At 70.7% G+C, this 56777-nt stretch carries 49 protein-coding genes, 2 tRNA genes and 1 pseudogene (1 of these 52 cut by a window edge); 33 read left to right on the forward strand and 19 right to left on the reverse strand.

Annotated features, from left to right (window positions below; all coding sequences use genetic code 11):
• The 3 genes in view from ERL55_RS02530 to ERL55_RS02540 are tightly spaced (at most 4 nt apart) and all read left to right on the forward strand, a layout consistent with a single transcriptional unit that may run on beyond the window.
• Positions 1–494, forward strand: the 3' end of a protein-coding gene (locus ERL55_RS02530; RefSeq protein WP_241685874.1) for a glycosyltransferase. 637 nt of this gene lie to the left of the window's left edge; the window shows 494 of its 1131 coding nt (coding positions 638–1131); its start codon lies off the left edge, out of view; the stop codon is at positions 492–494.
• On the forward strand, positions 491–1639 hold the full coding sequence (gene glf / locus ERL55_RS02535) for a UDP-galactopyranose mutase (protein WP_129135030.1): 1149 nt from the start codon (positions 491–493) through the stop codon (positions 1637–1639). The genes ERL55_RS02530 and glf overlap by 4 nt, the downstream gene beginning before the upstream one ends.
• Positions 1640–1643: 4 nt before the next feature.
• Entirely contained in the window at positions 1644–3821 is a 2178-nt protein-coding gene (locus tag ERL55_RS02540; RefSeq protein ID WP_129135031.1) for a family 1 glycosylhydrolase, read from the forward strand.
• A 220-nt stretch (positions 3822–4041) separates the two neighbouring features.
• Here the strand turns inward: ERL55_RS02540 and ERL55_RS02545 are convergent, their stop codons facing one another.
• Both ERL55_RS02545 and ERL55_RS02550 read right to left on the reverse strand, forming a co-directional pair.
• Complete coding sequence (locus tag ERL55_RS02545) at positions 4042–4329, reverse strand: DUF6522 family protein (RefSeq protein ID WP_129135032.1); 288 nt, start codon at positions 4327–4329, stop codon at positions 4042–4044.
• A gap of 55 nt (positions 4330–4384) precedes the next feature.
• The gene (locus tag ERL55_RS02550) at positions 4385–4633 is read right to left on the reverse strand and encodes a hypothetical protein (protein ID WP_129135033.1); all 249 of its coding nucleotides are present in this window, start codon (positions 4631–4633) and stop codon (positions 4385–4387) included.
• A gap of 269 nt (positions 4634–4902) precedes the next feature.
• Between ERL55_RS02550 and ERL55_RS02555 the strand changes: the two genes are divergently transcribed.
• The gene (locus ERL55_RS02555) at positions 4903–9072 is read left to right on the forward strand and encodes a CheR family methyltransferase (protein ID WP_206733349.1); all 4170 of its coding nucleotides are present in this window, start codon (positions 4903–4905) and stop codon (positions 9070–9072) included.
• A gap of 6 nt (positions 9073–9078) precedes the next feature.
• Here ERL55_RS02555 and ERL55_RS02560 read toward each other — a convergent pair whose 3' ends face one another.
• Both ERL55_RS02560 and ERL55_RS02565 read right to left on the reverse strand, forming a co-directional pair.
• A complete protein-coding gene (locus ERL55_RS02560; protein ID WP_129135034.1) occupies positions 9079–9285 on the reverse strand; it encodes a hypothetical protein in 207 nt (68 codons plus the stop codon).
• 112 nt (positions 9286–9397) lie between these two features.
• Positions 9398–9474, reverse strand: a tRNA-Met gene (locus ERL55_RS02565).
• Between the two features lie 138 nt (positions 9475–9612).
• On the opposite strand from ERL55_RS02565, the pseudogene ERL55_RS02570 reads away from it, so the two are divergent.
• From ERL55_RS02570 to bfr, 3 genes and pseudogenes are all read left to right on the forward strand, one after another.
• Positions 9613–10104, forward strand: a pseudogene (locus tag ERL55_RS02570) (RNA pyrophosphohydrolase); the annotation flags it as partial.
• A 217-nt stretch (positions 10105–10321) separates the two neighbouring features.
• Positions 10322–10534 carry a (2Fe-2S)-binding protein gene (locus ERL55_RS02575; protein WP_129137172.1) on the forward strand — a complete coding sequence of 71 codons (213 nt, stop codon included), beginning with the start codon at positions 10322–10324 and terminating at the stop codon, positions 10532–10534.
• Between the two features lie 138 nt (positions 10535–10672).
• Positions 10673–11143: a bacterioferritin gene (gene bfr, locus ERL55_RS02580; protein ID WP_100324339.1), complete on the forward strand. Its 471-nt coding sequence runs from the start codon at positions 10673–10675 to the stop codon at positions 11141–11143.
• A gap of 6 nt (positions 11144–11149) precedes the next feature.
• Here the strand turns inward: bfr and ERL55_RS02585 are convergent, their stop codons facing one another.
• From ERL55_RS02585 to ERL55_RS02595, 3 genes are all read right to left on the reverse strand, one after another.
• Entirely contained in the window at positions 11150–13990 is a 2841-nt protein-coding gene (locus ERL55_RS02585; protein ID WP_241685815.1) for a hybrid sensor histidine kinase/response regulator, read from the reverse strand.
• A gap of 15 nt (positions 13991–14005) precedes the next feature.
• Positions 14006–15826, reverse strand: coding sequence for an EAL domain-containing protein (locus ERL55_RS02590; RefSeq protein ID WP_129135036.1), 1821 nt, complete (start codon positions 15824–15826; stop codon positions 14006–14008).
• Between the two features lie 111 nt (positions 15827–15937).
• Positions 15938–16513: a DUF4126 domain-containing protein gene (locus ERL55_RS02595; RefSeq protein WP_129135037.1), complete on the reverse strand. Its 576-nt coding sequence runs from the start codon at positions 16511–16513 to the stop codon at positions 15938–15940.
• Between the two features lie 158 nt (positions 16514–16671).
• Between ERL55_RS02595 and ERL55_RS02600 the strand changes: the two genes are divergently transcribed.
• From ERL55_RS02600 to nudC, 3 genes are all read left to right on the forward strand, one after another.
• Complete coding sequence (locus tag ERL55_RS02600; protein ID WP_129135038.1) at positions 16672–17415, forward strand: DUF6776 family protein; 744 nt, start codon at positions 16672–16674, stop codon at positions 17413–17415.
• A gap of 32 nt (positions 17416–17447) precedes the next feature.
• Positions 17448–17822, forward strand: a complete 375-nt coding sequence (gene erpA / locus ERL55_RS02605) for an iron-sulfur cluster insertion protein ErpA (protein WP_129135039.1) — start codon at positions 17448–17450, stop codon at positions 17820–17822.
• A 91-nt stretch (positions 17823–17913) separates the two neighbouring features.
• Positions 17914–18834, forward strand: coding sequence for an NAD(+) diphosphatase (nudC, locus tag ERL55_RS02610; protein ID WP_129135040.1), 921 nt, complete (start codon positions 17914–17916; stop codon positions 18832–18834).
• Positions 18835–18953: 119 nt separating this feature from the next.
• On the opposite strand, the gene ERL55_RS02615 is transcribed toward nudC, so the two are convergent.
• Entirely contained in the window at positions 18954–20849 is a 1896-nt protein-coding gene (locus ERL55_RS02615) for an MFS transporter (protein WP_129135041.1), read from the reverse strand.
• A gap of 353 nt (positions 20850–21202) precedes the next feature.
• On the opposite strand from ERL55_RS02615, the gene glgA reads away from it, so the two are divergent.
• The 7 genes from glgA to glgX are packed head-to-tail and all read left to right on the forward strand — an operon-like array spanning position 21203 to position 33573.
• Positions 21203–22756 (forward strand): glycogen synthase GlgA, encoded by a 1554-nt coding sequence (gene glgA, locus ERL55_RS02620; RefSeq protein WP_129135042.1) that lies wholly within the window; start codon positions 21203–21205, stop codon positions 22754–22756.
• Complete coding sequence (glgB, locus tag ERL55_RS02625) at positions 22753–24999, forward strand: 1,4-alpha-glucan branching protein GlgB (protein ID WP_129135043.1); 2247 nt, start codon at positions 22753–22755, stop codon at positions 24997–24999. The genes glgA and glgB overlap by 4 nt, the downstream gene beginning before the upstream one ends.
• The gene (gene treZ, locus ERL55_RS02630) at positions 24996–26756 is read left to right on the forward strand and encodes a malto-oligosyltrehalose trehalohydrolase (RefSeq protein ID WP_129135044.1); all 1761 of its coding nucleotides are present in this window, start codon (positions 24996–24998) and stop codon (positions 26754–26756) included. The genes glgB and treZ overlap by 4 nt, the downstream gene beginning before the upstream one ends.
• Positions 26749–28662 carry a 4-alpha-glucanotransferase gene (locus ERL55_RS02635; RefSeq protein WP_164972097.1) on the forward strand — a complete coding sequence of 638 codons (1914 nt, stop codon included), beginning with the start codon at positions 26749–26751 and terminating at the stop codon, positions 28660–28662. The genes treZ and ERL55_RS02635 overlap by 8 nt, the downstream gene beginning before the upstream one ends.
• Positions 28659–31241, forward strand: a complete 2583-nt coding sequence (gene treY / locus ERL55_RS02640) for a malto-oligosyltrehalose synthase (RefSeq protein WP_129135046.1) — start codon at positions 28659–28661, stop codon at positions 31239–31241. Before ERL55_RS02635 ends, treY begins: the two co-directional genes overlap by 4 nt.
• 15 nt (positions 31242–31256) lie before the next feature.
• A complete protein-coding gene (locus tag ERL55_RS02645; RefSeq protein WP_129135047.1) occupies positions 31257–31433 on the forward strand; it encodes a DUF2934 domain-containing protein in 177 nt (58 codons plus the stop codon).
• Positions 31434–31440: 7 nt separating this feature from the next.
• Positions 31441–33573 carry a glycogen debranching protein GlgX gene (gene glgX / locus ERL55_RS02650; protein WP_129135048.1) on the forward strand — a complete coding sequence of 711 codons (2133 nt, stop codon included), beginning with the start codon at positions 31441–31443 and terminating at the stop codon, positions 33571–33573.
• Between the two features lie 115 nt (positions 33574–33688).
• Here glgX and purD read toward each other — a convergent pair whose 3' ends face one another.
• The gene (gene purD, locus ERL55_RS02655) at positions 33689–34981 is read right to left on the reverse strand and encodes a phosphoribosylamine--glycine ligase (RefSeq protein WP_129135049.1); all 1293 of its coding nucleotides are present in this window, start codon (positions 34979–34981) and stop codon (positions 33689–33691) included.
• Positions 34982–35131: 150 nt separating this feature from the next.
• Here purD and ERL55_RS02660 point away from each other — a divergent pair, with 150 nt between their 5' ends.
• Complete coding sequence (locus tag ERL55_RS02660) at positions 35132–36586, forward strand: alanine/glycine:cation symporter family protein (protein ID WP_129135050.1); 1455 nt, start codon at positions 35132–35134, stop codon at positions 36584–36586.
• A gap of 15 nt (positions 36587–36601) precedes the next feature.
• Here ERL55_RS02660 and ERL55_RS02665 read toward each other — a convergent pair whose 3' ends face one another.
• Positions 36602–37675 carry a calcium/sodium antiporter gene (locus tag ERL55_RS02665; protein ID WP_206733350.1) on the reverse strand — a complete coding sequence of 358 codons (1074 nt, stop codon included), beginning with the start codon at positions 37673–37675 and terminating at the stop codon, positions 36602–36604.
• 131 nt (positions 37676–37806) lie between these two features.
• Between ERL55_RS02665 and dusA the strand changes: the two genes are divergently transcribed.
• The 4 genes from dusA (at position 37807) to ERL55_RS02685 (ending at position 41602) form a co-directional block, all read left to right on the forward strand.
• Positions 37807–38844: a tRNA dihydrouridine(20/20a) synthase DusA gene (gene dusA, locus ERL55_RS02670; RefSeq protein WP_129135051.1), complete on the forward strand. Its 1038-nt coding sequence runs from the start codon at positions 37807–37809 to the stop codon at positions 38842–38844.
• A 168-nt stretch (positions 38845–39012) separates the two neighbouring features.
• The gene (locus tag ERL55_RS15100) at positions 39013–39357 is read left to right on the forward strand and encodes a hypothetical protein (RefSeq protein ID WP_241685816.1); all 345 of its coding nucleotides are present in this window, start codon (positions 39013–39015) and stop codon (positions 39355–39357) included.
• Positions 39358–39417: 60 nt separating this feature from the next.
• The gene (locus ERL55_RS02680) at positions 39418–40104 is read left to right on the forward strand and encodes a response regulator transcription factor (protein ID WP_100324350.1); all 687 of its coding nucleotides are present in this window, start codon (positions 39418–39420) and stop codon (positions 40102–40104) included.
• Between the two features lie 121 nt (positions 40105–40225).
• Positions 40226–41602 (forward strand): ATP-binding protein, encoded by a 1377-nt coding sequence (locus ERL55_RS02685; protein ID WP_206733392.1) that lies wholly within the window; start codon positions 40226–40228, stop codon positions 41600–41602.
• Between the two features lie 6 nt (positions 41603–41608).
• Here the strand turns inward: ERL55_RS02685 and ERL55_RS02690 are convergent, their stop codons facing one another.
• Both ERL55_RS02690 and ERL55_RS02695 read right to left on the reverse strand, forming a co-directional pair.
• Positions 41609–42358, reverse strand: coding sequence for a M90 family metallopeptidase (locus ERL55_RS02690; protein ID WP_129135053.1), 750 nt, complete (start codon positions 42356–42358; stop codon positions 41609–41611).
• Between the two features lie 45 nt (positions 42359–42403).
• Positions 42404–42664, reverse strand: coding sequence for a hypothetical protein (locus tag ERL55_RS02695; protein WP_129135054.1), 261 nt, complete (start codon positions 42662–42664; stop codon positions 42404–42406).
• A gap of 117 nt (positions 42665–42781) precedes the next feature.
• Here ERL55_RS02695 and birA point away from each other — a divergent pair, with 117 nt between their 5' ends.
• From birA to ERL55_RS02715, 4 genes are all read left to right on the forward strand, one after another.
• The gene (gene birA, locus ERL55_RS02700; RefSeq protein WP_241685817.1) at positions 42782–43768 is read left to right on the forward strand and encodes a bifunctional biotin--[acetyl-CoA-carboxylase] ligase/biotin operon repressor BirA; all 987 of its coding nucleotides are present in this window, start codon (positions 42782–42784) and stop codon (positions 43766–43768) included.
• On the forward strand, positions 43761–44489 hold the full coding sequence (locus ERL55_RS02705; RefSeq protein ID WP_129135055.1) for a type III pantothenate kinase: 729 nt from the start codon (positions 43761–43763) through the stop codon (positions 44487–44489). The genes birA and ERL55_RS02705 overlap by 8 nt, the downstream gene beginning before the upstream one ends.
• A 38-nt stretch (positions 44490–44527) precedes the next feature.
• Positions 44528–45250, forward strand: coding sequence for an SPOR domain-containing protein (locus tag ERL55_RS02710; RefSeq protein ID WP_129135056.1), 723 nt, complete (start codon positions 44528–44530; stop codon positions 45248–45250).
• An 87-nt stretch (positions 45251–45337) separates the two neighbouring features.
• Positions 45338–45413 (forward strand) — tRNA-Thr (locus ERL55_RS02715).
• Positions 45414–45460: 47 nt separating this feature from the next.
• Here the strand turns inward: ERL55_RS02715 and ERL55_RS02720 are convergent.
• From ERL55_RS02720 to ERL55_RS02730, 3 genes are all read right to left on the reverse strand, one after another.
• On the reverse strand, positions 45461–45820 hold the full coding sequence (locus ERL55_RS02720; RefSeq protein WP_129135057.1) for a response regulator: 360 nt from the start codon (positions 45818–45820) through the stop codon (positions 45461–45463).
• Positions 45820–46968, reverse strand: a complete 1149-nt coding sequence (locus tag ERL55_RS02725) for an ATP-binding protein (protein WP_129135058.1) — start codon at positions 46966–46968, stop codon at positions 45820–45822. Before ERL55_RS02725 ends, ERL55_RS02720 begins: the two co-directional genes overlap by 1 nt.
• Before the next feature lie 88 nt (positions 46969–47056).
• Positions 47057–47281: a hypothetical protein gene (locus tag ERL55_RS02730; protein WP_129135059.1), complete on the reverse strand. Its 225-nt coding sequence runs from the start codon at positions 47279–47281 to the stop codon at positions 47057–47059.
• A 362-nt stretch (positions 47282–47643) separates the two neighbouring features.
• On the opposite strand from ERL55_RS02730, the gene rocF reads away from it, so the two are divergent.
• The 7 genes from rocF (at position 47644) to ERL55_RS02760 (ending at position 52236) form a co-directional block, all read left to right on the forward strand.
• The gene (gene rocF, locus ERL55_RS02735) at positions 47644–48567 is read left to right on the forward strand and encodes an arginase (protein WP_129135060.1); all 924 of its coding nucleotides are present in this window, start codon (positions 47644–47646) and stop codon (positions 48565–48567) included.
• A gap of 155 nt (positions 48568–48722) precedes the next feature.
• Complete coding sequence (locus ERL55_RS02740; protein ID WP_129135061.1) at positions 48723–48878, forward strand: entericidin A/B family lipoprotein; 156 nt, start codon at positions 48723–48725, stop codon at positions 48876–48878.
• 14 nt (positions 48879–48892) lie between these two features.
• Positions 48893–49036, forward strand: a complete 144-nt coding sequence (locus ERL55_RS14885) for a hypothetical protein (protein ID WP_164972098.1) — start codon at positions 48893–48895, stop codon at positions 49034–49036.
• 54 nt (positions 49037–49090) lie between these two features.
• Complete coding sequence (locus ERL55_RS02745) at positions 49091–49288, forward strand: CsbD family protein (protein ID WP_129135062.1); 198 nt, start codon at positions 49091–49093, stop codon at positions 49286–49288.
• Between the two features lie 126 nt (positions 49289–49414).
• On the forward strand, positions 49415–50764 hold the full coding sequence (locus ERL55_RS02750) for a tryptophan--tRNA ligase (protein WP_129135063.1): 1350 nt from the start codon (positions 49415–49417) through the stop codon (positions 50762–50764).
• Positions 50761–51072: a hypothetical protein gene (locus ERL55_RS02755; RefSeq protein WP_129135064.1), complete on the forward strand. Its 312-nt coding sequence runs from the start codon at positions 50761–50763 to the stop codon at positions 51070–51072. The genes ERL55_RS02750 and ERL55_RS02755 overlap by 4 nt, the downstream gene beginning before the upstream one ends.
• Before the next feature lie 216 nt (positions 51073–51288).
• Positions 51289–52236: an MBL fold metallo-hydrolase gene (locus tag ERL55_RS02760; RefSeq protein ID WP_129135065.1), complete on the forward strand. Its 948-nt coding sequence runs from the start codon at positions 51289–51291 to the stop codon at positions 52234–52236.
• 163 nt (positions 52237–52399) lie between these two features.
• Here ERL55_RS02760 and ERL55_RS02765 read toward each other — a convergent pair whose 3' ends face one another.
• The 4 genes from ERL55_RS02765 to pdhA form a co-directional block, all read right to left on the reverse strand.
• Complete coding sequence (locus tag ERL55_RS02765; protein ID WP_129135066.1) at positions 52400–52783, reverse strand: VOC family protein; 384 nt, start codon at positions 52781–52783, stop codon at positions 52400–52402.
• 116 nt (positions 52784–52899) lie between these two features.
• A complete protein-coding gene (locus ERL55_RS02770; RefSeq protein ID WP_129135067.1) occupies positions 52900–54360 on the reverse strand; it encodes a dihydrolipoamide acetyltransferase family protein in 1461 nt (486 codons plus the stop codon).
• Positions 54361–54552: 192 nt separating this feature from the next.
• The gene (locus ERL55_RS02775) at positions 54553–55566 is read right to left on the reverse strand and encodes an alpha-ketoacid dehydrogenase subunit beta (RefSeq protein ID WP_129135068.1); all 1014 of its coding nucleotides are present in this window, start codon (positions 55564–55566) and stop codon (positions 54553–54555) included.
• Positions 55563–56636: a pyruvate dehydrogenase (acetyl-transferring) E1 component subunit alpha gene (gene pdhA, locus ERL55_RS02780; RefSeq protein ID WP_129135069.1), complete on the reverse strand. Its 1074-nt coding sequence runs from the start codon at positions 56634–56636 to the stop codon at positions 55563–55565. Before pdhA ends, ERL55_RS02775 begins: the two co-directional genes overlap by 4 nt.
• Positions 56637–56777: the final 141 nt, after the last annotated feature.

The following is a 56777-nucleotide window of genomic DNA, read 5'->3' on the forward strand; positions in this document are numbered from 1 at the left end:
ATCCGCTGATCGAGGCGCTGGCGCGCCGTTACCCGCAGGCCTCGGTGGTCCTGGCCGGGCCGCTTGCGAAGGTGGAACGGGCCGACCTGCCGGACCTGCCGAATATCCACTGGCTCGGGCAGCAGCCGTACGACGCGCTGCCAGCGCTGGTGAAGGGCTTCGATGTCTGCCTGATGCCGTTCGCGCTCAATGACGCCACCCGCTACATCAACCCGACCAAGACGCTCGAATACATGGCCACCGGCAAGCCGGTGGTGTCGACCGCGGTGGCCGACGTGGTGCGCAACTTCACCCCGGTGGTCGATGTGGCCTGGTCCACCGACGAATTCCTCGATGCGGTGGCGCGCGCCATCGACGGCGCCGATCCTGCGCTGCTGCGCGAAGGCATCGCCCGGGCGATGGATGCCTCGTGGGATTCCACGGTGGCGACCATGCGCTCGGAGTTGCTTGGCGCGGTCATGCCGGTGCGTGCGGTGCGGGCGGGCGAACCATGAGAACCGACGTCCTGGTCGTCGGTGCCGGCTTCTCGGGTGCGGTGGTCGCACGGCAGCTCGCCGAGCGCGGGCTGCAGGTGCTGGTGATCGACCGCCGTGACCACATCGGCGGCAACGCGCACGACCGCACCGACGCGCATGGCGTGCTGGTGCATCCCTACGGGCCGCACATCTTCCACACCAACAGCGCGCGCATCTTCGAGTACCTCTCGCAGTTCACCGGCTGGCGCCCGTACGAGCATCGCGTGCTGGCCAGCGTGGACGGCAGGCTGGTGCCGCTGCCGATCAACGTCGACACGGTCAACCGGCTGTATGGGCTGTCGCTGGACGAGGACACCATCCAGGCGTTCTTCGACGACGTGCGCGAACCGCGCGACCCGATCCGCACCAGCGAGGACGTGGTGGTGAACGCGGTCGGGCGCGACCTCTACGAGAAATTCTTCCGCGGCTACACGCGCAAGCAGTGGGGGCTGGATCCATCGGAGCTCGCCGCATCGGTGGCTGCACGCATCCCCACGCGCACCAACCGCGACGACCGCTATTTCACCGATACCTACCAGGCAATGCCGGTGGACGGCTACACGCGGATGTTCGAACGCATCCTCGACCACGCCAACATCCGCGTGGAAACCGGAGTGGACTTCTTCGCCGAACGCGAGCGGTTCAATGCGCGGCACCTGGTCTATACCGGCCCGGTGGATGCGTACTACCAGCATCGCTTCGGTGCGCTGCCCTACCGCTCGCTGCGCTTCGAGCACGAGCATCTGGCGGCCACGCAGCGTTACCAGGAGGTCGGTACGGTCAACTATCCCAACGACCATGCCTACACGCGCATCACCGAGTTCAAGCACCTCACCGGCCAGGAGCACGCGGGCACCTCGATCGTGCGCGAGTATCCGCAGGCCGAGGGCGAACCCTACTACCCGGTGCCGCGGCCCGAGAACGAGCAGCTGTTCAAGCGGTACGAGGCGCTGGCCATGGCCGAACGCGACGTCACCTTCGTCGGGCGGCTGGCGCAGTACCGCTACTACAACATGGACCAGTGCGTGGGCGCGGCGCTGAAGGCCGCGCAGTACGTCGAGGAGAAGATGGGCCTCGCCACGCACGCCGCGGCACCGCCGGCGGTCCCGGCGGCGACGGCCTGACGCCATGCCGCGCCCCCCCGCCGCGGGGACGTGCGGCATCGCCCTGTGGGGCGGCGTGGAATGCACCATCAACCGCGTGGGCGATGCCTGGTTCAGCCAGCTGCAGCGCAATGGACATCTGCTGCGACCGGACGACCTCGACGCGTTCGCGGCGCTGGGTCTGAGCGCGCTGCGCCAACCGGTGCTGTGGGAACAGGTGGCGCCGGACGGGCTCGCAGGCGCGGACTGGTCCTGGCCCGACGCCTGCCTGGCGCGGTTGCGTGCGCTCGGGGTGGCGCCGATCGTCGGCCTGGTGCACCACGGCGCCGGGCCGGTGGAAACCAGCCTGGTCGACCCGGAATTCGCAACGAAGTTCGCGGCGTATGCCACGGCCGTTGCGCAGCGTTATCCCTGGGTACGCGACTGGACCCCGGTCAACGAACCGTTGACCACCGCGCGCTTCAGCGGGCTGTACGGCTGCTGGGCGCCGCATGGCCGGGATCCTGCCGTGTTCTGGCAGGTGCTGCGCAACGAATGCCGCGGCACGGTGCTGGCGATGCGCGCGATCCGTGCGGTGCGCGCCGATGCGCGGCTGGTGCAGACCGACGACCTCGGCCGCACCTGGGCGGTGCCCGCGCTGGCCTACCAGGCCGGGTTCAACAACCACCTGCGCTGGCTGGCGTGGGACCTGCTGTGCGGCCGTGTCGACTCCGCGCACCCGGTGTACGGCTGGTTGCGCAACGACTGCCGTGCCAGCGCGGAGGACATCGCCTGGTTCGCGGACAACCCGTGTCCGCCCGACATCCTCGGGACCAACCATTACGTCACCAGCGAACGTTTCCTCGACGACGATATCGACCGCTATCCCTCCGCGCTGCATGGCGGCAATGGCCGGCATCGCTACGTCGACGTGGAAGCGGTGCGCATGCTGGACCCGCCGCCGCCCGGTATCGAGGCGTTGCTGCAGGAGGCGTGGGATCGCTACCGGATCCCGATCGCGATCACCGAGGTGCACCTCGGCGGGCATCGCGAGGAACAGCTCCGCTGGCTCGACGGCATCTGGCAGGGCGCCTGCCGCGCGCGCGAGGCGGGCGTCGACCTGCGCGCGATCACGCTGTGGGCGCTGCTGGGCAGCCACGACTGGGACTGCCTGCTGACCGAGTGCCGCGGCTATTACGAAAGCGGGGTGTTCGACGTGCGCGGCGGCACTCCGCGGCCCACCGCGCTGGCGCGCATGGCCGCCCAGCTCGCCCATGGCGAAGCGCCCTCGCATCCGGTGCTGGCCTCGCCGGGCTGGTGGCAGCGGCCGTCGCGGATGCTGCACCCGGAGTCGCGCGGTGAAGACGGGCCCAGCCCCGTGCAGGCACGGCCGATCCTGATCACCGGCGCCACCGGCACGCTGGGCGGCGCGTTCGCGCGGATCTGCCGGCAGCGCGGGCTGGCCTGCCGCGTGCTGACCCGCGCGGAACTCGATATCGCCGATCCGGATTCGGTAAGCCGCGCGCTCGACGATTGCCAACCCTGGGCGATCATCAATGCCGCGGGCTATGTGCGCGTCGATGACGCCGAACGCGACCACGAACGCTGCTTCCGCGAGAACGCGGACGGGCCGGCGACGCTTGCACGCGCCTGCGCCCGCGATGGCGTCGCGCTGGTGACCTTCTCCAGCGACCTGGTCTTCGACGGCCGCCAGGACGCCCCCTATGTCGAGAACGACGCGGTGGCGCCGCTCAACGTCTACGGCCACAGCAAGGCACGCGGCGAGGGGCTGGTGCTCGACCATCATCCGGATGCGCTCGTGGTGCGCACCAGCGCGTTCTTCGGCCCATGGGACCAGTACAACTTCGTCTGCCTGCTGCTGCGCGCGCTGCGCGCGGGCCTGCCATTCGAGGCCGCCAGCGACGTCACCATCTCGCCGACCTACGTGCCCGACCTCGTGCATGCCTGCCTCGACCTGCTGGTGGATGGCGAAGCCGGCATCTGGCATCTCACCAATGGCGAGCCGGTGACCTGGCTCGAACTCGCACACCGCGCAGCGCAGGCCGCCGCGACCGACCCGCGCGGCGTCTGCGGGCGGATGGCGGCGGAGTTCGGCTGGCTGGCGGCGCGGCCGGCCTACAGCGCGCTGGGCAGCCGGCGTGCACTGGTCATGCCGGCGCTCGACGATGCGCTGGCACGCTGCGTGCGCGATCGGGTGGACTGAGCCGACCCTCCGGCGCTCGCACCTTGCGCGCACGCCCCGCCGCGTTCAACAGCCCCGCCCGACCTGTGCCGCCGCCACGCTGCTGCCGCGGCGTTGGCGCTGGCCGCCCTTGCCGATACGTGCGCGACACCGGTGACTACCTGCGACCCACGGCGGTCACCCGCGATCGCACGATTGCACTGACCGGTGGCGCGAGCCCCCCGACGGGCACGCCGCGGCTTCAGCCTGGAGACCCGTCGGAGCCGCGTGCCTCGATGATCCGCCCGTGCCCGTCGATCACCGCGCGGAAGCGGCGCCCGCCGAAATAGAAGGTGGCGCGCAACAGGCCTGCATCCTCGCCGATTCCGCGTTCGCACAGCACGGCGACCTTGCGGTCCTCCATCAGCTGGCGGAAGAGGTCGACATCGAGGCCGAGGCCGGCAGCCACCTGCACACCATCCACTTCCACTTCCACGGCCGCGGCGGGCGCGTCGCCGGGGTCGGTCAGCTGCAGCGGGATCGGGACCATGCCGCGATGATCGGCGGCACCGCGGCGTCAGGCCTTGACCGTGGTCAACCGGAGCTCACCAGCGGCTGCGTTTCATGCCGGCCGGCATCGTGCCCGGCGGCAGCTTGCGCGTCGACACCGCGACGATGGCGGCGGCCGAAAGCAGCGTGCTGGCCACCAGCCCGGTCACCGCAAGCAGTCCCTGCGTCGAGATACTGACCCGCGCCTTCAGTGAGGCGGGACCAAGTCGCGCGCGTAATGCGGCGGTGTGCATCGGCGACAGGTCGCGTGACTCCGGATCGGTGCGGCGCTCGTGTTCGGTCATGCGCGTGTCTCGCGTGCGGCGGGCCAGCGTGGCCGCGGTCGGGTGAAGGCCGTGCCGTGGGATGTCCGAGGGGTTGGACGACGCGGCAAACCCGCAGAGACGCATGCGTCCGGATCCGGAAGAAATGAATGCGCACGCTGCAGGCGTGCCGGGACTTCGCGGCCGGATTTCATGCGTTCCGGCTGTCCGCCCGTTGTGCGCTCACTGATCGCATCCGCTTGTGCGGATGGTTGCCGCGGCCGCCGCGGAGCCGGCGCAATGGACATTCGATGATGAGCGAGCAGGACAACCCGACCCCCGCCACCGAGGCATCCCCCCTCGCGTCCGCCCCGTTCCCGGTGATCGGGATCGGCGCGTCCGCCGGCGGGATCGTCGCCGTGCGCCACTTCCTCGGGCAGATGCCGGCGCGCAGTGGCATGGCGTTCGTGGTCACCCTGCACCTGTCGCCGAAGCACGAGAGCAGCGCCGACGCGGTGCTGCAGCAGGTCACGCGCATGCCGGTGCACCAGGTCTCGTCGACCACGTTGATCGAACCCGACCACGTCTATGTGATCTCGCCGCGCCACGACCTGCAGATCGTCGACGGCTACCTGCGGGTAAAGCCCGCCAAACGCCCCCGCGGCGCGCACGTGGCGATCGACCTGTTCTTCCGCACCCTGGCCGATGCGCGTCGCGACCGCGCGGTGGGCATCGTGCTGTCGGGCACGGGCCCGGACGGCAGCCTGGGGCTTGCACGGATCAAGGAGCAGGGCGGGGTGACCTTCGCGCAGCTGCCCGAGGACAGCGAATACGCGGAGATGCCGGCCAACGCCATCGCCACCGGCAAGGTGGACTTCGTGCTACCGGTCGGTGACATGCCGCAGAAGCTGGTCGAGCTGTGGAGCAACGCGCGGCAGATCGCGTTGCCGCCCGACAACTCGCTGCCGGTAAAGCCCGACACCACGGCGGAGGCCGAGCAGGCGCTGCACGAGATCCTGAAGCTCCTGGCCTCGCGCTCCGGCCATGACTTCCGCCATTACAAGCGCGCCACCGTATTGCGGCGGATCGAGCGGCGCCTGCAGGTCAACGTGCTGAAGGACCTGCCCGCCTACCGCGATTTCCTGCGCGACAACCCCAAGGAGACCGCTGCGCTGCTCGACGACATGCTGATCAGCGTGACCAACTTCTTCCGCGACCGCGCCGCTTTCGAGGCGCTCGAGCGCGAGGTGATCCCGCAGCTGTTCGAGGCGCGCGGCGGCGACGAGCCACTGCGGGTGTGGTCGGCGGGTTGCGCCACCGGCGAGGAGGCCTACTCGCTGGCGATGCTGCTGGCCGAGCACGCGGACGAGACCGGCGCCAGTGGCAACTTCCAGGTCTTCGCCAGCGATATCGACGAGTCGGCGATCGCGACCGCCCGCGCCGCCCGCTATCCGGAAAGCATCGTCGCCGATGTCCCGCCCAGCCTGATGCGGCGCTACTTCGTGCGTGACCACGACCGGGTGCGCATCAGCAAGCCGATCCGCGACCGGGTGCTGTTCGCGGTGCACAACCTGCTGCGCGACCCGCCGTTCTCGCGCCTGGACATGGTGTCGTGCCGCAACCTGCTCATCTACCTCGACCGCAGCATCCAGGCGCGCGTGCTGGAAGTGATGTATTTCGCGCTACGGCCCGGCGGGATCCTGTTCCTGGGCAGCTCCGAATCCGCCGATGTGGCCGAGTCCAGGTTCGAGCTGGTCGACAAGAAGCACCGGATCTACCGGGCGCGCGCCCTGTCGCAGTCGCAGGCGCAGCGCCAGCATTTCTCGCTGCCGCTGGGTGCACCCGCCGACACCCGCCAGGCGGCGGGTGCGCAGGCGTCCGCCGCGCGCCCGGGCCGGGCGACGTCGGCGGAGATCCACCGGCGCGCACTCAGTCAGCACGGCCCGGCCAGCGTCGTGGTGGATCGTGAATACAACATCGTCCACATGTCCGAGGGCGTCGGGCGCTTCCTGTGGCATGCCGAGGGCGAGCCCTCGCGACGCCTGATGGCGCTGGTGAGGCCGGAACTGCGCCCGGAACTGCGCACCGCGATGTTCCGCGCGCTGCACACCGGGCAGAGCGTCGATGCCCGGCGGGTGGTGCTGGATTCCGAGGGCCGGCGCACCTACGTCAACCTGACCGCGCGTCCGTTCGAGGATCCCATCGGCGGCTCCGGCTTCGTGCTGGTGCTGTTCGCCGAGGTCGACGACACCCTCGGCCACAGCAGCAGCCAGGACGAGGGCGCGGGTCGCGACGAGGTGGTCCGCAAACCTGGAGGACGAACTGCAGCGCCACCGCGCGCAGCTGCAGACCACGGTGGAGCAGTCGGAGATCGCGGCGGAGGAGCTCAAGGCCTCCAACGAGGAGCTGTAGGCGATCAACGAGGAACTGCGCTCGGCGACCGAGGAGCTGGAGACCAGCAAGGAGGAACTGCAGTCGCTCAACGAGGAACTCACCACCGTCAATCACGAGCTCAAGATCAAGGTCGACGAGACCAGCAAGGTCAACGACGACCTGCAGAACTTCATCTCGGCCACCGGCATCGCCACGGTGTTCGTCGACCCGGAGCTGCGCATCAAGCGCTACACCCCGCAGGCCGAGACGATCTTCAACATCATGCCGCGCGACGTCGGCCGCCGGCTGCTCGACATCACCCACAACCTCGACTATCCGCAGCTCGAGGGCGATGCGTCCGCCGCGTTCCGCGACCTCAAGCCGGTCGAGCGCGAGGTGCGCAGCAGCAACGGCTGCTACTACATGGTCCGCTCGCTGCCGTACCGCACGGCGGAGAACCGCATCGACGGCGCGGTGATCACCTTCGTGGACATCACCTACCTGCGCAACGTCGAGGAGCAGGTCAACATCAGCGAACTGCAGCTGCAGAAGGCGGCGGCCGCCGCACTCGACCACGCCATCATCGTCGCCGACGAGCACGGCACGATCACCGCGCTCAATGCCGGTGCGGAGAAGATCTTCGGGCACAGCACGGCGCAGGCCGTCGGGCAGCGACTGGACCTGCTGTTCACCCCCGAGGACGTCGCCGCCGGCACGCTGGCCGAGGAGATCCGCGTCGCCCGCGCCACCGGCATCTGCGCCGAGGACCGCTGGCATCTCACCCGCGACGGGCAGCGCATCTACTGCACCGGCGCACTGTCGGCGCTGGAATTCGACGGCTCAGGGGGTTCGTCAAGATCGTGCAGGACCGCACCGTGGCGCATGCGGCCGAGGAACGCACCGGCGAACGCCTGCAATCGGCGATCGCACGCCGCACGGAAGTGGAGACCGAGAACTCGATGAAGGATGACTTCATCGCGGTGATGTCGCACGAGCTCAAGAACCCGCTGAACCTCATCAGCGTGAGCGCGGAGATCATGGGGCGGATGCCCGAGGTGCGCGAATCCGCGGCCTTCCAGCAACCGCTGGCCGCGATCCGGCGCGCGGTGCACGGGCAGACCAAGATCATCGACGACCTGCTCGACATGTCGCGCCTGCGTACCGGCAAGCTCACGCTGAATCTCGCGCCGGTCGACCTCACCGGGCTGGTCGGGAACATCGTCGCGGTGGCGCGGGCGGATGTGTCCGCGTCATCGCTTTCGATCGAACTCGACGCCGACCCGCAGCCCGCGGTGGTGGAGGGCGATGCCACCCGCCTCGAACAGGTGGTCTGGAACCTGCTGACCAACGCGATCAAGTTCACGTCGGAAGGCGGTCGGATCCATGTCGAGATCTCGGTGCTCGACGGCCAGGCGCGGCTCGTCGTCAGCGACACCGGCCAGGGCATCGACCCGGCGTTCCTGCCCGGCATCTTCGACATGTTCGGGCAGGCGCCCGGGCGCTCATTGCGCGGGCGTTCCGGCCTCGGCATCGGGCTTGCGCTGGTGCGGCAGCTGGTGACGCGCCACGGCGGGCGGATCGCGGTGGCGTCCGATGGCCCGGGCCGGGGGACGACCTTCACCGTCTGGCTGCCTATGCTGGCCCTGGCGCAGCCCGCGGGACATGTCGTTGTAAAGCCGGCGGATGGCCGGCGGTTCCAGGACCTGCGCCTGCTGGTGGTGGAGGACGGCAAGGATGCGGCGCACTCGCTGGCCACGCTGCTGGAACTGGAAGGCGCGCAGGTGGAGATCGCCCACGATGGGCGTCGCGCACTGGAACTGCTGGAGCGCCAGCCCTTCGAGCTGGTGCTGTCGGATATCGGCATGCCGGAAATGGATGGCTACGAACTCGTCACCCGTATCCGCAGCAGCGACACGCTCAGGGACCTGCCGGTGGTTGCGCTCACCGGCTTCGACCGTCATACGGATATCGAGCGCGCCCAACAGGTCGGTTTCAACGACCACATCACCAAGCCCATCACCATGGACGAGCTGTTCCGCACGGTGGAGAAGCTGTGCGCGCGGGCGTCGCGGGCATCTTCGCCGCAGACGCAGTCCGGGACCGGATGAGGGATGTCAGAGGGTCGCGTCGTAGACCTTTGCGGATCCGGCATCTTCCTTGAGCAGGTCACGCATGCGCGCCACGCTGCCATGGCATTCCTGCAGGAACTCCGCTGCGGTTTCGGCGTCATCGGCGGCCAGCGCACGCTCGGCGACACACAGCGCGATGCCGGCCGTGTTCACCTCGTTGCACAGCGCATGCAGCCAGAGCGCCCTGTCCATGCCGCCTCCCACCCGGTAAGGGAACGCGAGCGTACGCCCGGGGCCGTGAGCCCGCCGTGGTAGCGGCCACAAAAAACCCCGCGGTTTACGCGGGGTCGGTGCTTCTGGAATCTGGTGGCTATGGGTGGAATCGAACCACCGACCTCGGGATTATGAGTCTCGCGCTCTAACCGTCTGAGCTACATAGCCAATGGATGCCCGGCCTGGTGGCCGGCGAACGCGGAATTCTCCACTGCGTAGGGCTTCGCGTCAACGCCCCGGCCGTCGTGCTTGTCGCTTCATGTCCGGCATGGCAGAGTCGATCGCAGTGAATCTGGAGTCCGCATCGTGATCGATCCGGACGGTTATCGACCGAATGTCGGCATCGTGCTGATGCATCCCGACGGTCGGGTCTTCTGGGCCCGGCGCACGCGCCATGACGGCTGGCAGTTCCCGCAGGGCGGGATGAATTCCGACGAGACGCCGCTCGAGGCGATGTATCGCGAGCTGCGCGAGGAAACCGGCCTGCTGCCCGAACACGTTGCGGTGCTCGGCGCGACGCCGGGCTGGCTGCGTTACCGGCTGCCGCCGCGGGCGATCCGCCGCAATGACCGCCTGGTCTGCATCGGCCAGAAGCAGGTGTGGTTCCTGCTGCAGTTCGCGGGGCAGGAGAGCGACCTGCGCCTGGATCTCTGCGACAAGCCCGAATTCGACCACTGGCGCTGGGTGGATTTCTGGTATCCGCTCGACCACGTCGTGACCTTCAAGCGCGGCGTCTACGTCAGCGCGCTGCGCCACCTCGCGCCGTTCGCGCGCCAGGTCGCGGGGCCACAGGCGGTGCCACACGTCGGCCTGGCGCCGGCGCCGCGGCATGTGCCACGTCGCAACAAGCAGCGTCCGCGGACCCGGCCGGGCACCGGCAGCGGCGGGGGGCAGAACCAGGGGCAGCGTGGGGGCGACGGCCTTCGCTGAATGCGTCATGTTCTCAATGATCGATTGACAATCATTCTCGTTTGGCGTGGAATACGCCCAGTCCATCGATCGAGTGCCGCCGACCGTGTACGTGTGCATCTGCAACGGGGTTACCGACCGCGACATCGCGGCCGCCGCTTCTGCCGGGTGCACCGGCGTCCATGAACTGACCATGCGCACCGGCTGTGGCGCCACCTGCGGCAGCTGCGTGGAGATGGCCGGCGAACTCCTCGCCCAGGCGCATCGGCGACACGAAACCGAAGTGCTTCCGCTGCCCGGCATCGCCCGCGCGGCCTGAGGTTCCACCCGCAGCGAGCAACCGGCACCCCGTCCCCGACGGGGTGTCCGCGTTATGGCGGATGCATGTGATTCGCGTTCCGTCGCCGGCCGGAGCGCGCGGCTAGAGTAGGCGCCGTCCCCGCGTCCGGAGCCCGCCATGAAAGGCGACCCCAAGGTCATCCAGTACCTCAACAAGGCGCTCTACAACGAGCTGACCGCGATCAACCAGTACTTCCTGCACGCCAAGATGGCGCGCCACTGGGGCTTTCCGCGCCTGGCCAAGCACGAGTACGACGAGTCGATCGAGGAGATGAAGCACGCCGACAGGCTGTCGGAGCGCATCCTGTTCCTCGAGGGCCTGCCGAACTTCCAGCACCTGGGCAAGCTGCGGGTCGGCGAGAACGTGCAGGAAATGCTCGAGTGCGACCTGGCGCTGGAGCTGGATGGCATCCCGCTGCTGCGCGAGGCGATCGAGCATTGCGAGCAGGTGCAGGACTATGTGAGCCGCGAGCTGCTGGTCGAGATCCTCGAGAACGAGGAAGAGCACGTCGACTGGCTCGAGACCCAGCTCGACCTCATCGGCCGGGTGGGCATCCAGAACTACCTGCAGGAACAGATGGACGACTGAGCCGCCTCAGGCGGTGGTGGCGCGCCCCGCACGCAGGCGCGCACGCGCGCGCGCGAATTCGTTGGCGACCATCGCCACCGCAACCGCCGGGCGCTCGAGCGTACCGGCGCGGGCGCCGGCCTCGATCCGCCGGGCGCTGGCCGACAGCAGCATCGCGCCGAGGTTGGCGCTCGATGACTTGAGCGAGTGCGCGGTATCGCGCAGGGCGTCGTAGTCGGGTCCGTCGACCGCCGCCTCCAGCCGCGCGATCAGCCGCGGCGTGTCCTCCAGGAACACGTCGATCAGGTGATCGACCTCGTCGCCGAGCATGGTGCGCAGTTCCTCGAGCACGTCCTCGTCGATGACCGGCGGCAGCTCGGGCGGTGTCGCCGCGGGTGCTGGTGCCGGGTCGCGCGCTGGCGCGGCTGCGGCGATGGCCGGCGGTGCAGGGCCCGCCGTAGCTGCGGTGGGCGTGGATGTCGGCGTGGAGACCGGCGTTCCGGTCGATGCAAGGGTGCGGTCCGCAGCCAACGCCGATGCCGGCACCGGTGCCGGGTCGGCAGGTGCCGCGGCGGCCGGCGCGGCACTTCCTGACGGCAGGGACGCGGCCGGAGCCAGCGGATACGACACCCCCGCCGGCGCGTCCTGCATCGCGACGGGCATCGTCGTCGGCTGCGCGGCGACGGTGTCGGATGGCGCGGCTTCTTCCAGGTCTGCTGGCGACAATGGAGCCGGTGTTTCAGCGGTCGCCTGCGCGATCGCGGCGGCCAATGGAGCCTCCTCCGGCGACGGCAGATCCCCGGCCGGATGCGTCGCAGGCACCGGCGGCGCACTCGCTGCCGCCTGACTTCCGGGATCCCCGGCTGCGTCGTCACCGACCAGATCGCCCGACGCGACGAACTCGCCGAGACCGGCGCCCGGGTCCATTGCCGGTTCCGGCTGGTTGGGGTTCCACCAGTGGTAGAGGCAGCGTTCGAGTTCGCTGCGGGTGACGGGCTTGGGCAGGTAGTCGTCCATGCCCGCGTCGAGGCAGCGCTGGCGGTCGCCGGCCATCGCGTTGGCGGTCATCGCGATGATCGGCAGGTGGCGGTTGACGCCTTCGGCGGCCTCCATCCCGCGCCAGCGGCGGGTGGCCTCGTAGCCATCCATCACCGGCATCTGGCAGTCCATCAGCACCACGTCGTAGCGCGAGGTGCCCATGCGCATCAGCGCGGCCTCGCCATTGCCGGCGGTGTCGCAGGTGATCCCGAGCATCGACAGCAGCCGCTGGCCCACCATCAGGTTCACCGGGTTGTCCTCGACCAGCAGCACGCGCGGCGTGCGCAACGGCGTGTCGGCCGCCGCCGCGACGGTCGGCACAGCTGGCGCGGGCGAGGCGGGTGCGGACATCGTCGGTTCCCGGGTAGCGGACAGGTCAATCTCCATGTCCATGCGTTCGCGCAGCGAGGGATCGCCGGGGCCGAGCAGGGCGGCGCGCAGGTCGGCGTCGGGGGCCTGGCGGCTGAGCAGGGTCACGCCGGCCTGCATCTCGTCGGGCACCGGGTCGTCGCCGTACAGCGCGATCAGTTCCAGTTCGCCGTAGACCGCCTGTCGGTTGAGGTTGCGATACAGCGCGAGCGCGGTATTGCGCATCCCGGCGAGGTCGGCCAGCACCAGCGAGTACGCCCACGGCGCGCCTTGCGAGGCGGCGGTGCGCAGGCGGTTGAGCGCTTCCTGGGTGGTCTCCACCGAGGTCACGCGCAGGCCCCAGTTGGGCAGCAGCATCGACAGCCGCAACCGCAGGCGCGGGTCCGCGCTCAGCAGCAGCAGGCGCTTGCCGTCGGCCATGCGCTCCTGCGAGGGCAGGTCGCCATGCACCTTCAGCAGCGGCAGTTCGAACCAGAACGTGGTGCCCTGCGCCGGCACGCTGTCGACGCCGATATGGCCGTCCATCAGCTCGACGATGCGCTTGGAGATTGCAAGCCCGAGGCCGGTGCCGCCGTACAGGCGCGTGGTCGAGGCGTCGGCCTGGCTGAAGGCCTGGAACAGCCGTGACTGCGCGACCGGCGCGATGCCGATGCCGGTATCGCGGACCTCGAAACGCAGCTGGTGCTGCGCGCTGCTTTCGCCGAGGCGGCGCACCGTCACCGACACCGAGCCGCGCTCGGTGAACTTCACCGCGTTGCTCAGCAGGTTGCCCAGCACCTGGCGCAGGCGCACCGGGTCGCCGCGCACCGGCAGGCGCACGCCGGCCTCGATCTGCAGGTGGATGCGCAGTCCCTTGCTCTGCGCCGGGCGCTCCATCATCTGGATCACGCCTTCCAGCAGTTCGCGCAGGTTGAAGCTGGTGATCTCGAGTTCGAGCTTCGCCGCCTCGAGCTTGGAGTAGTCGAGGATGTCGTCGACGATGCGCAGCATCTGCTGCGACGAGGTGTAGGCGGTGCGCACCAGGTCGGCGTGTTCCGCCGCCAGCGGTGCGTGGATCAGCAGGTCGAGCATCGGCACGATGCCGTTGAGCGGCGTGCGGATCTCGTGGCTCATCGTCGCGAGGAATTCGCCCTTGGCCAGTACCGCGGACTCCGCCGCCTGCTTGGCCTGGCGCAACTGGCCCTCGAGCTGCGTATGCAGCTCCAGCTGCGACTGCAGTTCCTCGCGCTCGCCTTCATGCTGGCGTGCCAGCGCATCGGCCTCGTCGAGCGCCTGCCGGCACTGCTGCACGCCGTGGACCACGGCCGCGGTAGCGCTCGCCGCAAGCAGCGCAAACACGAGGGCCAGGCCCTGCCACGGGCCCGGAATTCCGGTGATCGCCAACAGCAGCGCGGCGGCGGTGCCGAGCACGGCGCCCAGCGCCAACCACCGCATCGTCAGGAGGGAGGGGCGTGGGCGCATGACCATCCTGGGTCCTCAGAGCACGGAGTGCTGGAAATCGAAGTCGACCTCGCGGCCGGCGACGTGCACGAGATTGCCCTGGATGAAGTCGATGCCGCTCATCCAGAGCGTCGCGGCGGCCTGCGGGTTCTCCACCTGCTGGCCGATCACCTGCAGTCCATAGCGGTGTGCACGTTCGATGGCGTCGCGCATCTCGTCGCGCACGAGCTGGTCGCCGGAGCCCGTCGAGTAGTGCGCCGACAGCCGCACATGGGTAAGCGGCAACTGCGCCAGCAGCGCGTCGGATTCCGCGCCGACGCGGTAGCCGGACAGGCACAGCTGCACGCCGGAATTCTGCACCGCCGCGCAGAACTCCTGCAGCGAGACCGCATGTACCAGGGCGTCGTCCTGGCGCACGTCGACCACCAGCTGCGCGCCGTCGATCTCGCGCGCGCCGAGTTCGGCCAGCAGCCACGGCGCGTAGCCGTCGCAGCCCAGGCTGCGTGGCGACTGCGACACGAACAGCCGCAGCGTGCGCCCGCGCTGGCGCTGCTGCTGCAGCGTCGTCAGCGCCAGGTCGAGCACATGGCGGTCGATCTCCTCCATCAGCCCGGCGGCTTCCGCCGCGGGAAGGATCTCCGCTGCCATATGCAGGGTGCCGTCGCCACCGCGCAGGCGCAGCAGGGTCTGGAACTGCGGGTCGTCGCCGCCGGCCACCGCGACGATCGGCTGGTAGGCCAGCTCGATGCGGCCCTCGGCGATCGCATGCGAGACCAGTTCGCCCAGTGACGGGTCGCCGGAGCGCACGTCGGGCGCGACGTAGCGCGCGATGCCGATCGGCTCCAGCCGAGCCAGCCGCAGCGCGTGTTCGGCGGCCGCGAGCGCGCTGCCGGCATCCTGGAAACCGTCGGCGAGCGACAGTGCGCCGATGCGCCCGCGCAGGCGGATGGTCCCCTCACCGGCACTGAATTCGCGGCGCGCCAGGCCGTCGCGCAGCTCGCGTGCCCAATCGAGCAGGTCCTCCGGCGCGATTTCCGCGTGGACCAGGAAGGTGTTGTCGTTGAGCCGCGCCGCGGCATGGCCTTCGCTCAGCGTGGCGATATGCCGGCTGGCCTCCACCAGCACCGACTCGAGCACGGCATAGCCGACACGGTCGCGCAGCGCGGCGATGCCTTCGAGTTCGACGAAGAACAGCGCGCCGCCGCCGTCGCCGGGAATCGCCGCGGCCAGCCGCTGCAGCATGCGGTTGCGGGTGAGCAGGCCGGTGAGCGGATGGCGGCCCTCGCCCGCGGGCGCCTGCGCCTGGCGGGCGCGGCGGATGCGGTTCTGCACGGCGGCGATCAGGTGCCGCGGCCGCACCGGCTTGGTCAGGAAGTCGTCGGCGCCGAGTTCGAGCACCTCGAACTGGCGTTCGGGGTCCGGATCGCCGGTCAGGAACACGATCGGCGTCTGCGCGAACGCGCCGTGGCTGCGGATCATGTGGGTGAGTTCGGTGCCATCGATCGACGGCATGTGCAGGTCCATCAGCACCAGGTCGGGCTGGAACACCTCGAGGGTGGCGATCGCAAGCCCCGGATCCGGCACCACCTGCGCCTGCATGCCGGCACCGTTGAGGATGCTCTCGGCAAACAATGCCTGGCTGGGATCGTCCTCGACGATCATCACCCGGTACGGTGCCTCGGTCGAGCCGGACTGCCCGGCGCGCGCCGCGGCCGAGGCGATCTCGGCGCGCGTGCGTGCGGTTTCGCTGTCGTCGTCGGCGGGCAGCTTCGCTGCCGGCGCATCGCCTGCCCACCGGCGCCAGAAGCCGGCCGGCGGGAACTCGGCGCGTCGGATGTCGTCAGCCCTCTCCATCATGAGACTCTGCGGCCATATCCCGTTGAAAGGCAAACCCGCGCCCGGTCCCCGGCGCGGCGGCCGATTATGCCCGAGGCGCCGGTGGCCGGACCGTGCAGCGGTCGCAAGGCGTCAGCCGCGCGCGCGGGGCCTGCGGAAGAGCTTCCGCCACAGCCATACGAGGCCGCCGACCGCCAGCGCTGCAAGGCCCAGCACCACCGCCAGCGCCAGCCACGGGTTGGTGATCGCAAGCGCAAGCGCGCCGACGGTGACGGTGTCCTCGGTGGCCGACGCCGCCCAGTTGCTGACCGGTTCGGGCGAGGTGTTGATCAGCGCCCGCGATCCGCTCTTGAGCAGATGGCTGGCCAGCGTTACGCCCGCACCGGTGGCGAGCATGCCGGCACCGAGCTCGCCATCGGGCGACAGCGTGGCCGCAGCGAGGAACGCACCCGCCGGCACCCGCGCCAGGGTGTGCACGAGATCCCACACCGAATCCACGCCGGGAATCTTGTCGGCAAGGAACTCCACGACTGCAAGGACGCCCGCGACCCCCAGCACCCACGGCGACTGCGCCGCTTCCAGCGCCGGTGGCAGGTCCAGCCAGCCGAGCACGCCGGCGATGCCGACGCCGAACACGGTGAGGTACACGCGCACGCCGGCCAGCCAGGCCAGCAGGATGCCGATCGCGAACAGCTGGGGTTCCGACATGCGTGGGTCCTCGATGCGCCGGGTGCCCGGGAAGTGTAGGGACCGCGGCACCGGCGCGCGCAATGGCCCTGCGGGCGCTTCATCGCCTTGAACGTGCCCCGACCTGCGGCCGGGGCATTCCTTGACCGGCCTGACCGCCGCCGTTATATCCATTCGACATGAACGACCCCGAGCAGCTTCCGCCGGCCAGTCCGGTGTCTTCCAAGGGCCCCGGTGCCGCCACGGAACGACGTCGCGCGGCGAGGCGCACGGTAAGGCGCGGGCCCCTGCTGCTGGCGGTGGTCACGGTGTCGTTGCTGTTCGGGGCGTGGGGGCTGTGGGCAGGCCTGCGTGGTGGCGGGGTGGCCGGCCCGGATGCAGGCGAGCGAATCGCCGCGCTCGAACAGGAAGTCACCACGCTCACGCGCTCCGACCAGATCAGCCGCGAGGCCAACCTCAAGCTGCAGGGCACGCTTGCCGAACGCGACGAGGAAATCGCCGCGCTGCGGGCCGATGTCGCCTTCTATGAACGCTTCGTCGGTGCCACCGCGCAGCGCCGCGGCCTGACCGTGCACGAGCTGCGGCTGGCGCCCGGCACCGACAGCGTCTGGCACTACACCGCCACGCTCACCCAGAACCTCAACCGCGACGCATCCAGCGAAGGCGAGCTGCGGCTGGCCGTGGAGGGCACCCGCGACGGACGGCTGGAACAGCTGGACTGGGACGACCTGCGCCAGCGCGAGGATGCCCCCGCGCTGCCGTACTCGTTCCGGTTCTTCCAGCAGGTCCAGGGCGACATCATGCTGCCGCAGGGTTTCACCCCCACCCGGGTGACCGTGCGCCTGCAGCCGCGTGGCGGGCGTGCAGTCGAGCAGTCGTTCCCGTGGGGCGAAGCGACAGGGCGTTCCGCCACCGACGCTTGAACCCGCCTCCTGCGGCCCCCATCCTTGTGCGCATGGAACCCATGTCGCTCCCCCAGGCCCCCGACTACCAGTCGCTGTCGCGCCCGATCGATTTCACCACCGCCGCCGCCTCCAAGGTGCGCGAGCTGATCGACGGCGAGGGCAACCCCGCGCTGAAGCTGCGCGTCTATATCCAGGGCGGTGGCTGCTCCGGCTTCCAGTACGGCTTCGAGTTCGATGAGGAGCAGGCCGAGGACGATCTGGCGATCGCCACCGATGGCGTGACGCTGGTCGTCGACCCGCTGAGCCTGCAGTACCTGATGGGGGCGTCGGTGGACTATGTCGAGAGCCTGCACGGTGCGCAGTTCACCATCCGCAACCCCAACGCGAAGTCCACCTGCGGTTGCGGCAGCAGCTTCACCGTCTGACTGTTCTGCGCGGTCGCCGCGTTGGCGACGCCTGCATCCTGTTCGGGCCTAAACTCCGGCAGCGCGATATCGCGTGCTCCCGGATGTGTCGATGACCGCTGCCGTCGACGGGCCCACGCCCGCCTATGCCTTCGTTGCCGCGCCGCTGGACCGCGCCGAGCACCTGCGCCTGCAGCCCGCGGCGCTGGAGGCGTTGCGGGGGAAGGCGCATTGCATCGTGGTCGACGACGACGGGCGCGCACCGGTGGGCGAGGGCGACACGCCCTGGATGCCGGAGCCCTCGACCCTGCCGCCCGGTGCCTGGCAGCACGCGGTGTTCCTCGGCCTGGATGCCGACGGCCGCGGCTGGTTCGCCTGCGATGCCGCCGACGTGCCCGACGCCCCGGCCGGGACCTGGATCGACCTGCGCAGCGCCGCCGCGCAGTGGCCCGCGCTGCAGACCACCGCGTTCGCGCAGGCGCGCGCGGTGCTGCACTGGCGGCGCCGGCACCGGCACTGCGGGGCCTGCGGCGCGCGGCTGGCCTATCTGCGCGCGGGCTGGCTGGGCGTGTGCACCGCCTGCAGCGCCGAACACTACCCGCGCACCGACCCGGCGGTGATCGTGGCGGTGTCGGACGGCGAGCGCCTGCTGCTCGGGCGCCAGCCGGGCTGGGCGCCGCGGCGATGGTCGGTGCTGGCCGGGTTCGTCGAGCCCGGCGAGACCCTCGAGCAGACCATCGCCCGCGAAGTCTGGGAGGAGTCCGGCGTGCGCGTGCGCCGCGCGCGCTACCTCGGATCGCAGCCGTGGCCGTTCCCGTCCTCGCTGATGCTGGGTTTCGAGGCGCTGGCCGAGCCCGACGAGCCACGCCCCAACGACGACGAACTCGAGGACGCGCGCTGGTTCAGCCGTGACGAGATCGGCGCGGCGCTGGACGGCCGTGGCGGCGAGGACGGCCTGCTGCTGTCATCGCATATCTCGATCGCGCGCTGGCTGATCGCGCACTGGCATCGCGAGGGTGCGCTGCGCGAGTAGCGTTTCCGTCGCGGAGTCCGCTGACCCGCGCGACGAGTCGGCGGCCGTCGGATGTGATGACGGCCGTATCCACCGACCTGCGACGCCTGGGGTCGTGCCTGCGGCGTCTGCCCGGAACCCTACGCCGCAGCCCCGCGCAGTTCGCGCACCCGCGCTTCCAGTGAGGCCGCCGTCGCCTGCACACCATCCACAGGTGCCGCCGCGACCACCTCCACGCGCGCGCGCAGGCGCCGCGGCAGGCGCATGCGCCGCATCCGCGAGTCGTGCCGGCTCCACATGCTGGTCCACATGTTGCGCAGGGCCATCGGCACCACCGGCACCGGGCGGCGCGCGAGGATGCGCTCGACGCCGCTGCGGAACGGCGCGATGTCGCCATCGGCGGTCAGGCGCCCCTCGGGAAACACCAGCACCAGTTCGCCGTCGGCCAGCGCGGCATCGATCGCGTCGAACGCGCGCTGCATGAGTGCGGGGTCTTCCTTTTCCGGAGCGATCGGGATCGCCTTCGCGGTGCGGAAGATCCACGACAGCACCGGGATCGCGAAGATGCGGTGGTACATCACGAAGCGCACCGGGCGCGGCACGCTGGCGGCCAGGATCAGCGCATCCATGTAGCTGACGTGGTTGCACACCAGCAATGCGGGCCCCTCGTCCGGCACGTGGGCCTCGATGCCGTGCAGGCGCAGCCGGTAGAGCGTGCGCACCAGCACCCAGCTCAGGAAGCGCATCATGAATTCGGGAACGATGGTGAAGATCCACACCGCCACCAGCAGGTTGGCGACGGCCAATGCCAGCAGCAGCTGCGGGATGGTCCAGCCGAGCACGCCCTGGGTGACCAGCCCGACCACCGCCGCCAGCACGATGAAACCCGAGTTCTGGATATTGAGCGCGGCGAACACCCGCGACATCTCGTTGATCGGCGTGCGGCTCTGGATCAGTGCGAACAGCGGCACCACGAACACGCCGGTGAACATGCCGATGCCCAGCAGGTCGATGACCAGGCGCAGGCTGCCGGGCTGCCGCAGGAACCCGGCCAGGTCGAGCCCGCCCACCGGCGCCAGCCCGGGCCGGGCGAAGTAGAGATCGAGCACGAAAGCGGTCATGCCGAACGCACCCACCGGCACCAGGCCGATCTCGACGGTGCGTGCCGACAGCTTCTCGCACAGCAGCGAGCCGGCGCCCACGCCGATCGAGAACAGCGCCAGCGCGAACACGTACAGCGTCGCCGAGCCGGCGGCGCCGCCGAGGTGGACCTCGGCGTAGGCCGGCAGCTGCGAGGTGATCAGCGTGCCGAAGAACCAGAACCACGACACGCCGAGCATCGCGTTGCGCACCGCCGGCTGCCGGCGTGCCATGCGCATGACCTCGAGCGACACCGGTACCGGGTTCCAGCGCACCCGCAGGGTCGGATCGCCGGCATCGATGCGCGGGATCCGCCGGGCCATCAGGTTGCCGATGACCGCCAGCGCCACGATCGCGCCGGCCGCGGCCTGCGGGCCGTGGCTGCCGGCCAGCTGGAAGATCAGCCCGCCGGTGATCATGCCCAGCAGGATCGAGATCGACGTGCCCATCTCGACCAGGCCGTTGCCACCGGTCAGTTCCTCGGGCTTGAGGATCGACGGCAGCACCGAGTACTTCACCGGCCCGAACAGCGTCGACTGCACGCCGGTGCAGAACAGCGCCACCAGCAGCAGCGGCATGTTCTGGACCAGGAAGCCGATGGCGGCCAGCGACATGATCGCGATCTCCATCGTCGTAGTGATCACGATCAGGCGCTGCTTCTCCAGCTTCTCCGCCACCTGGCCGGCCAGTGCCGAGAACAGGAAGTACGGCAGGATGAACACCGCCGGCGCCAGCATCGCGTAGAGCGCGCGCTCCTGCGTGCTCGCGCCGAGGAAGATCAGCAGGCCGATGATCGCCTGGCGGTAGACGTTGTCGTTGAAGGCCCCCAGCGCCTGCACGGTGAAGTAGGGCAGGAAGCGGCGCTGCCGCAGCAGGTCGAACTGGGAATGGGCCATGCGGGCTCCTCGGGCGTCGCGCGGGAGCCTAGCAGGTGGGGGCGGCGGATCCAGCGTCGCCACGGCGTCGTTCGATGGTCCGCGATCGACCTGCCCGGTGTCGCGGTCCGGCTTCGGATGCAGCCGCAAGCAGGGTGCCGGTGCAAAGCGTCCGGAGCCGTTCGGCGCGGGCCTGCGCTGTCATCGAAACGCCGCGTCGTTTTCACGGAAAGTTGATTACCCGCTTTCCATATTCCATCCACGGCGCCGTGTACCCACGGCACCCCCCGAGAACCCCGGCTCTCCCCCTGCTTCCGGTCCCGAAGGCAGGAGGGAGTGTCGCCGTCCATCCGTCTTTCCCCCAGGCGGTTTTCATGGTTGCTGACGTCCCCCGATCCCCGGCGCCGTTCCCTGCGGCAGTTGCGTCCACCCGTACCCGGCGCGCGCGCGATGCGCGTGGGCGTTTTGCACGGCTGATGCCGACGCGCCCGGTCGCGCCGCTGCGCGATGGTTGCCTGTTCGTGGTCTCGGAGATGAGTGACTTCGTCAAGGCCGGTGGCCTTGGCGACGTCGCCGCGGCGCTGCCGCGGGCGCTGCGCGAGCGGTGCGACGTGCGCGTGCTGATTCCAGGCTATCCCGCGGTGCTGGCCGGCGCCGGCGCATTGCAGCGGATCGGGCGCATCCCGGCCCATGCCGGCCTGCCGGCGTGCGAGGTCGCCCAGGCCCGGCGCGAGGACGGGCTGATCGTCTACGTGCTGCTCAACGGCGCACTCTTCGAACGCGAGGGCAGCCCGTATGTGGATGCCAACGGCCTCGACTGGGCCGACAACGCAGTGCGCTTCGCCACGCTGTCGCACGCGGCGGCGGCAATCGCCGCCGGCCAGGCGGGGCTCGACTGGTGCCCGCGCATCCTGCACCTCAACGACTGGCCCAGCGCACTGGCCGCGGCCTACGTGCGCTGGAACGGCGGCGATACGCCGTGCCTGCTCACCATCCACAACCTTGCCTACCAGGGCCTGTTCCCGGCCGCGCTCGCACGCACGCTGGGGGTGCCGACGGGTGCGCTGGAGGACATCGAATTCCACGGCCGGCTGTCGTTCCTGCAGGCCGGCATCGTGCATGCCACCCATATCACCACCGTCAGCGTCAGCTACGCCGCGCAGATCACCGCACCCACGCTGGGCTGCGGGCTGGACGCGCTGCTGGCGCGGCGCGCGGCGGAAGGCGCGCTGACCGGCATCGTCAACGGCATCGACAACAGCTGGGATCCGCGTACCGACCGCCACCTGGAGGCACGTTTCGGCGTCAACGAATGCGGTGGCCGGATCCGCAATGCGCGCTGGGTGCGGCAGGCCTTCGGGCTGCCGGAGACCGGCGGGCCGCTGTTCGCGGTGGTGTCGCGGCTGGTGCACCAGAAGGGGCTGGACCTGATCTGCGAGGTGGCACCGCAGATCGCCGCCGCGAACGGGCAGATCGTGATCATCGGCGGTGGCGAGCGCCATATCGAACAGCAGGTGCGCGAACTGACGTTGCGCTTCCCGGGCCATGTCGGCGCGTTCATCGGCTTCGAGGAGGGGTTGGCGCGGTGCATGTTCGCCGGCGCGGACTTCCTGCTGATGCCATCGCGCTTCGAACCCTGCGGGTTGAGCCAGATGTATGCGCAGCGCTTCGGCTGCCTGCCGATCGCACATGCCACCGGCGGGCTGATCGATACCGTCGATGATGGCGTCACCGGGTTCCTCTTTGCCGAGGCCACCACCGACGGCCTGCGGCGCGCGGTTGCGCGTGCGTTCCGCACCTGGCGCATGCCCGGGCTGATGGCGGCGATGCGCCGTGCGGCCATGTTGCGACCGGCCGGTTGGGACGAGGCCGGGCGCGAATACCTCGCGCTGTACGAGCGCGCCGCACCGCTGGCAGAGGCCGCATGAGCGCCGACGGCTACGTTGCTGCCTGCGATGCGGTCGAACCTGCGCAGGCCGAATCGGAAGATGTGGACGCATCGTGGCCCGCACCGCTGCTGGCGCTCGCGCGCGGCGAGCCGGCGGATCCCGTCGCGTGGCTGGGCCCGCATCGCCTGGCCGATGGCCGGGTGGTGATCCGTGCGCTGGCGCACGGCGCGCGCTCGGTCGACGTCGTCGACGCCCGGGGACAGCGCTTGGCGGCCATGCACGCCGGCCCGGAAGGCCTGTACGAGGCCGTGCTGCCGTCCGCGTGCCGCTACCGGCTGCGCATCGAATGGCCCGACGCGACCCGGGAGACCGCCGATCCCTACGCCTTCGGGCCGGTGTCGGATGCGCAGGACCTGCAGGCGTTCTCGCGCGGTGATGGCGAGGCGCTGCGGCGTCTGCTCGGCGTGCATCCGGAGACCCGTGACGGCGTCGACGGCGTGCGTTTCGCGGTCTGGGCGCCGAATGCGCGACGGGTGGCGGTGGTCGGTGATTTCAACGGCTGGGACGGGCGCCGCCATCCGATGCGGCTGCGCCATGACGGCGGGGTGTGGGAACTGTTCCTGCCGGGCGTGGTGGCTGGCAGCCGCTACAGGTTCCGGATCACCGGCGTCGACGGGCAGGTCCTGCCGGACAAGGCCGATCCCGTCGCGCGCCGCAGCGAAGCGCTGCCGGGCACCGCGTCCGTGGTCGCTGATGCCGAACCGTTCGCGTGGAGCGACGGGGCCTGGCTGGCGGCGCGTGCACGCCGCGACCACGATGCCGAACCGCTGTCGATCTACGAGCTGCATGCCGGCTCCTGGCAACGCGATGCCGACGGCGCCTTGCTGGACTGGGACCAGCTTGCCGCGCGCCTGGTGCCCTATGTGCGCGAACTGGGCTTTACCCATATCGAACTGCTGCCGGTGTCGGAATATCCGTTCGGTGGATCGTGGGGCTACCAGCCCCTGGGGCTGTTCGCGCCAACCGCGCGGCATGGCGAGCCGGCCGCGTTCGCGCGCTTCGTCGATGCCTGCCATGGCGCCGGCATCGGGGTGATCGTCGACTGGATCGCGGCGCACTTTCCCGATGACCCGCACGGGATGCAGCGCTTCGACGGCACCGCCCTCTACGAACACGCCGATCCCCGCGAGGGCGTGCACCAGGACTGGCACACGCTGATCTACAACCACGGGCGCCACGAGGTCGCGGCCTATCTCATCGGCAGCGCGCTGGAGTGGATCGAGCGCTTCCATATCGACGGCCTGCGCGTGGATGCGGTGGCATCGATGCTCTACCGCGACTACAGCCGCGCCGATGGCGAGTGGATTCCCAATGCGCATGGCGGGCGCGAGAACCTCGAATCGGTGGCGTTCCTGCGCGCCTTCAACGACGCCGTGCGCAGCCGCTTCCCGGGGGTGATGACGATCGCCGAGGAATCCACCGCATGGCCGGGCGTGACCGCGCCCACGCAGCCCGGCGGTCTCGGCTTCACCCACAAGTGGAACATGGGCTGGATGCACGACACCCTGCATTACCTGCGGCGCGACCCGCTGCACCGGCGCCACCACCACAGCGAGATGACCTTCGGGCTGGTGTACGCATTCTCCGAGCGCTTCGTGCTGCCGCTCTCGCACGACGAAGTGGTGCACGGCAAGGGCTCGCTGCTGCACCGGATGCCCGGCGACCACTCCGCCCGGCTTGCCCATCTGCGGGCCTACTACGGCTTCATGTGGGCGCACCCGGGCGCCAAGCTGCTGTTCATGGGTGGCGAGTTCGGCCAGCCGCACGAATGGCACCACGACGGCAGCCTCCACTGGCCGGTGCTGCAACATCCCGGCCACGACGGCGTGCGGCGCCTGGTGGCCGATCTCAACCGCACGCTGCGCGCGCAGCCGGCGCTGTACCGCGGCAACCACCGCGCCGAAGGCTTCGATTGGAGCGTCGGCGACGACGACCGCAACAGCGTGTTCGCGTTCGTGCGACTGGATCCCGACGGCGACGCACCGCCGTTGCTGGCGGTGAGCAACTTCACCCCGGTCGTGCGCCGCGACTACCGCATGGGCGTGCCGGTCGCCGGGCGCTGGCGCGAGGTGCTCAACACCGACAGCCGGTATTACGGCGGCGGCAACGAAGGCAATGTAGGCGGCGTCGAAACGCGGCCGCTGGCGATGCACGGGCATGCGCAGTCGCTGGCGCTGCTGCTGCCACCGCTGTCGACGGTCTACCTGGTGCCCGAGGCATGACCGGCCGCGACGCCGACATGGTTCCGCGCTGGGGCGCGTGGCAGGTCGGCGACGGCTACCGCTTCGGGTTGTGGGCGCCGGCCGCATCGCGCGTGGAACTGGTGCTGGCCGATGGCGACGTGCATCCGATGGCGCGCGACGCCGATGGCTTCCACGCCGTGCACATCGCATGCGCTGCCGGCACCCGCTACCGGTTCCGCATCGATGGCGCGGACCCGGTGCCGGACCCGGCGTCGCGCTGGCAGCCCGAGGGCGTCGATGGCCCCAGCGCCACACTTGCCGGCGACGGCTACCGCTGGCAGCACCGCAGCTGGCGGGGCCGCCCCTGGCGCGAGGCGGTGATCTATGAACTGCACGTCGGTGCCTGCGGTGGCTACGACGGCGTGCGTACGCAGCTGCCACGGCTGGCAGCGCTGGGGATCACCGCGATCGAGCTGATGCCGGTGGCCGAGCGCCCGGGCCGGCGCAACTGGGGCTACGACGGCGTGATGCCGTTCGCGCCAACCTCGGCCGATGGCACGCCGGAAGCGCTCAAGGCGCTGGTGGACGAGGCGCATGGGCTCGGGCTGATGGTGCTGCTCGACGTGGTCTACAACCATTTCGGGCCGCAGGGAAACCATCTCCACGCCATCGCGCCGGGGTTCTTCCGCGACGACATCTGCACCCCGTGGGGCCCCGCCATCGATTTCCGCCGGCCGGCGGTGTGCGAGTTCTTCCTCGCCAATGCGCGCATGTGGATCGACGAATACCGGTTCGACGGCCTGCGGCTGGACGCCGTGCACGCCATCGAACCTGCCGCCTTCCTCGATACGCTGCGCGAGCACGTGGCGGCTTCCACCGCACCGGGCCGCCATGTGCACCTGGTGCTGGAGAACGAGCACAACGATGCCGGCCTGCTCGAACGCGGCTACACCGCGCAGTGGAACGACGACTTCCACAACGCCCTGCATGTGCTGCTGACCGGCGAGGACGAGGGCTACTACGCGGGTTTCGCCGATGACCCCGCCGCGCACCTGGCGCGCACACTCGGCGAGGGCTTCGCCTACCAGGGCCAGGCCGATCACCGCGGCAATGCCCGCGGCATGCCGAGCGGGCACCTGCCGCCGGAGCGCTTCGTGGTGTTCGCGCAGAACCACGACCAGATCGGCAACCGCGCGCTCGGCGATCGCCTGACTACCCAGGTCCCGGAATCCCGGATGCGTGCGGCGCTGGCGCTCACCGCGCTGACGCCGATGGTCCCGCTGTTCTTCATGGGCGAGCCCTGGGGTGCACGCGAGCCGTTCCTGTTCTTCACCGATTTCGCACCACCGCTGGACGCGCAGGTGCGCGAGGGCCGGCGTCGCGAGTTCGCACATTTCGCGGCGTTCGCCGATCCGGAGCGGCGTGCACGTATTCCCGATCCCAACGACGAGGCGACCTTCCGCGCGTCGGCCTGTGACATCGTCGATGCCGATCGGGGTGAGGGCGCGCGCTGGGCGGCGTGGTTCCAGGCGCTGCTGGCGGTGCGCCGGCAGTGGCTGGCGGCCGGGGCCGGCGAGGGTCGTGGTCACGTGCTGCAGCCCGGCGCCATCGCGGCATCCTGGCGGCTGCCCGGCGGACGCTGGCAGGTCTTCGCCAATTTCGGCGAGCAGGCGTTGCCGCTGCCGGCGGATCGCGGCACGGTCGTGTATGCCGAGAACGTCCCCGAGACCGGATCCGGCAGCCTGCCCCCGGACGGCTTCCTCGCCTGCTGGCTCGAGGGTGAGCGCAATGGCTGATCCGGACCTGCGCACGCTGGCGGATACCGCCGGGGTCATCGTCGACTGGACCGACGCCGACGGCGTCGCGCAACGCGTCGGCGACGACACCCTGGTGGCGGTGCTGGACGCGCTCGGCATCCACGCACGCACCCCCGCGCAGTGCCGCGAGGCGCAGGCGGAGCTCAATGCACGCTCGACGCAGGCGCCGCCGCTGGTCACCGCCCGTGCCGGTGAACCGGTGGCGCTGGGGCGTGCCGGGGCCCGCGTGGAGCTGGTCCACGAGGACGGCGACCGGGTGGAACTGCGCGTGGCGGAGGACGGCACCGTGCCGGCGCCGCCGCAGCCGGGGGAGTGGAAATTCGGCGATGACGATGAGCGCAATCTGGTGGTGGCACCGGCGCGCTGCTTCGGTGTCGCCGATGCCCTGGGTGCGGCGGCGCCGCGCGCCTGGGGCGTGGCGCTGCAGGTGTACTCGGTGCGCGGGCCGCGCGATGCCGGCATCGGCGACGCCGGCGGCGCGGAGGCATGGCTGACGCGCGCCGCGCGCGATGGTGCGCACGCAGTGGCGCTCAGCCCGCTGCATGCGGCGATGCCCGCGGGCCCGCACTACAGCCCGTACTCGCCCGCGGACCGGCGCTGGCTGGACCCGCTGCATGCCGATCCCGCCGCGGTGCTGGGCGTGGCTGCGGCGCAGTCGTGCCTCGAGCGTGCGGGTCTTGCCGGGCGCTTCGACGCGCTTGCCGGCGGTGCGCTGGTCGACTGGCCGGAAGGCGCGGCGGTGAAGTGGCGCTGGCTGCGCGCGTTGCATGCGCATGCCGGGTCGCACGCCGACGCCATTGCCGGCTTCGCGGCCGCCGGTGGCGATGCCCTGCACGCGCATACGCAGTGGGCGGCACGTGCCTTCGGTGATGGCGACCCGTCGCTGCATGTGTTCGCGCAGTGGCTGGCCGCGCGCAGCTGGGCGGCGCTGCAGGCACGTGCGCGCGGGCAGGGCATGGGCATCGGCCTGATCGCCGATCTCGCGGTGGGCTTCGACCCGGCCGGCAGCGAGGCCGCGGCGCAGGCGGGCGCCGTGCTCGACGGGCTGCTGCTGGGCGCCCCGCCGGATGCATTCAACGCGCAGGGCCAGGTGTGGGGGCTGGGTGCCTACGCGCCGGCGGCCCTGCGGCGTTCGGGCTATGCACCGTTCCGTACGCTGCTCGACTGCGTCATGCGCGACCGTGGCGGCGTGCGCATCGACCACATCCTCGGCCTGAAGCGGATGTGGCTGGTGCCCCGCGGCGCCGACGCCACCCACGGCGCGTACCTGCGCTATCCGATGCGCGAACTGATGGACCTGCTGGCACTGGCCTCGTGGCGGCACCGGGCGATCGTGATCGGCGAGGACCTGGGCGTGGTGCCGCCGGGGTTCCGCCAGCGGCTGGCCGCGCGTGGGCTGCTCGGCATGGACGTATTGCCGTTCACCCGCGACGACGACGGCGGCTTCCTGCCACCCGCGCAGTGGCGGCACGACGCCGTGGCCATGACCACCACCCACGACCTGCCGACGCTGGCGGGCTGGCGCATCGGGCGCGACCTGTCCTGGCGCCGCCGCTGCGGGCTGCTCGATGCCGATGGCCGGCGCCGGGCGATGCGGGAACGTCGCACGGACGTGGCCGCGCTCGACCGCGCGATCGTCGCGGCCGGCGGCACCACCGATGGCGACCCCACCGTTGCGGCGCTGCGGCACGTGGCGACGACGCCGTCACCGCTGGTCCTGGTGCCTGCCGAGGACATGCTCGGACTGCGCGGGCAGCCGAACCTGCCCGGCGTGGTGGAAACCCATCCCAACTGGCGCAGGCGCCTGCCGGAACAGGCCGGTACGGCGTGGGACGCGGCAGTCGCGGCCATCGGTGATGGGCGCCGCCAGGCGGCAACACCGTGATCGCGTTGCGCGCCACCGCCCGCCTGCAGCTGCATCCGGGCTTCACCCTGCGCGATGCTGCGGCCCGGGTGCCGTACTACGCGCGCCTGGGCATCAGCCATCTCTACCTGTCGCCGATCACCCGCGCCGTGGCCGGTTCAACCCATGGCTACGACGTGGTGGATCCCGCCACCGTCTCGCCCGAGCTCGGCGGCGAGCCGGCGTTGCGTGCGCTGGCGCGTGCCGCGCACGCGCACGACATGGGCCTGGTGCTCGACATCGTGCCCAACCACATGGCCGCGCACCTGGACAATGCGTGGTGGCGCGACGTGGTGGTGCGTGGCCGGCGCAGCCCCTGGGCGCGCTGGTTCGACATCGAATGGGACGCGCCCGGTCGCGAGGGGCGGTTGTGGCTGCCGGTGCTCGACCGCAGCCTGGCGCAGGCGCTGGCCGACGGCGTGCTGACGCTGGCTTCGCAGCGCGATGGCAGTTGGGCACTCGACCACCACGGCACGCGCTGGCCGCTCGGCGTGCCGCCACGCCGGGTGCCGCGTGATCCGGCGGCTCGTCGTCGCTGGGTGGCGTCGATCAACGCCGGCGCCCGCAAGGGCGACGACACGCTGGCGCGGCTGGTCGCCGCGCAGCCGTACCGGCTGGCCTGGTGGCGCGGCGGCAACGCGCTGCTGAACTACCGCCGCTTCTTCGACATCACCTCGCTGGTGGCGCTGCGCATGGAGGTGCCGGCCGCCTTCAACGCCGTGCATGCGCTGCCGCTGCGCCTGGTGGCCGAAGGCCTGGTGGATGGGCTGCGCGTGGACCACGTCGACGGCCTGGCCGATCCCGGTGGTTATGTGCGGCGCCTGCGCCGCGCACTGGACCGCGCCGGGCGTGCGCGCGGGCTGGCGCCGGGCACGCTCGGGCTGTGGGTGGAAAAGATCCTCGCACCCGGCGAGAGCCTGCCCGCGGATTGGCCCTGCGATGGCACCACCGGCTACGACTTCATGGACCAGGCCGGCGGCCTGCTGCACGACCCCGATGGCGAGGCTGCGCTGGTGGAGGTGTGGCGTGCGCGCAGCGGGCGCACTGGCGATTTCGCCACCGAGGAACTGCAGGCCCGCGGCGAAATGCTGGCCGGCCCGCTGCAGGCGGAGTTCGACCGCACCCTGCGCGTGCTGCTGCGTTGTGCGCGCCATGATGCGGTGGCACGGGAGTTGCCGCCCGCCGCCTGGGCACAGGCACTGCGCGGCATCCTCGAGGTGTTTCCGGTGTATCGCACCTATGCGGGCGCGGACGGTCTCGAGGGCGGCGATGCCGGGCTGGTCGAGCGTGCCTGCGCGCAGGCGGCCGATGCCGGTGGCGAACTGCAGCGCACCGCGGTCGGGCGGCTTCGCGACTGGCTGCTGCAGGCGTCGGGCACGCCGGCGCAGCAGCGTGCCCAGCGCGAGCTGCGGCAGCGCGTCGAGCAGCTGTCGGCGCCGCTCAACGCCAAGTCGGTGGAGGACACCGCGTTCTACCGCCACGGCGTGCTGCTCTCGCGCAACGAGGTCGGCAGCCACCCGCTGCCCGGGCAGCTGGGCGTGGCCGCCGACGCCTTCCATGCCGCCGTCGTTTCGCGCGGGCCGCGCGCATTGCTGGCCACCGCGACCCACGACCACAAGCGCGGCGAGGATGTGCGGGCACGGCTGGCGGTGCTGGCTGCACGCGCGCCCTGGTGGGCGCGCACCGTGGAGGCGCTGGAGCGCGAGGCGACCGGCCTGCTTCCTGGCGATGCCCCCGACGGTGCCGATCGCGCGATGCTGTGGCAGACCCTGGTCGGCGCATGGCCGCTGGCGCTGGCGGCCGATGACCGCGCCGGATTGCGCGACTGGCACGCGCGGGTGGAAGGCTGGCAGACCAAGGCGATGCGCGAGGCCAAGCGGCGCACCTCGTGGGTGGACCCGCAGCCCGGCTACGAGGCGGCGGCCGGATCGTTCCTGGAGGCGCTGCTGACCGCTCCACCTGGACTCGCCCTGCGCCGGCGCCTGCGGGACGCCGCCGAGGCGATCGCCCCGGCTGGCGCGGTGCTCGGCCTCGCCCAGGCGACGCTGCGGCTGACGCTTCCCGGCATCCCCGACCTGTACCAGGGCACCGAGGGCTGGGACCTGTCGCTGGTCGATCCCGACAACCGCAGGCCGGTGGACGACCCACTGCGCGATGCATGGCTGGACGACGCGCGCGACTGGCCGGCGCTGCTGCGCGACTGGCGCGACGGTGCGGTCAAGGCGCGGCTGCTGCAGCGGCTGCTGGACCTGCGCCGTGGCCGGCCGGAGCTGTTCGCGGATGGCGATTACCAACCGCTGGTGGCCGCCGATGGCTGGCTGGGCTTCATGCGTACGCACGAAGCCACGCGCCTGTGCGTGCTGGTACCGGTGCGCCCGCCAACCGGCACGCCCGGCGCCCTGCAGGCACGCTGGCCGGACGCGGTGTTCGACGTGCCACCGGGACGCTGGCAGCACCTGTTGACCGGGGCGCGACTGGAGGTGGGTGATGCTGGGCTCCAGCCCTCGCGGTTGCGCCGGCACGGGCCGATCGCAGTCCTCGTCGACCCACCACATTCCTAGATGGAGACATCCGCAATGGATCCCGATACCCGGCGCGCGCGCGTCGAACAACTCGCCCGCGAGATCTGGGAGGCCGAGGGCCGCCCCGACGGCCAGGCCGAGCGCCACTGGGGCATGGCCGAGCGCCTGGTCGATGCCGAGATCGCCGCGGCCGGCCAGCCACCGGCACCGCAAGAACCGTCCGGACACTGACCAGCCCATGTCGAAGAAATCATTCGCCACCCGTTCGCGCATCCAGGAGGGCCGCCCGTATCCGCTCGGCGCCACCTGGGATGGCCTGGGTGTCAATTTCGCGCTGTATTCCGCGCATGCCACCAAGGTGGAACTGTGCCTGTTCGATGCACGCGGGCGCGAGTGCGAGCGCATCGTGCTGCCGGAGTACACCGACGAGGTCTGGCATGGCTATCTGCCCGACGCGCGGCCGGGCCAGCTGTACGGCTACCGCGTGCATGGGCCCTACGCGCCCGATGCCGGGCACCGTTTCAACCCGAACAAGCTGCTGATCGACCCCTATGCACGGCGCCTGGTCGGTGAGCTGAAGTGGGCGCCGGCGCTGTTCGGCTACACCCTGGGGCATCGCGACGCCGACCTCAGTTTCGACCGCCGCGACAGCGCCGCCTACATCCCGAAGTGCGCGGTGATCGACCCCTCGTTCACCTGGGGCGAGGACCGCCGGCCGGCCCGCCCGTGGTCACGCACGGTGATCTACGAAAGCCATGTGCGCGGGCTGACCATGCGCCATCCGGACGTGCCCGAGGCCCATCGCGGCACCTTTGCCGGGCTGCGCGAGGAACCCGTGGTGCGCCACCTGCGCGACCTCGGCGTCACCGCGGTGGAACTGCTGCCGGTGCACGCGTTCGCCGACGACCACTACCTCGAGGAAAAAGGGCTGCGCAACTACTGGGGCTACAACACCCTGTGCTTCTTCGCACCGCAGCCGCGCTACCTCGCCAGCGGCAGCATCGACGAGTTCAAGCAGATGGTCGCGCGCCTGCATGCCGAAGGGCTGGAGGTGATCCTCGACGTGGTCTACAACCACACCGCCGAGGGCAACGAGCTCGGTCCGACGCTGTCGTTCCGCGGCATCGACAACGCCAGCTACTACCGGCTCGCCGACAACCCGCGCCACTACATCAACGACACCGGTACCGGCAACACGTTCGACCTCACCAGCGCCGGTGCACTGCGGCTGGTGGCCGATTCGCTGCGCTACTGGGTGACCGAGATGCACGTCGACGGCTTCCGCTTCGACCTCGCCACCATCCTCGGCCGCGAGCGCAGCGGCTTCGATCCGTCCGGCAGCTTCCTCGACACCGTGCGCCAGGATCCGGTGCTGAGCGGCGTGAAGCTGATCGCCGAGCCCTGGGACATCGGGCCGGGCGGCTACCAGGTCGGCAATTTCCCGCCCGGCTGGGCGGAGTGGAACGACCGCTTCCGCGATACCGTGCGGGCATTCTGGCGCGGCGACGAAGGCAAGCTGCCCGAGTTCGTCACCCGCCTCACCGGGTCAGCGGACCTGTTCAACCGCAATGGCCGCCGGCCCAGCGCCTCGGTGAATTTCATCACCGCGCACGACGGCTTCACTTTGCGCGACCTGGTCAGCTACGAGCACAAGCACAACGAGGCCAACGGCGAGGACAACCGCGACGGCCACGACCACAACCTGTCGGCGAACTATGGCGTCGAGGGGCCGAGCGAGGACGCCGGCATCGAGGCCCTGCGGCTGCGCCAGCAGCGCAACCTGCTGGCCACCCTGCTGCTGGCACAGGGCACGCCGATGCTGCTGGCGGGCGACGAGTTCGGGCAGACGCAGCACGGCAACAACAACGCCTACTGCCAGGACAACGAGATCAGCTGGCTCGACTGGGACGCCGCCGCGCGGCCGCCGGGGCAGGAGCTGACCGCGTTCGTGCAGCGCGTGCTGTCGTTGCGCGAGCGCTTCCCGCTGCTGCACCACAACCGTTTCCTGACCGGCCGCTACGACCCCGAGCTCGACGTGCACGACGTGTGCTGGCTGCGCCCGGACGGCGAGGCGATGGGCGACGACGACTGGAACGCACCGCATGCGCGCGCGCTGATGATGCATCTCGACGGCCGGGCCCCGGTCAGCGGGCTGCGGGTGCCGGGTACCGCGGCCAGCCTGCTGCTGCTGGTCAATGCCGCCGAGGAGCCGGTGGTGTTCCGGCTGCCCGAGGTGGCGTCGGTGCACTGGCGGATGCTGCTCGACACCACCACCGGCGGCCGTGGCCCACGCCTGCCCGGCGGGGGCGAATGGACAGCCGAAGGCCGCTCGCTGGCGCTGCTGGCGGTGGAACACGACGAGGCGGGGTGATCCGCCGCCCGGGTGCGGCTTCCGCGGACCGGCAACGGCAGTGTGGGGACCTGCGGTCCCTGATGCTGCCGTCCGCCTCCGCTGCGAATCGAAGCCGGGTCAGCCCGGCCGTGCCTCAGCCACCTGCACGCTCGCGCTCGATCGCGCGCCAGCCGATGTCGTGGCGGTGGAATTCGCCGTGCCATGAAATCCCGCTGATCGCGGCATAGGCGCGCTCCCGGGCATCGGCGACGGTGTCGCCGAGCGCGCACACGCACAGCACCCGGCCGCCGGCGGTGACCACGTGCTGGCCCTCGAGCGCGGTGCCGGCGTGGAAGACCCTGGTGTGCTCGGGTTCGGGCACGTCCCAGGTGTTGATGACATCGCCGGTGCGCGGCTTGCCGGGGTAGTGCTCGGCGGCCATCACCACGCCCAGCGACGGGCGCGGGTCCCACCTGGCCTCGACGCCATCGAGGCGGCCGTCGATCGCGGCCTCCACCAGTTCGGCGAGGTCGGACTGCAGCCGCAGCATCACCGGCTGGGTTTCCGGGTCGCCGAAGCGCACGTTGAATTCGATCACCTTCGGCGCGCCGTGGCGGTCGATCATCAGCCCGGCATAGAGGAAGCCGGTGAAGGGCGCGCCGTCGGCGGCCATGCCGGCGACGGTGGGTTCGACCACCTCGCGCATGATCCGCGCATGCACCTCCGGCGTGACCACCGGCGCCGGCGAGTACGCACCCATGCCGCCGGTGTTGGGCCCGGTGTCGCCGTCGCCGACGCGCTTGTGGTCCTGGCTGGTGGCCATCGGCAGCGCGGTGCGGCCATCGACCATCGAGATGAAGCTGGCTTCCTCGCCGTCGAGGAACTCCTCGATCACCACCCGCGAGCCGGCGGCGCCGAAGGCGTAGTCGCCGAGCATGTCGGTGATCGCCGCCTCGGCATCCTCCAGCGTCATCGCCACGATCACGCCCTTGCCGGCGGCCAGGCCATCGGCCTTGATCACGATCGGCGCACCGCGCTCGCGCACGTATTCCAGCGCCTCCTCGACATGCGTATGCACCGCGTAGTGCGCGGTGGGGATGCCGTGGCGGGCGAGGAAGTCCTTCGCGTACGCCTTGCTGCCCTCGAGCTGGGCGGCGGCCGCGGTCGGTCCGAAGATGCGCAGGCCGGCATCGCGGAAACGGTCGACCACGCCGGCCACCAGCGGGCCCTCCGGCCCGACCAGGGTGAAGGCGACGCCTTCGTCGCGCGCCAGCGCCAGCAGCGCATCGATATCGGTGGCGGCCACGTCGACATTGCGGCACCCGTCCTCGGTGGCGGTGCCCGCGTTGCCCGGCGCCACCAGCACCTCGTCGACGCGCGGCGACTGCGCGAGCTTCCAGGCCAGTGCGTGCTCGCGCCCGCCCGAACCGATGACCAGAACCTTCATGCGCGCTCCCACCGCCGAGTCAGGCGCGGATTCTAGACCGTGCAGGGTGCCGCCGCCGGGCAGCGGGCACAGGCACGCGCGCGCCGGCGTCGCAAACGGCGCATCCGCGGCGTTGCTACGATCGCCGGTCCGCCTGCATCCGGCACGTCCATGTCCGCACCCGCCGCGCTGATCGAAACCCTGCTCTCGCCGGTGGTCGCCGGCATCAATCGCGTGCTGTGGGACTACCTGCTGGTGTACGGCCTGCTGGCGGTGGGGCTGTTCTTCACCGTGCGGCTGCGCCTGCTGCAGCTGCGCCGCTTCGCTCACATGCTGAGCCTGGTGCGCCCCGGCCGCGGTGGCGATGCCAGCGGCATCTCGCCGTTCCAGGCCCTTGCCACCAGCCTGGCCTCGCGGGTGGGGACCGGCAACCTCGCCGGGGTGGCCATCGCGCTTTCCCTCGGCGGGCCGGGGGCACTGTTCTGGATGTGGTGCACGGCCGTCGTCGGCATGGCCACCGCGTACGCCGAGAGCAGCCTGGCGCAGCTCTACAAGGTGCGCGATGCCGAGGGCCAGTACCGTGGCGGTCCGTCGTACTACATGACCCTCGGGCTCGGCCGCCGCTGGATGGGGGTGGCGTTCGCAGTGGCGCTGCTGGTGTCCTACGGCGCGGTCTTCAGCAGCGTGCATGCCAACGCGATCGGGCAGTCGATGGGCGAGGCCTTCGGGCTGTCGCCGCTGGTGGTGGCCGGGGTGCTGGTGGTGCTGACCGCGGCGGTCATCTTCGGCGGCCTGCGCCGGGTGGCGCGGGTGGCGGAATGGGTGGTGCCGTTCATGTCGGTGGCCTATCTCGGGCTCGCCGGCTGGGTGGTGGTGACCAACCTCGGCGAGGTCCCGGCGGTGCTGGCGCAGGTGCTGCGCAGTGCGTTCGGCCTCGATGCCGCGGCCGGCGGGGTACTCGGCGCGATCACGGTGGCGATGCTGCAGGGGGTCAAGCGCGGCCTCTATTCCAACGAGGCGGGCATGGGCAGCGCGCCCAACATCGCTGCCGCGGCCACGCCGGTGCCGCACCACCCCGCAAGCCAGGGCCTGGTGCAGTCGCTGGGCGTGTTCATCGACACCCTGCTGATCTGCAGCGCCACCGGCTTCGTGATCCTGCTGTCCGGCGTGCTCGGCAGCGAGGGCGACGGGGTGCTGCTGACCCAGCGCGCCGTCGGGGTGTTCTTCGGCGACTTCGGCGTGGTGTTCGTCGCGGTGGCGCTGTTCTTTTTCGCCTTCACCACGATCATCGGCAACTACTCCTATGCCGAGACCAACCTGCTCTACCTCGGCGGCGGCCGCAGCGGTCTGCTGGTGCTGCGACTGGTGACCCTGGCGGTGATCAGCTGGGGCGTGTTCTCGCGCGTGCAGGTGGTGTGGGATGCCGCCGACGCCTCGATGGCGGTGATGGCCTCGATCAACCTGGTGGCGATCGTGCTGCTGTCCGGGGTGGTGGTGAAGCTCACCCGCGACTACGACAGCCAGCTGCGCGCCGGGCGTACGCCCGAATTCGACGCCGGCCGCTTTCCCGAGTTCGGCGCCGGCGTGGACGCAGCGATCTGGCGGCCACGGCGGCGCCGCGATTGAGCGCGTGGCGCGCGATCAGCCGCGGCGGGCACCCTGGGTGAAGATCGCGCGGGTACCGACCACGGCCAGCGTCGCCACCGTCAGCGGCACGACGAACAGCATCATGATCGCGCTGTAGGCGGGCAGCGCCGCGTGGCCTGCGGAATCGAGCAGCAGGTACGCGGTGTAGGCGACGTAGTAGGCGAGGAACAGCCCGCCCTCCCAGCGATTGATGCAGTGGCCGGTGAAGAAGATCGGCAGGCAGGCGACGGCCGTGGCCAGCATCACCGGCATGTCGAAGTGCAGCGCGGAGGCGCCCACGCCGATGCCGTCCGGCGCCACCAGCGCGGTGATCCCCAGCACCCCGAGCAGGTTGAACAGGCAGCTGCCGACCACGTTGCCGACCGCGAGGTCGCGCTGGCCGCGCATCACCGCCAGCACCGAGGTGGCGATCTCCGGCAGCGACGTGCCGACCGCGACCACGGTCAGCCCGATCACCAGTTCGCTCAGGCCGAACCGGCGCGCGATCACGGTCGCCGCGTCCACCAGCCAGCCGGCGCCCACGATCAACAGGAGCAGGCCCGCGGCCACGAACGCCAGGTCGCGGATGCGCGTGCTCATGCCGCGGGCGCGGACGGGCTCCGGCGCGGTGCCCGCGGCCTGCGGCTCGCGTCGGCCGAGCCGGATCTGCAGGACGATGTAGGCCACGAGCGCGGTCACCAGCAGCACGCCATCGCCGGACCCGAGCACGCCATCACCGGCCAGCAGCAGCACGCCCACCGAGGCCACCACCATCAGCGGCACGTCCACCCGCACCAGCTGCCGCGCCACCACGAGCGGGGCCACCAGCGCCGCCACGCCGATGATCAGCAGCACGTTGGTGATGTTGCTGCCGACCACGTTGCCCAGCGCGATGTCGCCACTGCCGTCGCGCGCCGCGCCGATGCTGACGGCGAGTTCCGGCGAGCTGGTCCCGAAGGCGACCACGGTCAGGCCGATCACCAGTGGCGAAAGACCGGTGGCAAGTGCGAGCCGGCTCGCCCCGCGCACCAGCAGTTCGGCGCCCAGGGCCAATGCCACAAGGCCGACGACAAGGAGCAGCAGGGTCATGCGCAGCATCCGCAACAGGGCCACGCTGCATAGCATGCCGACACTGCACACAGCGTCCACGGCGACGCCGCTGCGATTCGACCCGCGCGTCGAGAACGGTGAAAATGCAACGCCGCTGCACCTGCACACCGATGCCCAGCCCCGTCCCGCCCGCGCCCGGCCCGTCACACGATGCGGCCAACCTGCGCCTGTCCGTCGCCCCGATGATGGACTGGACGGATACCCATTGCCGCGTGTTCCACCGCCTGCTGGCGCCCGGGGCGTTGCTATACACCGAGATGGTGCATGCCAACGCGGTGATCCTCGGCGACCGCTCGCGGCTGCTGGCGATGGATCCGGTCGAGCATCCGGTCGCGCTGCAGCTGGGCGGCAGCGATCCCGCGCTGCTTGCACAGGCGGCGGCGATCGTCGCCGGGCATGGCTTCGACGAGGTCAACCTCAACTGCGGCTGCCCGTCCGACCGCGTGCAGGCGGGGCGCTTCGGCGCCTGCCTGATGCGCGAGCCCGTGCTGGTGGCCGAGTGCGTCGCGGCGATGCGCGAGGCGGTGGCCGCGTCGGGCCATGCGATCCCGGTCACGGTGAAGTGCCGCCTGGGTGTCGATGACGACAGCGAGTACGAACGCTTCCGTGCATTCGTCGATACGGTGGCCGCGGCCGGCGCCGACCAGGTGATCGTGCATGCGCGCAATGCGTGGCTCAAAGGCCTGAGCCCGAAGGAAAACCGCGAGGTGCCGCCGCTGCGCCATGACTGGGCATACCGGCTCAAGCAGGAGCGCGCCGATCTCACCGTGCTCCTCAACGGTGGCATCGCCGATGAAGCTTCCGCACTCGCACATCTCGAGCACGTGGACGGCGTGATGCTCGGCCGCGCCGCCTACCACGACCCGTATCTGCTGCATCGGCTCGACTGCGCGCTGTCGGGACGCGCTCCGCGCTCGCGCGCGGCACTGCTTGTGGCGATGCGCCCGTACGTCGAAGCGCAGCTCGCCGCCGGCGTTGCGCTCAAGCACATCGTCCGCCACGTGCTCGGCCTGTTCCATGGACAGCCCGGGGGGCGGCAGTTCCGCCAGGTGTTGAGCGAGGGTGCGCACCGCCCCGGCGCCGACTGGGCACTGGTCGAACGCGCGCTCGCCGCGACGGGTTGGCAGGCCGGCGCCGAAGCTGCCTGAACGCATAATCCGGCGTGCCGACGTGGCCACGCGGGTTCTGTCACACGCGCCTGAACATCGTCAGGGTGTTGACGAAAAAGTTAAGGACGGATTCACTGCATGGCTTCGAGACTGGCTCCGTGCGCTGCACTGCGCGGTGCCGTTCCTTCGCTTCCCGGATGCTCGATCATGCCTGTCCCGCTTCGTCTCGCGTTGCCCTGCCTGATCGCCGTTGCGATGGCAGCTGCCGGGGGCGCGCAGGCGCAGTCGACTTCGCAGGGCAGGAGTGACCAGGGCAGGGGTGCACAGCAGGGGCAGTGGCCGCGCTCGCAGGATGCGATGGGCGATTCCATCCGCCGCGTGCGCAGCGAGGCCCGCGGCCAGGTGCTGAGTGCCGAGCGCATGCACATGGACGGGCGCGAGATCAACCGCATCAAGGTGATGGACGATCGGGGTCGGGTCCGGGTGTACGAGGACGATCCGCAGCAGCGTGGAACGGCGGCACGACCGCGTACACGCAGCCGCGACGATTGAGTTCAGATACTTGAACGCATAGGGTCTCCCTCCCGACCCTCCTGACACGGAGTTCGACCGATGCGTATCCTCCTCGTCGAAGACGAAGCACCCCTGCGCGAAACCCTCGCTGCCCGCCTCAAGCGCGAAGGCTATGCCGTCGATGCCGCCCAGGACGGCGAGGAAGGCCTGTACATGGGCCGCGAGGTGCCCTTCGACGTCGGCATCATCGACCTCGGGCTGCCGAAGATGTCGGGCATGGAGCTGATCAAGGCGCTGCGCGACGAGGGCAAGCAGTTCCCGGTGCTGATCCTGACCGCGCGTTCCAGCTGGCAGGACAAGGTCGACGGCCTCAAGCAGGGCGCCGACGACTACCTGGTCAAGCCCTTCCACGTCGAGGAACTGCTGGCGCGCATCAACGCGCTGGTGCGCCGCGCCGCCGGCTGGAGCAAGCCGACGCTGGAATGCGGCCCGGTCACGCTGGACCTCGCCGCGCAGACCGTCAGCGTGCATGGCCAGAACGTCGACCTCACCAGCTACGAGTACAAGGTGCTCGAGTACCTGATGATGCATGCCGGCGAACTGGTCTCGAAGGCCGACCTCACCGAGCACATCTACCAGCAGGACTTCGACCGCGACTCCAACGTGCTGGAGGTCTTCATTGGCCGCCTGCGCAAGAAGCTGGACCCGGACGGCACCCTCAAGCCGATCGAGACGGTGCGTGGTCGTGGTTACCGGTTTGCGATTCCGCGCAGCAACGAAGGCTGATCGCGTACCGGGCGCGTCCTGGTGCGTGGGCCGTGCCGCGCGCGCGCCGCGTGGCATCCTGCACTGATCCATGAGTCCTGTTACCCGCCCCCGGCGCGCACTGGCGTGGCGGCCACGCTCGCTGCAGTCGCGGCAGATGCTGGCCGCGAGCCTTGGCCTGATCGCGTTCCTGGCGCTGGCCGGCTACGCGCTCGACAGCGCCTTCGTCGACGTCGCAAGCCAGGGCCAGCGCGACCGCCTGCGTGGCTTCGCACTCACCTATGCCGGTGACGTCGAATTCGCGCGCGACAACAGCATCATCCCGCCCGACGCACCGCCCGACGAGCGTTTCGAACGCCCCGGCAGCGGCACCTACGCGGCGATCGTGCTGGACGGCAGCGTGTGGATGTCCGGCTCCGCGCATGGCCCGCGGCTGCCCGACCTCGAGCTGCTGGAGCCGGGGCAGGAGAAGATCGACGGCCCGCTGCCGATCAGCGACAGCGCCGACCAGCCCGGCGAGGTGATCCGCTACGGCCGCGGCTTCGCGCTGGTGCGCGAAAGCGGCGGCGTCGAAACCGAGCTGCCCTACACCGTGTACATCCTCGAGGATGCCGGCACGCTGCCACGCCAGGTGCAGGTGTTCCGGCAGGCGCTGTGGCGCTATCTCGGCGTCGCCGGCATCGTGCTGCTGATGCTGCAGGCGCTGGTGCTGCGCTGGAGCCTGCGCCCGCTGCGCAAGGTCATCAGCGAACTCAAGCGGGTACAGCGCGGCCAGGCCAACCGCATGGGCGAACTGCACCCGCGCGAGCTCGAGCCGCTGACCGACAGCATCAACGCGCTGATCGAGAGCGAACGGCAGAACCTCGAGCACCAGCGCAACACGATGTCCGACCTTGCGCACAGCCTGAAGACCCCGCTGGCGGTGCTGCGCACGCGGCTGGAAGCCGGCGCCAGCGACGAGGAACTGCGCGACGAGCTGCAGATCCAGCTGCGGCGGATGAACGACCTGGTCGGCTACCAGCTCGGCCGCGCGGCATCCAGTGGCCACAAGCTGTTCGCGGCGCCGGTGGAGATCGAGCCCTACGCCGAGGAGATCGTGCGCGGGCTCGAGAAGATCTACGCCGCGCAGGGGGTGATCTGCGAGTTCGACATCGATCCGGTGGCGCGCTTCCACGGCGAGCCGGGCGACCTGCAGGAACTGCTCGGCAACCTGCTGGAGAACGCCTTCAAGTGGGCAAAGGGCCGGGTGCTGCTGACGGTGAAGTCGGGTGAGCCGCAGCCCGACCGCCGCCCGGGCATGACCCTGGCGGTGGACGATGACGGCGCCGGTATCGCGCCCGACCGCATCGCCCATGTGCTGCAGCGTGGCGTGCGCGGCGACGAGCGTGTGCAGGGCCACGGCATCGGCCTGGCGATCGTGCAGGACATCGTCGGCAGCTATCGCGGCGAACTGCGCGTCGGCCCGTCGCCGGAACTGGGCGGCACGCGCTTTGAGGTGGTGTTCCCGCCGGGCCTGTAGGCGGGCTCAGTCGAGCGGGGAAGGGCCGTAGAAGCGCTGCAGGTGCGCGGCCACCGTCGGCAGCTCCGCGCGCAGCAGCGCGGGTGCGCTGAAGTGGTATTCGCTGCATACCGCGAAGAACTCTTCCGGCGCCTCGGCGGCATAGGGGTCGATCCCGCTCTCGCCGCCACCATCGAGATGGGCGACGAAACCGTCGAAGGCCTGCTGGAAATCGCGCGCCCAGTCGCGCTGCCAGTCACGCGGCAGTGCCGGCGTGCCGTCGAGCACGCCATCGAGCGCGTCGAGCTTGTGGGCCATCTCGTGCACCGCCACGCAGAAGCCCGCATCGGGAGTGTCGAGGTCGGATTCCACGTCCGCCCACGACAGGATCAGCGGGCCGGCTTCCCAGGCCTCGCCGATCAGCTCGTCCTCCCATTCGTGCAGCACGCCCGCGGCATCGACATGGGTGCGGTTCACCCGGAACGCATCCGGGTAGACGATCAGCTGCGACCAGCCGTGCAGGCCTTCGCCGCCGAACTCCAGCAGCGGCAGGCAGCACAGCGCGGCAAGCAGCGTGCGCTGCCCGTCGTCCAGGGCCAGACCGGCCACCGGCGTGATCGTCTTGCGATGCAGGAATTCGCCGGTAAGTTCGCGCAGGCGCTGGTCGCGTTCCGGGTCAAGCCGGGCGACCAGGGTGGCGCGGCTGCGCACGGTGTTCCACACCGCCGCGGGTGGCCCTTCCGGACGCGGCCGCAGCCGCTGCAGCCAGCGTGTCATCGGGGTTGCAGCAATGTCAGCGGTGCAGTGCCGACAGCGTTCCGGTCAGCGGAACATGCCCGGAAGGAAGCTGTGCCAGCGCGGCATGCGCGCGCCACCTTCGGAACCACCGCGGGCCCCGGCACCGCCGCGGTCGGCGGCGTCGGCCGCGCCTGCGGGCAGGCGCTCGGCGGCGGGGCGCGGGTTGGTGGGATCGTCCTCGGCCACCGGGCAGCCGTCGCGGCCGGGAGCCTGGCGTCCTTCGGCGGCCAGCAGCGGGAAGCTGGCGGAGGCGATCAGCAGCATCAGTGCGATTCGCAGGAGCATGGGGCGGCCGTTGCGGGGCAGGGTCGACCCCGGACTATACCGCGGTTGCGCCGCGTGTGCAGGCTGGGCATCCTGCCCGGCCACCGTGGCGCCGCCGCGGCCTGCGACGGAGCCGGATTGAGCCTGGAGCGCGCACTTCTGCAACGCCTCGCCGCAGGACCCGTGTCCGGCGACGTGCTGGCGCGCGAGTACGGCCTGAGCCGCGCGGCGGTGTGGAAACGCATCGAGGCACTGCGTGCCGCGGGCCTGCGCATCGACGCCCGGGCCGGCCGCGGCTACGCGCTCGCCGCGCCGCTCGACCTGCTGGATGCCGACGCCATCCGTGCCGGCCTGACCGCGCCGGCCAGCGCGCTGCTGGCGACGCTCGAGGTCGCGTGGACGCTGGATTCCACCAACAGCGAACTGCTGCGCCAGCCGCTGCCGGCGCGCGGCGCCGCGGTGCTGCTTGCCGAGCGCCAGACCGGCGGCCGCGGCCGGCGCGGGCGCGAATGGGCATCGCCACTGGCGGCCAACCTCTACCTGTCGGTTGCACTGGGTTTTGACGGCGGGCTCGCGCGGCTGGGCGGGCTGAGCCTGGTGGCCGGTGTCTGCGTGGCGGAGGCGGTCGCGGAACTGGGCGTACCGGCACGGCTGAAATGGCCGAACGACCTCGTCGTCGAACGCGGCGCCGGCCTGCAGAAACTGGGCGGCCTGCTGATCGAGGGCGGTGGCGAGCATGCGGGCCCGGTGCGCGCGGTGATCGGCATCGGCGTCAATGTCGCGATGCCCGATGACGCCGGCGCCGCCATCGACCAGCCATGGGCCGACCTGCGCCGGCTGGGCGTGGCCGCGCCGCTGCGCAACGCGCTTGCCGCCGGCGTGATCTCGCGGCTGCTGCCTGCGCTGGATGCCTTCGGCCGCGAGGGCCTGGCGCCGTTCCTCCCGCGCTACCGCACGTTCGATGCGCTGCGCGACATGCCGGTCGAGATCCATGACGGCGCGCGCATCACCCGCGGCACCGCGCTGGGTATCGCCGCCGATGGCGCATTGCGCGTGCACACCGCCGCCGGTGAGCGCGAGTTGCACGCCGGTGAAGTCAGCCTGCGCAGGCGCGCCCATGGCTGAGTGGCTGTTCGACCTCGGCAACACGCGGCTCAAATGTGCGCCGCTCGAGAATGGCCGCGTCGGCGAGGGCTTTGCCGTCGCCCATGACGGCCGCGCGCTGCCCGACGGCTGGGCCGCCGCACTGCCGGCACGGATCGATTCCGCGGTGCTGGCCAGTGTCGCACCGGCGCCGTTACGCGCCTCGCTGCTGGCGGCGCTGGGCGGCCGCTGCGGGCGGGTGTCGCGCGTGCAGACGCAGCCGGAGTTCGCCGCCATGCGCATCGCCTACGCGGACCCGCGGCGCCTGGGCGTCGACCGTTTCCTGGCCCTGATCGGTGCGCATGCGCGTGGCCCGGGGCCGTGGCTGCTGGTGGGCGTCGGCACCGCGCTCACCATCGACCTGCTCGATCGCGATGGCCGCCACCGCGGTGGCCGCATCGCCCCGTCGCCGGCACTGATGCGCGAAAGCCTGCATCGCCGCGCACCACACCTGCCGCTGCAGGGCGGGCAGGCGGTCGCATTCGCCGACGATACCGCCGATGCGCTGGCCTCCGGCTGCGAGGGTGCGGCGTGCGCACTGGTGGAGGCCAGCCGCCGCGACGCCATCGCCCTTGCCGGCACCACGCCGACGGTGCTCGTGCATGGCGGCGGTGCCGCGACCGTGCTCGCGGGCATCGGCGATGCGATCGCCGCGCCGACCCTGGTGCTGGAAGGCATGGCCCGCTGGGCACGCGCTGAATGACGCGGCAGCGTGGCGGCAATCCGGCCTAGAATCCGCGCATGTTCGCGCGCGCAACTGTCGTCCTGCTGATCGCCCTCAACCTCGGCGTCGGGCTGTGGTGGCTGTTGCGCCCGGATCCGGCCCCGCACCCGGCACCGGAGCCGCCCGTCGGTGTTCCGCGCCTGCAGCTGCTGGCCGAGGCGACGCCGCAGGTTCGCGAAACCGCGGCGCAGGCCGCCGACGCGGCACCGGCTGCCGACGCACCGCTGGTCGAGCGGGCCTCCGATGACAGCGCCGGTGGCGACGCCGCCACGGGCACGACAGCGACCAGCTGTCATCGACTCGGCCCGTTCGCCGACCAGGCGGCCGTGGCCCGCGCGCGCGACGCGTTGGCCGCCGACGTGCGCCGGCTCGCCGTGCACGTGCCGGCCGCAGGCAGCGCACGCGGCTGGCGGGTGCTGCTGCCCGCGCAGGCCGACCGGGCCGCGGCGCAGGCGGTCACCGCGCGACTGACCGCCGCGGGGTTCACCGATCACTTCATCCTCGGTGGCAACGATGCCAATGCCGTGGCGCTGGGCCGCTTCGGCAGCGAGGAGAGCGCCCGCCGCCACGCCGCGACGCTGCAGGCAGCGGGCTTTCCCGCGCAGGCGGAGCCGCTCGGCGGTACCGATGGCCGCCGCTGGCTCGATATCGAAGTGGACGCCGGTTTCGCCCTCGACCGGGCGCAACGCGCCGCAGCGGCACAACAGACGACAGCGCTGGACTGCGCGGCATGGCCCTGATCCGGGGCCGGTGCGCGGCCGCTGGCCACCACGGCTGCTAGAATCGCGCCGCGCCGGCCGCTACATTGCGCCCGTCGCCCGCCTTCCGCCGCTTTAGCTCAGTCGGTAGAGCAACGGTCTTGTAAACCGTAGGTCGTCCGTTCGATTCGGACAAGCGGCACCAGCTCATGAAGAGGCGACCGTCGAGGTCGCCTTTTTCGTGCGCTCGCGTCAGGGGCCGCCGGCGTCGAGCACCTGCAGCAGCTGGCGCACGTGGTAGGGCTTGGGCAGGAAGCCGATGTCGGCCGGCAGTGGCGGCAGCTGCGCGCGCTGGTATCCCGAGGCCAGCGTGACCTTGGCCTCCGGCTGCAGGCGTGCCGCGGCGGCGGCGACGTCGAGGCCACTGATGCCATTGGGCATGCTGACGTCGGAGATCACATGGTCGAAGCGCTGCCCGCCTTCGAGCAGCGCGATCGCCTGGTGCCCGTCGGCGGCGCTGGCGACATCGAAACCGAGATCGGCCAGCACTTCCGCGATCAGGTTGCGCAGGTCGGCTTCGTCCTCGACGAACAGGATCTTGCCCCGGGTCATCAGTGTTCTCGTGCCGGCAGGTGGATGGTGACGGCGGTGCCTTGCCCCGGCTCGCTGCGCAGCTGGACGAAACCGCCGGACTGCGACGCGAAACCGAAGACCTGGCTCAGCCCCAGGCCGCTGCCCTGTCCCACTTCCTTGGTGGTGAAGAACGGCTCGAACACGCGCTGGTGATGCTCGGCCGGGATGCCGGGGCCGTCATCGACCACTTCCACCGTCAGGAACGGGCGCGTGCCTGCGTGGCTCGAGGCGGGATCGCGGGTCTGCCGGCAGGACAGGTTGATCGCGATGATACCGGGCGAGGGCAGGATCGCGTCGCGGCTGTTGCTGACGAGGTTCAGCACCGCGGCTTCGAACTGCGCACGGTCGATGTCGGCCACCAGCGGTTCGTCGGCAAGTGCCAGCCGCACCTCGATGCCATCGCCGGCCGCGCGCTGCAGCAGTTCGATGTTCTCGCGCAGCAGTTCGTTGAGGTCGGTGGTTTCGAGTGCCAGGGTCTGGCCGCTGCCGAAGGTCAGCAGCTGCCGGGTCAGCAGCACGCCGCGCTCGGCGGCACGCATCGCGGTCAGCACATAACGGCCGATGCCCTCGTCACGGGTGCGCGCGTCGATCAGGTCCAGGCTGTTGACGACCACGGTCAGCAGGTTGTTGAAGTCGTGCGCGAGGCCGAGCGTCAGCTTGCCGATGGCCTCCATCTTCTGCGCCTGCATCAGCGCCTGCTGCGCCTCCTGCAGCCGCCGCTCGGCGTTGTAGCGTTCGGTGATGTCGCGGGTGACCTTGGCGTAGCCCAGCAGCTGGCCATCCTTCCAGATCGGATCGATCACCACGCTGGCGCGGAAGCGCGACCCGTCCTTGCGCACCCGCCAGCCCTCGGCTTCGAAGCGGCCATCCTGGCGCGCGGTCTCGAGGTTGCGCAGCGGCAGGCCCTGCTCGACGTCGCGGGCGGTATAGAAGCGCGAGAAGTGCGTGCCGATCACGTCGGCGGCGTCGTAGCCCTTGATCCGGCTGCCGCCGCGGTTCCAGGTGCGGATATAGCCGCGCGGATCGAGCATGTAGATGGCGTAGTCGGTGACGGAGTCCAGCAACAGCGCGAACTGCCGTGACTCGTCACCGAGCTCATCGGCTGGCGAAACTGCATTGGACCGCATTGGAACCCCCCATCAGGGGTGCGACGCTAGGGGCGCCCCTGTTAAGACTTCGTCAAGGTGATCCGTAGAGCAGCGGAGTTTTGCGCATTCAGCCGGTAGGGGACTCGTCCTCGATCAGGCCCGCTTCCACCAGCATCGCGTGGATGCGCCCCTGGATATGGGCATCCAGCTCGGCGGGCGGATCGGCAGTCAGCGGCTCGGCCTCGCGGGCGAACGCCTCGCGCGCCTGGTCTGGAGGCAGCTCCGCACACAGTGCCTGCAGCCGCTGCTGCAGCCGGCGGAGCTCGCTGTCGATGTCGGACCGTGATTTCATCAGGCAAACGGTGCGACGCGCGCCGTCATGGTCGCGTGCATGCACGGCACCGGGTGGCGGGAGTTCCCCCATTCAGGTCAGGGAAGTCCCGACTGACCGGGTGCCGCGACGGCGGCATCATGGGCGGCACCGGCGGACACGGTGCCGCGACTCCCCATCCCCTTGTCGCCGTCACGCTCCACGTGGCCATGCCCCCGCAACGGGGGCAGCCGGTACCCCCCTCCGACGCTCGCCGCGATGTTGCGCATCGCGGCGTCGCGGCGTGGCCCCGGGAAGCCGTGCCGGGGGGCGATGCTAGACTCGCGCCGCCCGGCGGGCGCGTGGGCGCCCGTGCCGGGTCCGTCCACGCACAGGGGATCCGCATGCGCCGCAACTATCCTCCCGTTTCGCTGATCGGCGTGCCCACCGACATCGGCGCCGGCCACCTCGGTGCCCGTCTCGGCCCGGACGCGCTGCGGATCGCCGGGCTGGCGCAGGCGCTGCGCTCGCGCGGGATCGAAGTGGAGGATCGCGGCAACCTCGCCGGTCCGCCCAACCCGGTGGAACCGCCGATGGATGGCTACCGGCATCTGGCGGGCGTGGTGGTCTGGAACGAGGCGCTGATGCAGGCGTCGCTGCGCGAACTCGAGGCAGGGCGGATGCCGGTCGTGCTGGGCGGCGACCATTCGCTCGCGATCGGCTCGATTGCCGCGGTGGCCGCGCACTGCCGCGCGACCGGGCGCCGGTTGCGGGTGCTCTGGCTCGATGCGCATGCCGACTTCAACACCAGCCAGGTCACCCCCTCGGGCAACATCCACGGCATGCCGGTGTCCTGCCTGTGCGGCATCGGCCCGGACGTGCTGACCGGCATCGGCGGTCACGTGCCGGCGATCACTCCGGCGCAGATCACCCAGGTCGGCATCCGCTCCGTCGACCAGGAGGAGAAGCGCATGGTCAAGGAGCACGGGCTCGACATCTACGACATGCGCTACATCGACGAGGTGGGCATGAAGCGGACCATGGAAGCCGCGCTGGCGGACCTGGACGACGACACCCATCTGCATGTCAGCTTCGATGTCGACGTGCTGGATCCAAGCATCGCGCCGGGGACCGGCACCCGGGTGCCGGGCGGCCTCAATTACCGCGAGGCGCAGCTGGTGATGGAGATGATCGCCGACACCGGGCGCATGGGTTCGCTGGACGTGGTCGAGGTGAGCCCGGCGCTGGACGAGCGCAACCGCACCGCGGAGCTGGCGGTCGATCTTGTGGAGAGCCTGTTCGGCAAGTCCACGCTGATGCGCGACTGATCCGATCGGGCGTTGGTCTCGCCGTCTGTTTCTGAACAGGACAGAGGCGCGCTTCGCCGGATCGGGCGGAATCGACGTGGCGTTCACGGCGGCCTGCGCTTACTTGCGCCACGGGCCGCACCCGGCGACCCACCCCATTCCGCCAGGAGACTTCCATGAAGCGTTTTACTGCCCTGCTGCTGCTCGCCCTTTTCTCCGTCGGCACCATGACGGCGTGCAACACCATGAAGGGCGCCGGTCAGGACGTCCAGAAGGCCGGCGGCAAGCTCGAGGATGCGGCCGACAACACCGGCGGCACCGGCCGCGACTGATCGGCCTGCAACCCGTGTCACTGATCGAGCCGGCGCAAGCCGGCTCTTTCATTTGCGCGATCCGGGCGATTCAAGCCGGCGATTCACCCTGCACCGGAGTTCCTGTCTGCGCGTTCATCGACCTGATCGAAAGCGAACGAAACGTTGACCCGGATTGAATGCTGACTGGGCGAATGTGGAGGCGTCACCACAACACTGAAAAGGGCAACGCCATGAACAAGGACATCATCTCGGGCAAGTGGACGCAGCTGAAGGGCAAGGCCCAGGCCCGCTGGGGCGACCTCACCGACGACGTCTTCGACGTCGCCGAAGGTGACGGCAAGTACCTCGCCGGCAAGCTGCAGGAAAAGTACGGCTGGGAGAAGCAGCGCGCGGAAGACGAGGTGCGCGACTTCGAACGCACCCTGTAAGCGACCGCATGCAAAAAAGGGACCGGCTCCGGCCGGTCCCTTTTTCGTTGTGCCGGCCGCGCCGGGGGCAAGGCGCCGGAGGGGCCGGTAGACTTGCCGCTTTCCGCAATGCCTGGCCTTCCGCCGATGTCCGCGATCCGCGCCACCCGCGTCCTTACCGGTATCACCACCTCCGGCACGCCCCATCTGGGCAACTATGTGGGCGCGGTCCGCCCCGCGATCGCCGCCAGCCGCGCGCCGGGTGCCGAGAGCTTCTATTTCCTCGCCGACCTGCACAGCCTGATCAAGGCCCAGGACCCGGCGATGACGCAGCGCTCGACGCTGGAAATCGCCGCCACCTGGCTGGCCGCCGGTCTGGATCCGCAGACCGTGTGGTTCTACCGCCAGAGCGACATTCCCGAGATCACCGAGCTCACCTGGTTCCTGACCTGCGTGGCCGGCAAGGGCATCCTCAACCGCGCGCATGCCTACAAGGCGGCGGTGGACCGCAACCGCGCCGACGGCGAGGACGACGATGCCGGCGTCAGCGCGGGGCTGTTCATGTACCCGGTGCTGATGGCCGCCGATATCCTCATCTTCAATGCCGACCGGGTACCGGTGGGCCGCGACCAGATCCAGCACATCGAGATGGCGCGCGATTTCGGCCAGCGCTTCAACCACGTCTACGGCCGCGACTGGTTCACCCTGCCCGAAGCGGTGATCGACGAGCAGGTGGCGACGTTACCGGGGCTCGACGGCCGCAAGATGAGCAAGAGTTATGGCAACACCATCCCGCTGTTCGTGCCGCGGGAGGAGTTGCGCAAGCTGGTGTTCTCGATCGTCACCGACTCGCGCGCGCCGGGCGAGCCGAAGGACACCGAAGGCTCCGCGCTGTTCCAGCTCTACCAGGCGTTCGCCTCGAAAGAGGAAACCGCCGCCTTCGCGCAGGCCTATGCCGACGGCATCGGCTGGGGCGATGCGAAGCAGCGCCTGTTCGAGCGCGTGGACGCGGAGATCGCGCCGCTGCGCGAGCGCTACAACACGCTGATGGCGCGTCCGGGCGATATCGAGGACATCCTGCGCGATGGCGCGCGCAGGCTGCGCGAGCGCTACGCGACACCGCTGCTGGCCGAACTGCGCCATGCGGTCGGCCTGCGCGACCTGTCGGCCGGTGCCGGACGCAGCGAGGTGGAGCCCGCAGCGGACACGGCCCGCGCGCTGCCGGTGTTCAAGCAGTACCGCGAGGACACCGGGTTCTCGTTCAAGCTGGTCGACGGGGATGCACTGCTTCTGCAGGGTGCGCGTTTCGATGCGCCGCGCGATGCCGGGCAGCTGATCGCGCGGCTCAGGCGTGGCGACGCGGCGCTGTCGACGGGCGTTGACGCCGGCTCGGTGCTGCTGGACGGGCAGGTCATCGGCACGCTGGGCGAGGGCCTTGCCATCGATGCGCTCGAGGATGCGCTGGCACGCCTGCGCGAGGCGGCGGCCGCGGCATGAACGCGCTGGTCGAGATCAACCTCGCGCTGATCCTGTTCCTGCCGTGGTTCCTGATCCTGAGCGTGCTGTTCTGGGCGTATCCGCGGCAGCCGCGTGGCGTTGCGCGGCGGGTGTTCGACGTCGTTGCGATCGCGCTGTCGGTGGTGGCGTTCGTCTACAGCATCCACTGGTCGTTCCACACCGCCGATCCCACCTATGGCGGCATCTGGCAGCAGATCCTCGCCACCGCGGTGGGGTATGGCGTGTACCTGGCGGTGATGACGATCGCGTTCTTCGCGCGCGCAGCCTGGCTGCGGCGTCGCCGCTGACGTGGGTTCCGGGTGTCGCTGTGCGAGCACGCCTGCGCGCGAGCTTCCCGGACCCGACGCACATGTTCCCGGCAGGCGCTGGACCGGCTGATGGCCATCGCGCGCGAGCGCGATTCCACGGAGCAGAGGGCGGCTGGCCGCCTGCGACCAAAGCCCAATCCCGGCGCGCTGCCGGGCTGCCTACACTGGTCGCGTGACCCGGCAACAGGCAGCACCATGAGCGATTCCCACGGCATCGTCACCATCGATACCGGTTACCAGCGCACGGCCTTCTGCGCGGCCTACCTGGTGGTGGAGGCCGGCCGTGCCGCCTTCATCGACAGCGGCACCAGCCGCAGCGTGCCGCAACTGCTGGCCGCACTGGATACCCACGGCGTGCCGCGCGAGGCGGTGGACTGGGTGGTCCTGACCCACGTGCACCTCGATCACGCCGGCGGCGCCGGCGGGCTGATGCGCGAGCTGCCAAACGCCACGCTCGTGGTGCACCCGCGCGGTGCACCGCACATGATCGACCCGGAGCGCCTGTCCGCCAGCGCGCGTGCGGTCTACGGCGACGAGGAATTCGAGCACAGCTACGGCGCGCTGCTTCCGGTGCCCGCCGCCCGCGTGGTGGCCGCCGACGACGGCCACGTCGTGGAGCTGGCCGGGCGCCCGCTGGCCTGCGTGCATACCCCGGGCCATGCGCTGCACCACCTGTCGGTGTGGGACGCGCGCGCGCGCAGCTGGTTCAGCGGCGACGTGTTCGGCATTTCCTATCGCGAACTGGATACCGCGCGCGGGGCGTTCGTGATCCCCACCAGCTCGCCGGTGCAGTTCGACCCGGACGCGATGAAGGCGTCGGTGCACCGCATGCTGGCCGAGGCACCGGCGCGGGTGTACCTGACGCACTTCGGCGGCGTGGCCGACTGCCAGCGCCTGGGCACCGACCTCATCGCGCAGGTCGATGCGATGGTTGCGCTGGCGCGCCCGCTGGCGCAGGCACCCGATCGCCATGCGCGGCTGGTCGCGGGCCTCGAGGCCCTGTACGTCGAGCGCGCGCGCCGGCACGGCGTCAAGGACGCCGCGCAGGTGATTCCGGCGCTGCTCGGCATGGACATCGAACTCAACGCCCAGGGCCTGGCGGTCTGGCTCGACCGCGGGTTCGCGAAGGCCACGGCCGGCTGAGCCGACGCGCGCGGGCGTGGTCCGGGCGCGGCTCGGCGTCGGCCTGTCCAGCGAGCACACCGCGGCCATGCCGCACCGCGCACATGGCCTGCGGTTCCAGCTCTCCGGGGCGATCGCGACCCGCATGGGTGCCGGCCCCGGCCCGCGCGGTGGCCGGCGGCGCTCAGTTCCAGCGGTTGAGGTGTGGCCCGAACGTCTCGCGCTGCGGACGGATCACGCAGAAGCGGTGGCCGCTCGGGGCCTCCATCACCCACCAGCGTTTGACGAAGCCGATCCGTTTCGCCCCCAGCGCCTCCAGCCGGTCGGCCTCGGCGTCGATGTTGTCGCTTTCGATGTCGAGGTGGATGCGCGATGCGTGGTCGACCTTCTGCAGCAGCAGGATCGGCTCGTCGTCGGCGGTGGCCAGCGTCGCGTAGCGGCCGTCGCCATCCTCGTCGGCGCTTCGCACCGGCTTGCCGAGCGCCTGCGACCAGAAGGCGACGTGGGGCGCGAGGTCGTCGACCTCGCAGTCGAGCACGAACGTGGACAGGCGGCTGTGGTGCGGCATGACGGCGGTTCCGCATGGATGGAGCCACAGCATGCGCCCGGCGCGGGGCCGGGCGGATGGGCGTGCGACGGGCGGTGGCGCCGGCTCCCCGCGCGTGGCGGAAGCCGGCCGTGGCCTCAGTTCGGCAGGGCGAGGTCGTCCAGCAGCGCGCGCAGGAAGCGCGCCGCCTCGCCACCGGTGCAGGCGCGGTGGTCGAAGGTCAGCGAGATCGGCATGCGGCGGTGCACCTCGATGCCGCCCATCACCGCGACCACGTCCTGCGACAGCTTGCCGGCACCGACGATGGCCACCGTCGGCGGCACCACCACCGGGGTCGCGTAGCGGCCGGCGAACATGCCGAAGTTGGACAGGCTGATGGTGTAGCCCGACAGCTCGCTGGCCGGGATGCTGCGGTCCTCGACCTGCGCGCGCAGGCGCTGGATCGCCGAACGCACGCCGGCGGCATCGAGCACGTCGGCATTGCGCAGCGCCGGCACGAACAGGCCGTCGTCGGTGTCCACGGCGATGCCGATGTCGACATGCGGGTGCATGGTGCGCACCAGCCTGTCGCCGTCGAACCATGCATTGAGCGCGGGCACCGCCTTGCACGCGGCGCAGATCGCGCGGATCAGGCGCGCGGTGATGTCCTGCTTGCCGATCCAGGCGTGCAGGTCGGCATCGTCGGCCAGCGTGGTCGGCACCACCTTCGCGTGCGCATCGGCCATGACGCGGGCCATGTTGCGGCGCACGCCCTTGAGCTGTTCGGGCTGGCCGCTGGCCGACACCGTCGGCGGCTGGGTGCGCATCGGCTTGCCGCTGGCGGACATCGCGGTGCGCTGCTCGGCATCCCTTCTCCCGCCCGCGGGAGAAGGTGCCCGCGACGACGCAGCATTGCCATCACCCCCAGCCGCTGTGCCGCCGGCGGGAGAGGGGTGCACAGCCGCGCGGGCACTGCCCATCGCCGCACTGCCATCGGCGGCGGCCTGCTTGACGTCGGCCATGGTCACGACGCCGTCGGTGCCGGTTGCGCGCACGCGGGTGATGTCGACTTTCAGCTTGCGCGCCATCGCGCGCACCGCCGGCATCGCCTTGACGCCGCCGACCGAGCTCGCCTGTTCGGCAACCACCGCGTCCGAGGACTGCATCGCCCCCACCACGGTGCCGCTGTCGGCACGTGCGCCCGGCTCGGATTTCGCTTCCGGCTGCGGTTCGTCGGTGGCTTCGATCGCGCCGCCCTCGCTGGAGGCGACCACGCGGTCGTCCGGCGCCGGATCCTGGGTGCCGACGCCCTTGCCGGGGGTGGGGCCATGGTGGTGGCCGGTGTCCTGGCCTTCCGCGCGTTGCGGCAGGTCCGGATCGATCTCGAACTCGGCCAGCACCGCGCCGGTCTCGACCACGTCGCCGGCGGCGCCGGCGAGCCTGAGCACCTTGCCCGAGACCGGCGACGGCACGTCGACCACGGCCTTGGCGGTTTCCATCGAGACCAGTGGCTCGTCGAGGCGGATGGTGTCGCCGACCTTGACCGCCCACTCGACGATGGTCGCATCGGGCAGGCCTTCGCCGAGATCGGGAAGCTTGAAGGATTTGGTGTCAGCCATGTCGGTCCTCGCAGGAACATTGTGTGACGCGAAAGAACAACCCCTCGCCCGTGCGCGGGAGAGGGGCAGGGGTGAGGGCAGGAGCGAGCGGCAGTTGCCCTCATCCGCCCCTTCGGGGCACCTTCTCCCGCGCGCGGGAGAAGGGTACGCAACGCAGCAACCGCTCGCGGCCGTCGCGCCGCAAGTGTGGCGTCAGCCCGCCGCCATCACCCGCCGGGCCGCCTCGACCACGCGCGCGGTCGTGGGCAGGTACTTCATTTCCAGGCGGAACAGCGGGATGTGGGTGTCGTAGCCGGTGACGCGCTCGACCGGTGCCAGCAGGTCGTACATGCAGTCCTCGGCCAGGCGCGCGGCGATCTCGGCGCCGAAGCCCGCGGTGCGCGGCGCCTCGTGCACGATCACGCAGCGGCCGGTGCGGGTGACCGACTCGGCGATGGTGTCGAAGTCGAGGGGTTTCAGCGTGGCAACGTCGATCACCTCGGCGCTGATGCCTTCGGCGGCCAGCTGGTCGGCGGCCTCGAGGGCCTCCTTCACCTGCGCGCCCCAGGTCACCAGGGTCACGTCGGTGCCGTCACGCAGCACGTAGCACACGTCCAGCGGCAGTGCCTCGCCGTCGTCGGGCACGAGCTCCTTGTACTGGCGGTAGATGCGCTTTGGCTCGAAGTAGATCACCGGGTCGGGGTCGCGGATCGCCGCCAGCAGCAGCCCATAGGCGCGTGCCGGCGACGACGGCATCACCACGCGCAGGCCGGGGACGTTGGTGAACATCGCCTCGTTGGCCTCGGAGTGGTGCTCCGGTGCACGGATGCCGCCGCCCCACGGCACACGCAGCACCATCGGGCAGTGCAGGCGGCCACGGGTGCGGGTGCGGAAGCGCGCGGCGTGGCAGATGATGTGGTCGAGCATCGGGTAGACGAAGCCGTCGAACTGCGCCTCGGCCACCGGCTTCATGCCCTGCAGCGACATGCCGACGGTCAGGCCGGCGATGGTGGTCTCGTCGAGCGGGGTGTCGATCACCCGGCTGGAACCGAACTGCGCATGCAGGCCGGCGGTGGCGCGGAACACGCCGCCGTTGACGCCGACGTCCTCGCCCAGCACCACCACCGAATCGTCGTTGCGCATCTCCCAGGCCAGCGCCTGGGTGACCGCCTCGATCAGGGTGATCGGGTTCGCCGCATCGGCGGCGTTCGCGTTGGCGGCGCTCATCGACGCTGCTCCCGGGCAATGGCGTCCTCGCGCTGGGCGAGCAGCTCGGCGGGTGGGTCGGCGTAGAGATAATCGAACATTGCTTCGACCGGTTGGACTTTCGATTCGAGGTAGGCGTTGATCTCGGCGTCGACGCGTTTGCCGCATTCCTCGGCCCAGGCCTTTTCCTGCGCCTCGTCCCACATGCCCTGCGCGGTGAGCCAGTTGCGCAGGCGGATGAAGGGCTCCTTCTCCCACGCGGCCTTGACCTCGGCGTCGTCGCGGTAGCGGCGTGCGTCGTCGGCAGTGGTGTGGTCGTGCAGGCGGTAGGTCATGAACTCGATGACGGTGCCGCCTTCGCCGTTGCGGGCGCGGTCCATCGCCCGGCGCATGCCTTCCAGCACCGCGAACAGGTCGTTGCCGTCCACCTGCAGGCAGTACAGCCCGCCGGCGAGGCCCTTCTGCGCCAGCGTCTTCGCGCCGGTCTGCGCGGTGCGCGGCACCGAGATCGCCCAGCCGTTGTTGACGATGCACTGCACGAACGGCAGTTCGTAGGCGCCGGCGGAGTTGATCGCGGCGTAGGTATCGGTCTTGGAACTGCCGCCGTCACCGCAGCAGGTCACCGCCACGCGCTTCTCGCCTCTGAGCTTGAACGCCAGCGCGGCGCCGGCCGCGTGCAGGCACTGGGTGGAGATCGGCACGCACCAGGGCAGGTCGTGGCGCGGGATCTCGAAATCGTTGCCGCGCTCGTCGCCGCCCCAGTACATCAGCACGTCGCGCGGTTTCACCCCACGCATGAACTGCGCGCCGTATTCGCGGTAGCTCGGTGCCAGCAGGTCCTCGGGGCGCATCGAGGCGCCAATGCCGATATGGGTGGCTTCGTGGCCCAGGCAGGCGGCGTAGGTGCCGAGCTTGCCGGTGCGCTGCAGGGCGATGGCCTTGCTGTCGAAGGTGCGGACGAACAGCATCTCCTTGAAGAGATCGAGGATGCGCTGGGGATCGGCGAGATCGGCCGGCGGCTCGGCGACGAAACGTCCGTCCGGGCCCAGGTACTGCAGGTACTCGATCTCGAAGGTGGCGGCGACAGTCATGCGAAGGGGTCTCGGCACACTTCAGGGGACCGGGGATGATAGCCAGCGCGCCGTAAACTCGCGTTGCGCAATGCGTCATGACAGGCGCGGCCCGGCATGGCATCGCCCGGGCGCGGCGCGCCTCCGGTCCGGCCAGCACGC

Origin of the sequence: Luteimonas sp. YGD11-2, from assembly GCF_004118975.1 — a bacterium.
Taxonomy (GTDB): domain Bacteria; phylum Pseudomonadota; class Gammaproteobacteria; order Xanthomonadales; family Xanthomonadaceae; genus Luteimonas; species Luteimonas muca.

Coding starts and splice junctions, on each gene's coding strand:
- glf (WP_129135030.1), top strand. CDS start 491: ATGAGAACCGACGTCCTGGTCGTCGGTGCCGGCTTCTCGGGTGCGGTG.
- glgB (WP_129135043.1), top strand. CDS start 22,753: ATGAGCGCCGACGGCTACGTTGCTGCCTGCGATGCGGTCGAACCTGCG.
- ERL55_RS02690 (WP_129135053.1), bottom strand. CDS start 42,358: ATGACACGCTGGCTGCAGCGGCTGCGGCCGCGTCCGGAAGGGCCACCC.
- ERL55_RS02585 (WP_241685815.1), bottom strand. CDS start 13,990: ATGCGCCCACGCCCCTCCCTCCTGACGATGCGGTGGTTGGCGCTGGGC.
- ERL55_RS02660 (WP_129135050.1), top strand. CDS start 35,132: ATGTCCGCACCCGCCGCGCTGATCGAAACCCTGCTCTCGCCGGTGGTC.
- ERL55_RS02550 (WP_129135033.1), bottom strand. CDS start 4,633: ATGACCGAACACGAGCGCCGCACCGATCCGGAGTCACGCGACCTGTCG.
- ERL55_RS02590 (WP_129135036.1), bottom strand. CDS start 15,826: ATGATGGAGAGGGCTGACGACATCCGACGCGCCGAGTTCCCGCCGGCC.
- erpA (WP_129135039.1), top strand. CDS start 17,448: ATGGAACCCATGTCGCTCCCCCAGGCCCCCGACTACCAGTCGCTGTCG.
- glgA (WP_129135042.1), top strand. CDS start 21,203: ATGGTTGCTGACGTCCCCCGATCCCCGGCGCCGTTCCCTGCGGCAGTT.
- ERL55_RS02645 (WP_129135047.1), top strand. CDS start 31,257: ATGGATCCCGATACCCGGCGCGCGCGCGTCGAACAACTCGCCCGCGAG.
- glgX (WP_129135048.1), top strand. CDS start 31,441: ATGTCGAAGAAATCATTCGCCACCCGTTCGCGCATCCAGGAGGGCCGC.
- ERL55_RS02545 (WP_129135032.1), bottom strand. CDS start 4,329: ATGGTCCCGATCCCGCTGCAGCTGACCGACCCCGGCGACGCGCCCGCC.
- ERL55_RS02705 (WP_129135055.1), top strand. CDS start 43,761: ATGGCTGAGTGGCTGTTCGACCTCGGCAACACGCGGCTCAAATGTGCG.
- treZ (WP_129135044.1), top strand. CDS start 24,996: ATGACCGGCCGCGACGCCGACATGGTTCCGCGCTGGGGCGCGTGGCAG.
- ERL55_RS02725 (WP_129135058.1), bottom strand. CDS start 46,968: ATGCGGTCCAATGCAGTTTCGCCAGCCGATGAGCTCGGTGACGAGTCA.
- ERL55_RS02595 (WP_129135037.1), bottom strand. CDS start 16,513: ATGTCGGAACCCCAGCTGTTCGCGATCGGCATCCTGCTGGCCTGGCTG.
- ERL55_RS02750 (WP_129135063.1), top strand. CDS start 49,415: ATGTCCGCGATCCGCGCCACCCGCGTCCTTACCGGTATCACCACCTCC.
- pdhA (WP_129135069.1), bottom strand. CDS start 56,636: ATGACTGTCGCCGCCACCTTCGAGATCGAGTACCTGCAGTACCTGGGC.
- rocF (WP_129135060.1), top strand. CDS start 47,644: ATGCGCCGCAACTATCCTCCCGTTTCGCTGATCGGCGTGCCCACCGAC.
- ERL55_RS15100 (WP_241685816.1), top strand. CDS start 39,013: ATGCCTGTCCCGCTTCGTCTCGCGTTGCCCTGCCTGATCGCCGTTGCG.
- ERL55_RS02775 (WP_129135068.1), bottom strand. CDS start 55,566: ATGAGCGCCGCCAACGCGAACGCCGCCGATGCGGCGAACCCGATCACC.
- ERL55_RS02770 (WP_129135067.1), bottom strand. CDS start 54,360: ATGGCTGACACCAAATCCTTCAAGCTTCCCGATCTCGGCGAAGGCCTG.
- ERL55_RS02765 (WP_129135066.1), bottom strand. CDS start 52,783: ATGCCGCACCACAGCCGCCTGTCCACGTTCGTGCTCGACTGCGAGGTC.
- ERL55_RS02615 (WP_129135041.1), bottom strand. CDS start 20,849: ATGGCCCATTCCCAGTTCGACCTGCTGCGGCAGCGCCGCTTCCTGCCC.
- ERL55_RS02600 (WP_129135038.1), top strand. CDS start 16,672: ATGAACGACCCCGAGCAGCTTCCGCCGGCCAGTCCGGTGTCTTCCAAG.
- bfr (WP_100324339.1), top strand. CDS start 10,673: ATGAAAGGCGACCCCAAGGTCATCCAGTACCTCAACAAGGCGCTCTAC.
- ERL55_RS02720 (WP_129135057.1), bottom strand. CDS start 45,820: ATGACCCGGGGCAAGATCCTGTTCGTCGAGGACGAAGCCGACCTGCGC.
- nudC (WP_129135040.1), top strand. CDS start 17,914: ATGACCGCTGCCGTCGACGGGCCCACGCCCGCCTATGCCTTCGTTGCC.
- dusA (WP_129135051.1), top strand. CDS start 37,807: ATGCCCAGCCCCGTCCCGCCCGCGCCCGGCCCGTCACACGATGCGGCC.
- purD (WP_129135049.1), bottom strand. CDS start 34,981: ATGAAGGTTCTGGTCATCGGTTCGGGCGGGCGCGAGCACGCACTGGCC.
- ERL55_RS02555 (WP_206733349.1), top strand. CDS start 4,903: ATGATGAGCGAGCAGGACAACCCGACCCCCGCCACCGAGGCATCCCCC.
- ERL55_RS02730 (WP_129135059.1), bottom strand. CDS start 47,281: ATGAAATCACGGTCCGACATCGACAGCGAGCTCCGCCGGCTGCAGCAG.
- ERL55_RS02665 (WP_206733350.1), bottom strand. CDS start 37,675: ATGACCCTGCTGCTCCTTGTCGTCGGCCTTGTGGCATTGGCCCTGGGC.
- ERL55_RS02740 (WP_129135061.1), top strand. CDS start 48,723: ATGAAGCGTTTTACTGCCCTGCTGCTGCTCGCCCTTTTCTCCGTCGGC.
- ERL55_RS02755 (WP_129135064.1), top strand. CDS start 50,761: ATGAACGCGCTGGTCGAGATCAACCTCGCGCTGATCCTGTTCCTGCCG.
- ERL55_RS02560 (WP_129135034.1), bottom strand. CDS start 9,285: ATGGACAGGGCGCTCTGGCTGCATGCGCTGTGCAACGAGGTGAACACG.
- ERL55_RS02760 (WP_129135065.1), top strand. CDS start 51,289: ATGAGCGATTCCCACGGCATCGTCACCATCGATACCGGTTACCAGCGC.
- ERL55_RS02745 (WP_129135062.1), top strand. CDS start 49,091: ATGAACAAGGACATCATCTCGGGCAAGTGGACGCAGCTGAAGGGCAAG.
- ERL55_RS02540 (WP_129135031.1), top strand. CDS start 1,644: ATGCCGCGCCCCCCCGCCGCGGGGACGTGCGGCATCGCCCTGTGGGGC.
- ERL55_RS02635 (WP_164972097.1), top strand. CDS start 26,749: ATGGCTGATCCGGACCTGCGCACGCTGGCGGATACCGCCGGGGTCATC.
- ERL55_RS02695 (WP_129135054.1), bottom strand. CDS start 42,664: ATGCTCCTGCGAATCGCACTGATGCTGCTGATCGCCTCCGCCAGCTTC.
- ERL55_RS02680 (WP_100324350.1), top strand. CDS start 39,418: ATGCGTATCCTCCTCGTCGAAGACGAAGCACCCCTGCGCGAAACCCTC.
- ERL55_RS02710 (WP_129135056.1), top strand. CDS start 44,528: ATGTTCGCGCGCGCAACTGTCGTCCTGCTGATCGCCCTCAACCTCGGC.